The sequence below is a fragment of the Caballeronia humi genome (assembly GCF_001544475.1).
GTDB lineage: Bacteria > Pseudomonadota > Gammaproteobacteria > Burkholderiales > Burkholderiaceae > Caballeronia > Caballeronia humi.
Map to the genome: position 1 here is coordinate 1 of NZ_FCNW02000026.1, position 55,954 is coordinate 55,954.

General features: G+C 64.5%; 54 protein-coding genes, 1 tRNA gene and 1 riboswitch (1 of these 56 cut by a window edge). Of the genes, 28 read left to right on the forward strand and 27 right to left on the reverse strand.

What is annotated here, in order from left to right; translation table 11 throughout:
- Positions 1 to 221 precede the first annotated feature (221 nt).
- From AWB65_RS21300 to AWB65_RS21340, 9 genes are all read right to left on the reverse strand, one after another.
- Positions 222 to 1,244 carry an L-threonylcarbamoyladenylate synthase gene (locus tag AWB65_RS21300; protein WP_087669031.1) on the reverse strand — a complete coding sequence of 341 codons (1,023 nt, stop codon included), beginning with the start codon at positions 1,242 to 1,244 and terminating at the stop codon, positions 222 to 224.
- A gap of 10 nt (positions 1,245 to 1,254) precedes the next feature.
- Positions 1,255 to 2,442, reverse strand: a complete 1,188-nt coding sequence (locus AWB65_RS21305) for a 5-(carboxyamino)imidazole ribonucleotide synthase (protein WP_087669032.1) — start codon at positions 2,440 to 2,442, stop codon at positions 1,255 to 1,257.
- A 49-nt stretch (positions 2,443 to 2,491) separates the two neighbouring features.
- Complete coding sequence (gene purE / locus AWB65_RS21310) at positions 2,492 to 3,010, reverse strand: 5-(carboxyamino)imidazole ribonucleotide mutase (protein ID WP_087669033.1); 519 nt, start codon at positions 3,008 to 3,010, stop codon at positions 2,492 to 2,494.
- 18 nt (positions 3,011 to 3,028) lie between these two features.
- Complete coding sequence (locus tag AWB65_RS21315) at positions 3,029 to 3,931, reverse strand: phosphoribosylaminoimidazolesuccinocarboxamide synthase (RefSeq protein ID WP_087669098.1); 903 nt, start codon at positions 3,929 to 3,931, stop codon at positions 3,029 to 3,031.
- 145 nt (positions 3,932 to 4,076) lie between these two features.
- A complete protein-coding gene (gene fba / locus AWB65_RS21320; RefSeq protein WP_087669034.1) occupies positions 4,077 to 5,141 on the reverse strand; it encodes a class II fructose-bisphosphate aldolase in 1,065 nt (354 codons plus the stop codon).
- 151 nt (positions 5,142 to 5,292) lie between these two features.
- Complete coding sequence (gene pyk, locus AWB65_RS21325; protein WP_087669099.1) at positions 5,293 to 6,729, reverse strand: pyruvate kinase; 1,437 nt, start codon at positions 6,727 to 6,729, stop codon at positions 5,293 to 5,295.
- A gap of 319 nt (positions 6,730 to 7,048) precedes the next feature.
- Positions 7,049 to 8,239, reverse strand: a complete 1,191-nt coding sequence (locus AWB65_RS21330; protein WP_087669035.1) for a phosphoglycerate kinase — start codon at positions 8,237 to 8,239, stop codon at positions 7,049 to 7,051.
- Positions 8,240 to 8,703: 464 nt separating this feature from the next.
- Complete coding sequence (locus AWB65_RS21335) at positions 8,704 to 9,027, reverse strand: branched-chain amino acid transport AzlD family protein (protein WP_087669036.1); 324 nt, start codon at positions 9,025 to 9,027, stop codon at positions 8,704 to 8,706.
- A complete protein-coding gene (locus tag AWB65_RS21340; protein ID WP_087669037.1) occupies positions 9,024 to 9,788 on the reverse strand; it encodes an AzlC family ABC transporter permease in 765 nt (254 codons plus the stop codon). The genes AWB65_RS21335 and AWB65_RS21340 overlap by 4 nt, the downstream gene beginning before the upstream one ends.
- Before the next feature lie 324 nt (positions 9,789 to 10,112).
- On the opposite strand from AWB65_RS21340, the gene AWB65_RS21345 reads away from it, so the two are divergent.
- From AWB65_RS21345 to AWB65_RS21370, 6 genes are all read left to right on the forward strand, one after another.
- A complete protein-coding gene (locus AWB65_RS21345) occupies positions 10,113 to 11,033 on the forward strand; it encodes a branched-chain amino acid transaminase (RefSeq protein ID WP_087654639.1) in 921 nt (306 codons plus the stop codon).
- Between the two features lie 81 nt (positions 11,034 to 11,114).
- Complete coding sequence (locus AWB65_RS21350; protein ID WP_087643042.1) at positions 11,115 to 11,309, forward strand: zinc-finger domain-containing protein; 195 nt, start codon at positions 11,115 to 11,117, stop codon at positions 11,307 to 11,309.
- A gap of 142 nt (positions 11,310 to 11,451) precedes the next feature.
- Entirely contained in the window at positions 11,452 to 12,504 is a 1,053-nt protein-coding gene (gene waaF, locus AWB65_RS21355; RefSeq protein WP_087669100.1) for a lipopolysaccharide heptosyltransferase II, read from the forward strand.
- A gap of 209 nt (positions 12,505 to 12,713) precedes the next feature.
- Positions 12,714 to 13,160, forward strand: coding sequence for a nuclear transport factor 2 family protein (locus tag AWB65_RS21360; protein WP_087669038.1), 447 nt, complete (start codon positions 12,714 to 12,716; stop codon positions 13,158 to 13,160).
- A gap of 41 nt (positions 13,161 to 13,201) precedes the next feature.
- Entirely contained in the window at positions 13,202 to 14,278 is a 1,077-nt protein-coding gene (locus AWB65_RS21365; protein ID WP_087669039.1) for a hydrolase, read from the forward strand.
- The gene (locus AWB65_RS21370) at positions 14,271 to 14,837 is read left to right on the forward strand and encodes a DUF2946 family protein (protein ID WP_087669040.1); all 567 of its coding nucleotides are present in this window, start codon (positions 14,271 to 14,273) and stop codon (positions 14,835 to 14,837) included. Before AWB65_RS21365 ends, AWB65_RS21370 begins: the two co-directional genes overlap by 8 nt.
- On the opposite strand, the gene AWB65_RS21375 is transcribed toward AWB65_RS21370, so the two are convergent.
- Positions 14,834 to 16,882 (reverse strand): M48 family metalloprotease, encoded by a 2,049-nt coding sequence (locus AWB65_RS21375; protein WP_087669041.1) that lies wholly within the window; start codon positions 16,880 to 16,882, stop codon positions 14,834 to 14,836. The two genes, AWB65_RS21370 and AWB65_RS21375, sit on opposite strands and share 4 nt — an antisense overlap.
- Positions 16,883 to 17,055: 173 nt before the next feature.
- On the opposite strand from AWB65_RS21375, the gene moaC reads away from it, so the two are divergent.
- Positions 17,056 to 17,535 (forward strand): cyclic pyranopterin monophosphate synthase MoaC, encoded by a 480-nt coding sequence (gene moaC / locus AWB65_RS21380; protein ID WP_181505649.1) that lies wholly within the window; start codon positions 17,056 to 17,058, stop codon positions 17,533 to 17,535.
- A 6-nt stretch (positions 17,536 to 17,541) separates the two neighbouring features.
- On the opposite strand, the gene AWB65_RS21385 is transcribed toward moaC, so the two are convergent.
- From AWB65_RS21385 to recA, 8 genes are all read right to left on the reverse strand, one after another.
- On the reverse strand, positions 17,542 to 19,356 hold the full coding sequence (locus tag AWB65_RS21385; RefSeq protein ID WP_087669043.1) for a PglL family O-oligosaccharyltransferase: 1,815 nt from the start codon (positions 19,354 to 19,356) through the stop codon (positions 17,542 to 17,544).
- Between the two features lie 174 nt (positions 19,357 to 19,530).
- Positions 19,531 to 20,097: a pilin gene (locus tag AWB65_RS21390; protein ID WP_374729757.1), complete on the reverse strand. Its 567-nt coding sequence runs from the start codon at positions 20,095 to 20,097 to the stop codon at positions 19,531 to 19,533.
- A 147-nt stretch (positions 20,098 to 20,244) separates the two neighbouring features.
- Positions 20,245 to 20,958 (reverse strand): TerC family protein, encoded by a 714-nt coding sequence (locus AWB65_RS21395; protein WP_087669101.1) that lies wholly within the window; start codon positions 20,956 to 20,958, stop codon positions 20,245 to 20,247.
- 158 nt (positions 20,959 to 21,116) lie between these two features.
- Entirely contained in the window at positions 21,117 to 21,998 is an 882-nt protein-coding gene (sucD, locus tag AWB65_RS21400; protein ID WP_087654648.1) for a succinate--CoA ligase subunit alpha, read from the reverse strand.
- 120 nt (positions 21,999 to 22,118) lie between these two features.
- The gene (gene sucC / locus AWB65_RS21405; protein WP_327358645.1) at positions 22,119 to 23,300 is read right to left on the reverse strand and encodes an ADP-forming succinate--CoA ligase subunit beta; all 1,182 of its coding nucleotides are present in this window, start codon (positions 23,298 to 23,300) and stop codon (positions 22,119 to 22,121) included.
- Positions 23,301 to 23,397: 97 nt separating this feature from the next.
- Positions 23,398 to 24,024 carry a DUF2889 domain-containing protein gene (locus AWB65_RS21410; protein WP_087669046.1) on the reverse strand — a complete coding sequence of 209 codons (627 nt, stop codon included), beginning with the start codon at positions 24,022 to 24,024 and terminating at the stop codon, positions 23,398 to 23,400.
- Between the two features lie 221 nt (positions 24,025 to 24,245).
- Positions 24,246 to 24,941, reverse strand: coding sequence for a recombination regulator RecX (gene recX, locus AWB65_RS35700; RefSeq protein ID WP_125474163.1), 696 nt, complete (start codon positions 24,939 to 24,941; stop codon positions 24,246 to 24,248).
- A 585-nt stretch (positions 24,942 to 25,526) separates the two neighbouring features.
- On the reverse strand, positions 25,527 to 26,600 hold the full coding sequence (recA, locus tag AWB65_RS21420; protein ID WP_087669047.1) for a recombinase RecA: 1,074 nt from the start codon (positions 26,598 to 26,600) through the stop codon (positions 25,527 to 25,529).
- Positions 26,601 to 26,836: 236 nt separating this feature from the next.
- On the opposite strand from recA, the gene AWB65_RS21425 reads away from it, so the two are divergent.
- The 6 genes from AWB65_RS21425 to AWB65_RS21450 all read left to right on the forward strand — a co-directional run bounded on the left by AWB65_RS21425 (position 26,837) and on the right by AWB65_RS21450 (position 32,811).
- Entirely contained in the window at positions 26,837 to 27,598 is a 762-nt protein-coding gene (locus AWB65_RS21425; RefSeq protein WP_087669048.1) for a response regulator transcription factor, read from the forward strand.
- 7 nt (positions 27,599 to 27,605) lie between these two features.
- Positions 27,606 to 29,189 carry a sensor histidine kinase N-terminal domain-containing protein gene (locus AWB65_RS21430; protein ID WP_087669049.1) on the forward strand — a complete coding sequence of 528 codons (1,584 nt, stop codon included), beginning with the start codon at positions 27,606 to 27,608 and terminating at the stop codon, positions 29,187 to 29,189.
- A gap of 221 nt (positions 29,190 to 29,410) precedes the next feature.
- Positions 29,411 to 31,069, forward strand: coding sequence for an MFS transporter (locus tag AWB65_RS21435; protein WP_087669050.1), 1,659 nt, complete (start codon positions 29,411 to 29,413; stop codon positions 31,067 to 31,069).
- A gap of 98 nt (positions 31,070 to 31,167) precedes the next feature.
- Positions 31,168 to 31,244: transfer RNA gene (locus AWB65_RS21440), tRNA-Met, on the forward strand.
- A gap of 390 nt (positions 31,245 to 31,634) precedes the next feature.
- A complete protein-coding gene (locus AWB65_RS21445) occupies positions 31,635 to 32,351 on the forward strand; it encodes a haloacid dehalogenase type II (RefSeq protein WP_087669051.1) in 717 nt (238 codons plus the stop codon).
- Between the two features lie 58 nt (positions 32,352 to 32,409).
- A complete protein-coding gene (locus AWB65_RS21450; RefSeq protein WP_087669052.1) occupies positions 32,410 to 32,811 on the forward strand; it encodes an FKBP-type peptidyl-prolyl cis-trans isomerase in 402 nt (133 codons plus the stop codon).
- Between the two features lie 146 nt (positions 32,812 to 32,957).
- On the opposite strand, the gene AWB65_RS21455 is transcribed toward AWB65_RS21450, so the two are convergent.
- On the reverse strand, positions 32,958 to 33,614 hold the full coding sequence (locus AWB65_RS21455) for a glycine zipper 2TM domain-containing protein (RefSeq protein WP_087669053.1): 657 nt from the start codon (positions 33,612 to 33,614) through the stop codon (positions 32,958 to 32,960).
- Positions 33,615 to 33,768: 154 nt separating this feature from the next.
- Between AWB65_RS21455 and AWB65_RS21460 the strand changes: the two genes are divergently transcribed.
- The gene (locus AWB65_RS21460; protein ID WP_087669054.1) at positions 33,769 to 34,629 is read left to right on the forward strand and encodes an MBL fold metallo-hydrolase; all 861 of its coding nucleotides are present in this window, start codon (positions 33,769 to 33,771) and stop codon (positions 34,627 to 34,629) included.
- 6 nt (positions 34,630 to 34,635) lie between these two features.
- Here the strand turns inward: AWB65_RS21460 and AWB65_RS21465 are convergent, their stop codons facing one another.
- Positions 34,636 to 35,346 (reverse strand): FadR/GntR family transcriptional regulator, encoded by a 711-nt coding sequence (locus AWB65_RS21465; protein WP_087669055.1) that lies wholly within the window; start codon positions 35,344 to 35,346, stop codon positions 34,636 to 34,638.
- A 65-nt stretch (positions 35,347 to 35,411) separates the two neighbouring features.
- Here AWB65_RS21465 and dgoD point away from each other — a divergent pair, with 65 nt between their 5' ends.
- The gene (dgoD, locus tag AWB65_RS21470) at positions 35,412 to 36,560 is read left to right on the forward strand and encodes a galactonate dehydratase (RefSeq protein ID WP_087669056.1); all 1,149 of its coding nucleotides are present in this window, start codon (positions 35,412 to 35,414) and stop codon (positions 36,558 to 36,560) included.
- Between the two features lie 383 nt (positions 36,561 to 36,943).
- Positions 36,944 to 37,246, forward strand: a complete 303-nt coding sequence (locus AWB65_RS21475) for a hypothetical protein (RefSeq protein ID WP_087669057.1) — start codon at positions 36,944 to 36,946, stop codon at positions 37,244 to 37,246.
- Between the two features lie 148 nt (positions 37,247 to 37,394).
- Here AWB65_RS21475 and AWB65_RS21480 read toward each other — a convergent pair whose 3' ends face one another.
- Positions 37,395 to 38,330, reverse strand: coding sequence for a CopD family protein (locus AWB65_RS21480; protein WP_087669058.1), 936 nt, complete (start codon positions 38,328 to 38,330; stop codon positions 37,395 to 37,397).
- 479 nt (positions 38,331 to 38,809) lie between these two features.
- Between AWB65_RS21480 and AWB65_RS21485 the strand changes: the two genes are divergently transcribed.
- From AWB65_RS21485 to AWB65_RS21500, 4 genes are all read left to right on the forward strand, one after another.
- Positions 38,810 to 39,553, forward strand: a complete 744-nt coding sequence (locus AWB65_RS21485; protein ID WP_087669059.1) for a c-type cytochrome — start codon at positions 38,810 to 38,812, stop codon at positions 39,551 to 39,553.
- Positions 39,554 to 39,574: 21 nt separating this feature from the next.
- The gene (locus AWB65_RS21490; protein WP_087669060.1) at positions 39,575 to 40,870 is read left to right on the forward strand and encodes a c-type cytochrome; all 1,296 of its coding nucleotides are present in this window, start codon (positions 39,575 to 39,577) and stop codon (positions 40,868 to 40,870) included.
- 133 nt (positions 40,871 to 41,003) lie between these two features.
- Complete coding sequence (trhA, locus tag AWB65_RS21495; RefSeq protein ID WP_087669061.1) at positions 41,004 to 41,624, forward strand: PAQR family membrane homeostasis protein TrhA; 621 nt, start codon at positions 41,004 to 41,006, stop codon at positions 41,622 to 41,624.
- A 254-nt stretch (positions 41,625 to 41,878) separates the two neighbouring features.
- Complete coding sequence (locus tag AWB65_RS21500) at positions 41,879 to 43,351, forward strand: DEAD/DEAH box helicase (protein ID WP_087669062.1); 1,473 nt, start codon at positions 41,879 to 41,881, stop codon at positions 43,349 to 43,351.
- Positions 43,352 to 43,398: 47 nt separating this feature from the next.
- On the opposite strand, the gene AWB65_RS21505 is transcribed toward AWB65_RS21500, so the two are convergent.
- A complete protein-coding gene (locus AWB65_RS21505; RefSeq protein ID WP_087669063.1) occupies positions 43,399 to 43,911 on the reverse strand; it encodes a PNPOx family protein in 513 nt (170 codons plus the stop codon).
- A gap of 73 nt (positions 43,912 to 43,984) precedes the next feature.
- A complete protein-coding gene (locus AWB65_RS21510) occupies positions 43,985 to 44,812 on the reverse strand; it encodes a ferritin-like domain-containing protein (protein WP_087669064.1) in 828 nt (275 codons plus the stop codon).
- A gap of 424 nt (positions 44,813 to 45,236) precedes the next feature.
- Between AWB65_RS21510 and AWB65_RS21515 the strand changes: the two genes are divergently transcribed.
- Positions 45,237 to 46,016, forward strand: a complete 780-nt coding sequence (locus AWB65_RS21515; RefSeq protein ID WP_087669065.1) for a DeoR/GlpR family DNA-binding transcription regulator — start codon at positions 45,237 to 45,239, stop codon at positions 46,014 to 46,016.
- Positions 46,017 to 46,311: 295 nt separating this feature from the next.
- The gene (locus tag AWB65_RS21520; RefSeq protein WP_087654671.1) at positions 46,312 to 46,509 is read left to right on the forward strand and encodes a hypothetical protein; all 198 of its coding nucleotides are present in this window, start codon (positions 46,312 to 46,314) and stop codon (positions 46,507 to 46,509) included.
- 58 nt (positions 46,510 to 46,567) lie between these two features.
- On the opposite strand, the gene AWB65_RS21525 is transcribed toward AWB65_RS21520, so the two are convergent.
- Positions 46,568 to 46,948 (reverse strand): hypothetical protein, encoded by a 381-nt coding sequence (locus AWB65_RS21525; protein WP_087669103.1) that lies wholly within the window; start codon positions 46,946 to 46,948, stop codon positions 46,568 to 46,570.
- Between the two features lie 225 nt (positions 46,949 to 47,173).
- On the opposite strand from AWB65_RS21525, the gene glpD reads away from it, so the two are divergent.
- The 4 genes from glpD to ribB all read left to right on the forward strand — a co-directional run bounded on the left by glpD (position 47,174) and on the right by ribB (position 52,298).
- Complete coding sequence (glpD, locus tag AWB65_RS21530; RefSeq protein ID WP_087669066.1) at positions 47,174 to 48,736, forward strand: glycerol-3-phosphate dehydrogenase; 1,563 nt, start codon at positions 47,174 to 47,176, stop codon at positions 48,734 to 48,736.
- 34 nt (positions 48,737 to 48,770) lie between these two features.
- Positions 48,771 to 50,267 carry a glycerol kinase GlpK gene (gene glpK / locus AWB65_RS21535; RefSeq protein WP_087669067.1) on the forward strand — a complete coding sequence of 499 codons (1,497 nt, stop codon included), beginning with the start codon at positions 48,771 to 48,773 and terminating at the stop codon, positions 50,265 to 50,267.
- Between the two features lie 163 nt (positions 50,268 to 50,430).
- Positions 50,431 to 51,138: a helix-turn-helix domain-containing protein gene (locus tag AWB65_RS21540; protein ID WP_087669068.1), complete on the forward strand. Its 708-nt coding sequence runs from the start codon at positions 50,431 to 50,433 to the stop codon at positions 51,136 to 51,138.
- A 112-nt stretch (positions 51,139 to 51,250) separates the two neighbouring features.
- Positions 51,251 to 51,412, forward strand: a riboswitch (FMN riboswitch).
- Between the two features lie 151 nt (positions 51,413 to 51,563).
- Positions 51,564 to 52,298 (forward strand): 3,4-dihydroxy-2-butanone-4-phosphate synthase, encoded by a 735-nt coding sequence (gene ribB / locus AWB65_RS21545; RefSeq protein ID WP_087669069.1) that lies wholly within the window; start codon positions 51,564 to 51,566, stop codon positions 52,296 to 52,298.
- Positions 52,299 to 52,302: 4 nt separating this feature from the next.
- On the opposite strand, the gene AWB65_RS21550 is transcribed toward ribB, so the two are convergent.
- The 3 genes from AWB65_RS21550 to AWB65_RS21560 all read right to left on the reverse strand — a co-directional run bounded on the left by AWB65_RS21550 (position 52,303) and on the right by AWB65_RS21560 (position 54,627).
- Positions 52,303 to 52,989: an HAD family hydrolase gene (locus AWB65_RS21550; RefSeq protein ID WP_087669070.1), complete on the reverse strand. Its 687-nt coding sequence runs from the start codon at positions 52,987 to 52,989 to the stop codon at positions 52,303 to 52,305.
- A gap of 66 nt (positions 52,990 to 53,055) precedes the next feature.
- Positions 53,056 to 54,231, reverse strand: a complete 1,176-nt coding sequence (locus tag AWB65_RS21555) for an MFS transporter (RefSeq protein ID WP_087669071.1) — start codon at positions 54,229 to 54,231, stop codon at positions 53,056 to 53,058.
- Between the two features lie 21 nt (positions 54,232 to 54,252).
- Positions 54,253 to 54,627: a VOC family protein gene (locus tag AWB65_RS21560; RefSeq protein WP_087669072.1), complete on the reverse strand. Its 375-nt coding sequence runs from the start codon at positions 54,625 to 54,627 to the stop codon at positions 54,253 to 54,255.
- A gap of 108 nt (positions 54,628 to 54,735) precedes the next feature.
- On the opposite strand from AWB65_RS21560, the gene AWB65_RS21565 reads away from it, so the two are divergent.
- Positions 54,736 to 55,713 (forward strand): LysR family transcriptional regulator, encoded by a 978-nt coding sequence (locus tag AWB65_RS21565; RefSeq protein WP_087669073.1) that lies wholly within the window; start codon positions 54,736 to 54,738, stop codon positions 55,711 to 55,713.
- Positions 55,714 to 55,821: 108 nt separating this feature from the next.
- A protein-coding gene (miaB, locus tag AWB65_RS21570; protein WP_087669074.1) for a tRNA (N6-isopentenyl adenosine(37)-C2)-methylthiotransferase MiaB crosses the window boundary here: on the forward strand, positions 55,822 to 55,954 show its start. It continues 1,229 nt past the right edge of the window; the window shows 133 of its 1,362 coding nt (coding positions 1-133); it begins with the start codon at positions 55,822 to 55,824; the stop codon falls past the right edge of the window.

Sequence of the window (55,954 nt, forward strand, 5' to 3'; positions counted from 1 at the left end):
TCGGCGCGGTCGGCGCGGTCGGCGCGGTCGGCGCGGTCGGCGCGGTCGGCGCGGTCGGCGCGGTCGGCGCGGTCGGCGCGGTCGGCACTCGCCACTCCGCGCTCTGCGGTTTGAGCGGTTTGAGCGGTTTGAGCGGTTTGAGCGGTTTGAGCGGTTTGAGCGGATCACGCCGCTCGCGCGCGGCTCCGACGCAAAGACGTGGTCCGCCCCAAATGCGCGACCTATTCCTGCGCCTCGAACGCCGCCGCCGCACGTCCCAACCGATCATTCACCGCGATCCACTCGATCGATTCCGGCAGCTTCTCGATCAAAATCCGCTCGACGTTCGCGCGATCCAGCGCTCGCAGCAGACCGTACAGATCGCGCGCGTAGCTCTGCGGATCTTCCGGTGCGGCGATGAAATGCACGTTCGGCGCGCTTGCCCACTCTCCTGCGCTCGACTTCCGCGCAACCAGCGCAATCTTCTTCTCACTACCTTCACCATGCGCGGCCAGCAGCGGCGCGATCGCATCGAACGGCAAGAGCGCGAGCGGCGTGCGCGGCGCGTAGTGGGCTTTCAGCGTGCCGGAAGCACGCGGCGCGGTGGCATCCGTGCCGTCAGGCAGACGCGGCGCGACGCCGAGCACATCGGCGATCGCCTGCGGGCTCACGTGCCCCGGGCGCAGCAGCGCAGGGAAACCACGCGACAAATCCAGAATCGTCGATTCGATGCCGACGTCCGCCGCGCCGCCATCCAGCACGTGAACCGCGCTGCCGAACTCGTCGCGCACGTGCTGGGCGGTCGTCGGGCTGACGTGCCCGAAGCGGTTCGCCGAAGGCCCCGCGACGCCGCCGTGTCCACCGCGCCGCGCGCTGAACGCAGTGAGCAGCGACTGCGCGACCGGATGCGACGGACAGCGGATGCCGACCGAATCCTGCCCGCCGCTCACCGCCGAAGGGATATGCGACGCGCGTTTCAGAATCAGCGTCAACGGCCCGGGCCAGAACGTGTCGATCAATTTAAGAGCGTCAGCGGAAAGCGCCTGCACCCAGTAAGCCGGATCGCCCGCAGGCGCCAGATGCACGATCACCGGATGATTCGCCGGCCGTCCTTTCGCCGCGTAGATGCGGGCGATCGCCTCGGGATTCTCGGCATCGCCGCCGAGCCCGTAGACCGTCTCGGTCGGAAACGCGACGAGTTCGCCCGCGTCGAGCAGCGCCGCCGCTTCGTCGATCTGCGCGGCGCCCGGATAGATGATGCTCATCGGCGGCCGCTCAATCGAGCGTGATGTGCAGCATGCGCGCGCAGTCGCGCGCCGCTGTACGGGCTTCTTCGAGCGTGGGCGCCGTGAAGTTGATGTGGCCCATCTTGCGCCCGGCGCGCGCCTCTTCCTTGCCGTACAGATGCAGCCGCGCCGACGGCATCGCCGCGACTTCGGGCCACGGCGGCGTGCGCGACTTAGAGCCGTTGAACCAGACGTCGCCAAGCAGGTTCAGCATCGCCGCCGGCGAATGCTGGCGCGTATCGCCTAGCGGCATGCCGGTCATCGCGCGGACCTGCTGCTCGAACTGGCTCGTGGCGCACGCATCGACCGTGTAGTGCCCCGAGTTATGCGGACGCGGCGCCATTTCGTTGGCGAGGAGCGTACCGTCGTCCAGGATGAAGAACTCGACGCACAACACGCCGATATAGCCGAGCTTCGCGGCGATCGTGAGCGCGGCGTCCTGCGCCTGCGCGACGAGCGCGGCCGACGCGTCCGGCGCGGGCACGACGGTTTTCGCGAGGATGCCGTTCATGTGCGTGTTCTGCGCGAGCGGGAAGACGGCGGACTTGCCGTCGCCGCCGCGCGCGATCAGCACGGACACTTCGAATTTGAGCGGCATGCGTTTTTCGAGCACGCACGGCACGCCCGACAGCGACGCATACGCGGTGCGCACCTCATCGACGTTGCGCACGCCGACCTGGCCCTTACCGTCGTAGCCGAGACGCGCCGTCTTGAGGATGCCGGGCAGCACGGCGGCGATCTTCTCGTCGGGGAGCACGGCAAGCGCTTCCGGCGATTCGATCACCACATGCGGCGCGACCGGCACGCCCGCGTCGCAGATGAAGCGCTTCTCGGCCACGCGGTCCTGCGCGATCGCCACGCACGCCGCCGCCGGGCTCACGAACGTGCAGTTCGCGAGGAATTCGAGGCTCGCGGCCGGCACGTTCTCGAATTCCGTCGATACCGCCGCGCACAGCCGGCCAAGCTCGGTGAGCGCGGCTTTGTCGTCGTAAGCGGCGCGGATGTGGCGGTCGGCGACGGCGCCCGCCGGGCTCGTCTCGTCCGGATCGAGGACGGCGACGCGATAGCCCATCGACTGCGCGGCGAAACAGAACATGCGGCCGAGCTGGCCGCCACCGACCATGCCGAGCCAGGCGCCGGGCAGGATGGGTGAAACCGGAGAGTTGTGTGGGTTCATCTTGGTCTGGTCAGGGCCGCTCGCGCGGCTGGGGATGCTTGGGGGCGAATCAGAGCGGCGGCAGGACCATCGCGTGCGCTGCTTCGTTCTGGCGCACGCGGAACGCGGCAAGGCGCTCGGCATACTCGTCGTTCGTGCCGCTCAACAGGGATACCGCGAAGAGCGCCGCGTTCGCTGCGCCCGCTTCGCCAATCGCGAACGTCGCGACCGGCACGCCCTTGGGCATCTGCACGATCGAATGCAACGAATCGATGCCCTTCAGGTACTTGCCCGCCACCGGTACGCCGAGCACGGGCACCGTGGTTTTCGCGGCGAGCATGCCCGGCAGATGCGCCGCGCCGCCCGCGCCCGCGATGATCGCGCGCAGGCCGCGAGCGCGCGCGGACTCGGCGTAGTCGAACATTTCGTCCGGCATGCGATGCGCCGAGACGACCTTGGCCTCGTACGGCACGCCGAATTCCTGCAGGATCGCGACCGCGTTCTTCATTACGTCCCAGTCGGAACTGGAGCCCATCAGCACGCCGATCAACGGCGCGTCGTGCTTGTGTGCGGTTTGTGCATCGCTCATCTATGTGTTCCGGTCAGGTTAAGCGAGCGATTGCCCGGTCAGGCGTTGCAGCGCCTCTTCGTACTTTTCCGCCGTCTTGGCGATCACGTCGTCCGGCAGCTTCGGCGCGGGCGGTTCCTTCTTCCACGGCTGCGTTTCGAGCCAGTCGCGCACGAACTGCTTGTCGAACGACGGCGGATTCGTGCCGACCTGATAGCCATCGGCGGGCCAGAAACGCGACGAATCGGCCGTCAGCACTTCGTCCATCAGATACAGCTCGCCGCGATTGTCGAGCCCGAACTCGAACTTCGTGTCCGCGATGATGATGCCGCGCGTCGCCGCGTATTCGGCCGCTTCCTTGTACAACCGGATGGAAATGTCGCGGATCGTCGCCGAGAGTTCGGTGCCGATGCGGCGTTCCATCTCATCGTAGGTGATGTTTTCGTCGTGATGGCCCATTTCGGCCTTCGCCGCCGGCGTGAAGATCGGCTCGGGCAGCTTTTGCGCGTTCTGCAGGCCCGGCGGCAGTTCGACGCCGCACACCGCGCCCGTCGCCTGATAGTCCTTCCAGCCGCTGCCCGCGAGATAACCGCGCACCACCGCCTCGACGAGAATCGGCTCCAGGCGCTTCACCACGACCGCGCGCCCCTTCACCTGCTCGGCTTCGTCGGCCGCGACGACGGTCGCCGGATCGATGCCGGTGTTGTGGTTCGGCACGATGTGCGAAAGCTTGTCGAACCAGAAATCGGCCATCTGGTTGAGCACGCGGCCCTTGTTCGGAATCGGTTCGCCCATGATGACGTCGAAGGCGGAGAGGCGGTCGGTGGTGACGATCAGGAGCTTGTCCTGGCCGACGGCGTAGTTGTCACGGACCTTGCCGCGTCCAAGCAGCGGCAACGATTTGATCGTGGATTCGAGAAGTGTGGAACGCGCAGTAGACATCGTGATCGACCAGAAAAAATGCCGCAAAAATAAAAGCCAAACGCCGTTCCCCGGAAAGGCAGGAACGGCGGCGGGTCAAAAATCGAATAAAACGCAAACGGGCTCCGTGACGGAACCCGTTGATTTTACTCGCTCAATCTCAAAATCATTTGACGATCTGTGCCAGTTCGCCGGACTTGTACTTCTCCGCGATCTTGTCGAGCGGGATCGGCTTGATCTTGCCGGCCTGTCCTTCGCAGCCGAACTGCATGTAGCGCTCGAGGCAGATCTTCTTCGCTGCCTCGCGCGCGGGCTTCAGGTAGTCGCGCGGATCGAATTTCGACGGATTCTCCACGAAATAGCGGCGGATGGCAGCGGTGATGGCCAGGCGCAGATCAGTGTCGATGTTCACCTTGCGCACGCCGTGCTTGATGCCTTCCTGGATTTCCTCGACCGGCACGCCGTAGGTTTCCTTCATGTCGCCGCCGAATTCGCGGATGTCGGCAAGCAGATTCTGCGGCACCGACGACGAACCGTGCATCACGAGGTGCGTATTCGGGATGCGCCGATGAATTTCCTTGATGCGCTGGATCGCGAGGATGTCGCCGGTGGGCTTCTTCGTGAACTTGTACGCGCCGTGCGAGGTGCCGATCGCGATGGCGAGCGCGTCGCACTGCGTCTGTTTCACGAAGTCGGCGGCCTGCTCGACGTCGGTCAGGAGCTGCTCGCGCGTCATCGTGCCTTCGGCGCCGTGGCCGTCTTCCTTGTCGCCCTTCATGGTTTCCAGCGAGCCGAGCACGCCCAGTTCCGCTTCCACCGTCACGCCGATTGAATGCGCCATTTCCACGACCTTGCGCGACACATCGACGTTGTATTCGTACGATGCCACCGACTTGCCGTCCGCTTCGAGCGAGCCGTCCATCATCACGCTGGTGAAACCGCTCCGGATCGCCGCCATGCAGACGGCCGGCGACTGGCCGTGATCCTGATGCATCACGACCGGGATATGCGGATACGACTCGACGGCCGCTTCGATCAGATGGCGCAGGAACGCTTCGCCCGCGTACTTCCGCGCACCCGCTGACGCCTGCATGATGACCGGCGCGTTCGCTTCGTTCGCGGCGGCCATGATGGCCTGCACCTGCTCCAGATTGTTCACGTTGAATGCCGGGAGACCGTAGCCGTTTTCGGCTGCGTGATCCAGCAACTGACGCATTGATACGAGAGGCATTACTGATACTCCGTGAAATGAAACCGTGACCGGGCGTGCGGCCTTATTTTTAAGATTTTAGCGAAAAGAAGGCACCATTTCGGTGCGTTGCCTGCTTTTCACCTCGCCAATGGCGTTCGCAGGCATGCCCGCGAACGCCGCACATCCTTCGTCAGAACGCTTCGCCCACGCGCACGATCTTCAGCGTGTTCGTGCCGCCCGCCTGCCCCATCGGCTCGCCGACGGTCAGCACGACCATGTCGCCGCGCGCCGCGTAACCCTTGCTCACCACCACTTCCAGCGCCTGATGCAGCGCCGTGTCACGATCGGTGTTGGTGTCGAGGTGCAGCGACGTCACGTTGCGATAGAGCGCCATCGTCCGCTCGCTGCCGACGCGCGGCGTCAGCGCGAAGATCGGCACGTGCGTCCAGTGGCGCGACATCCAGAGCGCGGTCGCGCCCGACTCCGTCAACGCGACGATTGCCTTCGCGCCGAGGTGATAGGCCGTGAAGAGCGCCCCCATCGCAATCGACTGGTCGATACGCGTGAACGTGCGGTCGAGGAAATCCTTGTCGAGCTGGGAATCTTCCGACTTCTCCGCTTCGACGCAGATCGCCGCCATCGTCTCGATGGTCGTCACCGGGTATTTGCCGGCGGCGGTTTCGGCGGAGAGCATCACGGCGTCGGTGCCGTCGAGCACGGCGTTCGCCACGTCCGACACTTCCGCGCGGGTCGGCACGGGTGCGTGGATCATCGATTCCATCATCTGCGTGGCCGTGATCACGAGCTTGTTCGACTCGCGCGCCATGCGGATCATGCGCTTTTGCAGCGCCGGAACCGCCGCGTTGCCGACTTCCACGGCCAGATCACCACGCGCGACCATGATGCCGTCCGACGCGTCGAGGATGCCCTGCAGCGCCGGAATGGCTTCCGCGCGCTCGATCTTCGCGATCATCTTCGGCTTGATGCCGTACGGCTGGCCCGCGATGTTCGCCAGTTGACGCGCCATTTCCATGTCGGTGGCGTTCTTCGGGAAGGACACGGCCACGAAATCCGCGCCGAGCGACATCGCCGTCTTGATGTCCTCCATGTCCTTTTCGGTCAGCGCCGGAGCCGTCAGACCGCCGCCCTGACGGTTGATGCCCTTGTTATTCGACAGTTCGCCGCCGACCTTGACCGTCGTGTGAATCTCCTCGCCGATCACGCGCACGACGTCGAGGACGATCAGGCCGTCGTTGAGCAGCAGCACGTCGCCGGGGCGCAGGTCGCGCGGCAGGTCCTTGTAGTCGAGGCCGCAGCGGTCGTTGTTGCCGAGCTGGCAGTTGGCGTCGAGGATGAACGGATTGCCGGCGACGAGCAACGTCTTGCCGTTCTCGAACTTGCCGACGCGAATCTTCGGGCCTTGCAGGTCGGCCATCAGCGCGACTTCGCGGCCGACCTTGCGGGCCGCCTCGCGGACCCATTCGGCGCGCTGGCGGTGATCGTCGGCGGTGCCGTGCGAAAAGTTGAAGCGGACGACGTCGAGTCCCGCCTGCATCATCTGGAGCAGGATTTCGGGGTTGCTCGATGCCGGGCCGATCGTGGCCACAATCTTGGTAGCGCGATGCATGTCATTCCTCGTCTGGGTGGAGTCGCCTGGGACGGCGCTGCGAGCATGTTGCGCGGCGGGCGAAGTATTGCTCTCCGTACGCAAGTGCGCGCCGGATCGTGCCGGCGTCGCTTTCTGGGTGTTCTGTAACGCCTCGCCGTTCGTGCCGCCGATCAGCACCGCCGATGCGTTGGCGAGCGCGGCGGCGTCCGGCGTTTCGTTCGATTCAGGTTGACCGGCGGCGCCTTCCAGCGCGACAGCGTCGTTGTCGGTCTCATCTTGTGCGCGCCCGGCCTCTGGCGCGCCCTTCTTCTCCGGCCTGGTGCGAGCGATCAAGCGCTCAAGCCCGCGACTCGAGCACTTCGACCGCCGGCAGCGTCTTGCCTTCCAGGAATTCCAGGAACGCGCCGCCGCCGGTGGAGATGTAGCTGATCTTGTCGTGGATGTTGTATTTCGCGATGGCCGCGAGCGTGTCGCCGCCGCCCGCGATCGAGAACGCCGACGAATTCGCGATCGCGTCCGCGAGCGTCTTCGTGCCGTTGCCGAACTGGTCGAATTCGAACACGCCGACCGGCCCGTTCCACACGACCGTGCCCGCCTTTTCCAGTTGCGCCGCGAGCGCCCTGGCGGTGTCCGGGCCGATGTCGAGGATCAGGTCGTCGTCGGTGACCTGGTCGACGGATTTCGTTTCCGCCTTCGCCGTCGCCGCGAATTCCTTGGCCGTCACGACGTCCGACGGGATCGGCACCGACGCGCCGCGCGCGCGGGCTTCGGCGATGATCGCCTTCGCTTCGTCGACGAGATCGGCTTCCGCGAGCGACTTGCCGATCTTCAGGTCCGACGCCAGCATGAACGTATTCGCGATCCCGCCGCCGACGATCAGTTGATCCACTTTCGACGCCAGCGATTTCAGGATGGTGAGCTTCGTCGACACCTTCGACCCCGCGACGATCGCGACCAGCGGCCGCTTCGGGTTGCCGAGCGCCTTGCCGAGCGCGTCGAGTTCGGCGGCGAGCAGCGGCCCCGCGCACGCGACGGGCGCGTACTTCGCAATGCCGTTCGTTGTGGCTTCGGCGCGGTGCGCGGTGCCGAAGGCGTCATTCACGTAGATGTCGCAGAGTTTCGCGAGCTTTTGCGAAAGCGCGTCGTCGTTCTTTTTCTCGCCCTTGTTGCAGCGGCAGTTTTCGAGCAGCACGACGTTGCCCGGCTGCACTTCGACGCCGTCGACCCAGTCGGCGACCAGCGGCACGTCGCGGCCGAGCAGTTCCGAGAGACGCTTCGCGACCGGCGCGAGCGAGTCTTCCGGCTTGAACTGGCCTTCGGTCGGACGGCCGAGGTGCGACGTGACCATCACGGCGGCGCCGGCGGCGAGCGCGTCACGGATGGCCGGGACCGATGCGCGCACGCGGGTGTCTTCGGTGATGTTGCCCTGGTCGTCCTGCGGAACGTTGAGGTCGGCGCGGATGAAAACGCGCTTGCCTGCGACTTTGCCTTCGGCGATCAAATCGGTGAAACGCAGTACTTTCGTCATGGGAGTCAACGTGTTTAGAGAAGCGGTTCGGGCGAAGAAAAGACCGGCTTGGCGGCCGGCCGGGGCATCAGGTCCGCGCGGCGCCGGTCGGAGTCGCGCCGGGGTAGCGGCTCGACTCGTCGGCTTGCATCGGCTGGAGACGCCGGGCGGAAGCATGTTTCGGACTGATTCGGGCGCGCGGCGTCGTTGAAATGAAAGCGCTCGACGCTACGCGGGCATTGCATGCAAGGGATGCGGGGAAGGTTGCCGGCCTGCCACGGCGTGATCGGAGAGACGATCGTGCCGCGAGTGGTGAAGCTGTTGCGCAGTGACTGCCGGAAACTCGTTCGACCTCATTCGATGCGACAGCAAGGCCGACATTTTAACCGATACGCATGACGCTCCAACGCGCGCAATCCATGATGGCGCGTATTTGAGATGCGGCTGCCGCGTTGCGTGGTATGACGCGGCGCAACAATCGCGCGTCAGGCCCAAAGCCGCAAAGCCGTGAAGATCAACATCCCGACAATGATCGTGCCGAGCATGCTGCGGCGCCACAAATACCACGCGAGACCGGCCAGCAATGCGTACAGCGCGTGGTTGCCGAGGCCGATCGAAATGCCGTGCGGGGTCTCGACCAGATCCGGCACGACGACGGCAGCGAGCGCGGCGGCGGGCGCGTAGCGCAGCGCGCGCTGCACGCGATCGGGCAGGATCATACGCTCGCCGCCGATCAGGAAAAGCGCGCGGGTAATCAGCGTGACGAGTCCCATGCCGGCGATCGCGAGCCAGATTTGCAGGGTGCTCATCGGGCGTTCCGGGTGGTGTCGCGGGGCTTTTCCGGCGCGGGCGCCGTCTTTCGCACCGCCCGGCCGATGATGACATCCGCGCACGCTCCCGCCGCGAGCGCGGCGAACACCGCGAGCGGCAAACCGAGCCGATAAGGCAAATCGAACGCCAGCAACGCGACGACGCTCGCGACGGCCACCGCTGCCAGCGTCGAGCGCGTCGCGATCGCGGAAACGATCAGCGGGATCAGCGCGAGCGTGCCGGCGAGTTCCAGGCCCCAGTCGTCGGGGAAAAGGCTTGCGAGCAGAATCCCCGCAATCGACGAAACCTGCCACGACGACCAGCTCGTCACCGCCAGTCCCCAGAAGAACGCTTCCTTGCCGGGCTGAAAACCGGTCGGGAAGTTACGCTTGGCGAACATCAGCCAGATGATGTCGCCGTTGAAATAGCCGAGCACGAGCCGTCGCCAGAGCGGCAAATAGGAGAAATGCGGCGCGAGTCCGGCGCTGAAGATCACAAAGCGCAGATTGACCATCGCGGCGGTCAGGAGGATGGTCCAGAGCGGCAGCCTGGCGGCAAAGAGCGGCAACACGGCTAGTTGCGACGACCCCGCATACACCGCGAGCGACATGCCGAGCGCCTGCGGGACGCTCAAAACGGACTTCGTCATCGCGATGCCAGTGACGAGGCCCCAGGAAAACGTCGCCAGGACGGCGGGGGAAAACGTATGGATACCGTCGAGGAACGCGCGGCGATTCGTGTCGGACAGCCGGTCGGGCATGGAGGAGGAGCGAGCCATCGCGCGGCCGGGCCGGTTGCGCGAGGAATCGGTTTGAAGTGGGGGTCGCCGTGGCGAAAGGCGGATTATAGCTTCGGGACAGCGTGAAAACGCCTGCCGGAACCCGCGCCGATCGCTCGAACCCGCCCGTTCTGCACTGAAAAGACGCTAAAATGACGGTCTTTCGCCGCCTTCCGGGCAGCCCGCGCGGGGTACGGAAATAGATCTGTGAAGCACCGCCGCCGCACCGCGAAATCGCCCGGACGCCTGCTTTGAAGCCCGCCCCGCAATACTGACCCGGAACACGCAACTCGCTAGGAGAATCGTATGTCAATGGCCGACCGCGACGGCAAGATCTGGATGGATGGCAAGTTGATCGAATGGCGCGACGCCAACATCCACGTGCTGACTCACACGCTGCACTACGGGATGGGCGTCTTCGAAGGCGTGCGCGCCTACAAGACGGCGAGCGGCACCGCCATCTTCCGCCTGAAAGAGCACACCAAGCGCCTGTTCAACTCGGCGAAGATCTTTCAGATGGATATCCCGTTCGACCGCGACACCCTCGAAGCCGCACAGCTCGAAGTCGTGCGCGCGAACAATCTCGAATCCTGCTACATCCGCCCGATCATCTGGGTCGGCTCGGAAAAGCTCGGCGTCTCGGCGAAGGGCAACACGATCCACGTCGCGATCGCCGCGTGGCCGTGGGGCGCCTACCTCGGCGACGATGGCCTGGCCAAGGGCATCCGCGTGAAGACGTCGTCGTTCACGCGCCATCACGTGAACGTGTCGATGGTGCGCGCGAAGGCGTCCGGCTGGTACGTGAACTCGATTCTCGCGAACCAGGAAGCCATCGCCGACGGCTACGACGAAGCGCTTCTGCTGGACGTCGACGGCTACGTGTCCGAAGGCTCCGGCGAGAACTTCTTCCTCGTGAACAACGGCAAGCTGTACACGCCGGACCTGGCGTCGTGCCTCGACGGCATCACGCGCGACACGATCCTCACACTCGCGCGCGACTTCGGCATTCCGGTGATCGAAAAGCGCATCACGCGCGACGAGGTTTACACCTGCGACGAAGCGTTCTTCACCGGCACGGCCGCCGAAGTCACGCCGATCCGCGAGCTCGACAACCGCACCATCGGCGACGGCGCGCGCGGCCCGATCACGGAGAAGCTGCAAAGCGCGTTCTTCGACGTCGTCGGCGGCAAGAACGAGAAGTACGCGAGCTGGCTCGCTAAGGTTTGATTGCGGCGCGGGCGCTGTGGCCGTAAGGCCGGGCGTCCGCGCTTCGTCCCCACGAAACGCACGAAACACAAGAGACTCACGATGAGCGACCTGAAGGAAATGCCGCTGGTGGAACTGACGGCGAAGGACTTGCCCGCTTTCTGCCCGAACCCGTCGATGCCGCGCTGGAGCACGCATCCGCGCGTCTTTCTCGACATCACGCATGGCGAAGCGCGCTGCCCGTACTGCGGCACGCGCTACAAGCTGAAAGCCGGCGAAGTGGTCAAGGGCCATTGATTCGGCCTTTTGCATCGACCGGGCACGCTTTCCCCGGATGCGCCCGCTTTTCGCCGCTTCGCAACGGCGATCCCCAACACATGACATCGACATCTCGCGCAACTGACGCGGGATGCGTTTTTTGATCGGAAAAATTACACAGATGCGCCGCGCGCTGGTTATTGCACCGAACTGGATCGGTGACGCATTGATGGCGCAGCCGCTCTTTTCGCTGCTGAGGAAGCTGCATCCGCGCATCGTCATCGATGCCGTCGCGCCCGCCTGGGTCGCGCCCGTGCTCGAACGGATGCCCGAAATCCACGATGTCTACGCCACCGATCTCGCCCACGGCAAGCTGCAGATGCTGCGCCGCTGGCAACTCGCGAGCGATCTGCGCGAACTCGGCTACGACGCCGCCTACGTGCTGCCGAATTCGCTGAAATCGGCGCTGATCCCGTGGATGGCGAAGATTCCGCTGCGCATCGGCTACACCGGCGAGAGCCGCTACGGCCTGCTCAACGTGCGGCACGCGAATCCGGGCAAGAAGGCGCGCCCGCCGATGGTTGGCCAGTACGCCGCCCTCGCCTACGCGCCCGGCGCGAAGCTGCCGTTCTCGCAGGACGGTCGCGAAGGCACCACGCCGTTCCCCGTGCCGCGCCTCGACGCCGATCCGAACGAAGCCGCGCGCGTCTCGACCCGCTTCAATCTCGACAACCGCGCGCCGCTCGTCGTGTTCTGTCCCGGCGCCGAGTACGGCCCCGCCAAGCGCTGGCCGCCCGAGCATTTCGCGGCGCTCGCGCAATTCATCGCGCAGTCGTTTCCCTATGCGAGGATCGTCGCGCTCGGGTCGCCGAAAGATGCGCCGATCGCGCAGGCCATCGCCGATCGCGCGTCGAACGTACGCAATCTGTGCGGTCAGACCTCGCTCGGCGAAGCGTGCGCGCTGATCTCGCGGGCGAGCGCCGTCGTCACCAACGATTCCGGCCTGATGCACGTCGCCGCGGCCTTGCGGCGGCCGCTGGTCGCGGTGTTCGGCTCGACCGACCCGCGCCACACGCCGCCCTTGTCCGATCTCGCAAAGGTACAATGGCTGCACCTCGAATGCAGTCCCTGCTTCGCCCGCGAGTGTCCGCTGGGCCATCTGAACTGCCTGCGCGAACTGAGCGCCGAGCAGGTTTTCGGGGATTTGCGGGGCATGCTGCTCGCACATCGCTGAAAAACGGGCCCGAACGTTCCGCATCCGGGCGACAGCGCAAAGTGTGACCGGCGGCCCTCGCCGTGTACGGCCGGCGTCCGGATTGCTCATCAGTGTGCGGACGCCGACACGCGAATGTCTCCGAACGGAGGCATGCTTTGACCAATGACCGATGCGTCACGCGCCGGCAGCACGGCACGAGGTGCATCGAACGCAGAGACCCACGAGCCATGCCACGTTTTGCCCGCCTGTTCGAAGCCGCTGCCGACACCCTCAACGCCTACTACCAGGCCGTCGCGGAGGGCAACGTCGACAGCGTGATGACGCTCTGGATCGACGAGGAATTCGCTACCTGCATCTGCGCGAACGGCGCGCATCTGCATGGGCTGGAGGGTATCCGCGCGGGTCTCGCGAAGCAGTTCGAAGCGGCACCGGGCACCATCGAACCGCTCGAAATCCGCGTGTACGACAGCCTCGGCACCGTTGTCTACGCGATTTCGGAGGCGCACAAGCCGGCCGATCCGGCAGGCGTCACGCGGCTGATCTTCACGACGTACGTGATGGTCCACGAGCGCGGCGAGTGGCGCATCGCGCACATCCACGCGAGCGCGATGCCCGATGCCGCCGCCGGGCAGTTCGCGGCCAAGATGCGTCACGGGCAGGGACCGCTGCACTGAAGGACTGAAGCACTGAATAAGACGTTTGTCGGGGAGGGGCCATGAAGCGCGATCCATTGATTCAACGCGATCCATCGTTCGTGGACGCCGCGCCGTCCCGGGTGCCGGAAAAGGCGCTCGACGTCACCGCCGATGCCATCGAATGGCTCTACCGCGCCCCGCGCTGGCTCCCGACGAGCCACGCGCAAACCATTGTCCCCGCACTCTTTGGCCGCAAGCCGGCCGTCCAGTTTCGCCGCGAGCGTTGGAATACGCCGGACGGCGACTTCATCGATCTCGACTGGATCGCGCACGGCGCAAGCGCCCCGCCGCCTTCGACTGCGCCGCTTTTTGTGCTGTTCCACGGCCTCGAAGGCAGTTCCGATTCCCACTACGCTCGCGTCCTGATGGCCGAAGCGCAAGCGCGCGGCTGGCAAGGCGTCGTGCCGCATTTTCGCAGTTGCAGCGGGTCGCTCAACCTGCTGCCGCGCTTCTACCATCTCGCCGACAGCAACGAAGTCGACTGGATCTTGCGGCGGCTCGCGGCTACACACAGCGGGCCGGTCGTCGCGGCGGGCGTGTCGCTCGGCGGCAACGTGCTTTTGCGCTGGCTGTGCGAGCGCGAAGGCGATGCGTCGGTGATCGGCGCCGCGGCCGCGATCTCCGCGCCGCTCGACGTCCACGCCGGCGGCCATGCGATCTCGCAGGGTTTCGGCATGGTGTACACGCGCAGTTTCCTGAAGTCGCTCAAGCGAAAGGGACTCGCGAAGCTCGCCCAATACCCCGGCCTCTTCGACCGCGACGCAATGCTCGCCGCCCGCACGCTCTACGAATTCGACAACGTCGTGACCGCGCCGCTGCACGGCTTTCGCGACACCGACGACTACTGGACGAGCGCCACCACGCGTGGGCTCCTGTCGCGCATCGCGGTCCCGACGCTCGTCCTGAACGCCCGCAACGATCCGTTCCTGCCCGGCCGCGTGCTGCCGACGAAGGCGGACGTGTCGGCGGCGGTCACGCTCGATCAGCCCGATCACGGCGGCCACGTCGGCTTCATGACGGGGCCGTTCCCAGGACGCATCGACTGGCTGTCGCAGCGCGTGTTCGGCTACCTGGATACCTGTCTCGATCATGGATGAAATCGTCAAACAGGCGCTCGCCAAATGGCCGAACGTCCCGCACTGCACCGGCTGGCTGCTGCTCGACCGCCGCGGACAATGGCGCATGCGCGACGAAAACGCCCAGGCTGCGGGCGAACTCGGCGATGTGATCCGGCATGAGGCGCTGATCGGCTTCATCAATCGCAATTTCGAGAGCGATGACAAAGGGCAGTGGTTTTTTCAGAACGGGCCGCAGCGGGTTTATGTCGAGCTGGGTTATACGCCCTGGATCGTGCGACTAAGTATTTATGACGGCGCGCTCGCGCTGACCGATCACACCGGCGCCACGTTCGAACCGGTGCGCGCCTTTCTCGACGATGAAGGCGGAATGTTGTTCGCGGACGCATCGTCGCCCGAGCGCATCGCCGCGCTGCATGACCACGATCTCGATTTGTTCGCAAGCCACGCGACGTTTGGCGACGGCACGCCGGGTGTCTTTCACTGGCGGGATGGCCCCGGCCTGTTGATCGAATTGATTCGACGTGGGGATGTGGCGGAACGGTTTGGTTTTGTCGCGAGCCCGGCTTCGGCTGGCTAGCCGTTCTTTTCCTGTTCGCGCTCTTCCCGATAGCGGGCCTCAAAGTCGCGCAGACGCGCTGAAATCGTCGATAAATCGTAGAAATTGGCGGTTTTCACGTCGCGCGCTTCCTTCAACTGGCGGATCGCGGACGGCCATGCGCCGTCGAGGGCGAATTTTTCCGCCATCGCCTGATGCTGCTGCAACGGATCGTTCAGGCCGACGCTCGATTGCGCCAGGTAGTACCACCAGTCGGGACGTGTCGGCTCGGCGCGTGTTTCTTCCTTTGCGAGCGCCTGCGCTTCGGCGAAACGGCGCGCCGCAATCAGCGTCTGCAAATGCATATCGATCGCCGCGTGGGACTGCGGCCAGCGTCGTTGCGCTAGGTCCGCCAAACGCACGGCGTCGTCGCTGCGGCCGGCGCGGCGGGCGATGTCCGCGGCGAGGACGTCGAGGCTGGGAGAACTGCGTGCTTGTAGCGGCGGGTTGCTCTGCGCTGGAGTCGCGGCGGCAGGCGCGGGTCCTGGCGCCGTGGCATTCGTCTGACGGTGAGCCACGACCTCGATCGGCGGCAAATCGGGGAGATTGCGGGGAGCGGTAGCCGAACCGTCGGCACTTGGCCCGGAAACGGCAGTCAAGCTGTTTGAAGCTGCAGCGGAGCCACGCGACGCACCCGCCGACCGTGACGCGATCACAGCCTCGCGACCTGGACCACCCGCCCGCCCACCACGCCGCGCCGCCTTGTTCGACGCCGCCTGATCCACGGATGAAACCACTGGCTCCGACCTCTCCGCCTGCGCCGCCGCCACCGCCGTGCTCGCCTGCTCGCCTTCGAACAACCGCCGCGCCTTCCCCAGCGCCTCACTAGCCGCCCCGTAATCCCCCATCAACGACTGCGCGAGCGCAATCCCATACCAGTTCGCCGCCGCATTCAACGCGGTCTGGTCCTCGATTTCCGACTTGAGCCGGCTCGCGATATCGCGATAGTCACTCGGCGAATTCACCTGCAGCACCCGCGCGCGCGCCCGCACGAACCCGTATTCCGTCGATTGCCGCGGCTGCCGGTACGGCACGCGCCGCGCGCGGTCCTCCATGTCGGCGATGCGCTCGCCCGTCAGCGGGTGCGTGCGCGCATAGGGCGGCACGCCGTTGTCGCCCATCGTCGAGCGGTCGAGGCGATCGAAGAAAGCCGTCATCGCGTAGGGGTCGTAGCCGGCCGCGCTCAGCATCTGGAAGCCCACGCGGTCCGCCTCGTGCTCGGCGGCGCGTGAAAAGCGCAACTGATTGTCGACAGCGAACGCCTGCCCGCCCATCGCGATGCCCATGCCGAGATCGCCGCTCCTCGTGGCAAGGCCCGCCAGCAGCCCGGCCAGCATCGCGGCGAGCGCGGCGTACGTGCTGCGCTCCTGCGCGCCGAGCATCCGCGCGATGTGCCGCTGCAAAACGTGCCCCATTTCATGCCCGACGACCGATGCGAGTTCCGACTCCGTCTGCGTCGCGGCGATCAGCCCCGTGTTCACGCCGATGAAACCGCCCGGCATCGAAAACGCGTTGATCTGCGGGTCGCGCCCGGCGAAGAGATCGAAGTCCGGGGCGTAGCCGCCGAGATACTGCGTCACCGCCGCCGCCGCCAGCTTCGACGACACCGAATTCAGGTAGTCGCGCACGAGCCAGTCGTCGAGGTAGTCCGGGTCGCGGCGCAGTTCGCGCATCAGGCGTTCGCCGAGACGGCGTTCGGCTTGGGGCGTGAGCGTGCCGCCGGAGCCGTCGCCGAGATCGGGAAGTTGCACGGCGGAAAGCGGCGCGCGCAGGCTGGCCGCGCCGCTCATCTCGCCGGGCCGGTTGGCGAAGCGGCTCTCCGCGCCGCCGTAGACGCCGAAGACGCCCTCCGCGACGTTCGCGGGAGTGGCGTTGGCAGGGGAAGCGCGTAACGCGTCGGCGGCTAACGTCGCGGTTTGGGCGCGCGCGGTCGATGGCGTGGCACTCGCGGGCGTCTGCCCGAGCGTCGCGGGCGGCACGGCGAGACTCAGGCACAACACGGCGATCAGAAAGCGATTCGGACGCATGGAGTACGGGGCGCGCAGGAGCGCGGCGCGGGTATCGGGCTCGATCTTCGAAACGAGCTTATCGTATCAAGTGTTGGAAGTCGTGCTCGCTTGAGGTTGCTTGCAACTGTCACGCCGCCATGAAAATCACCGCTGGTAAGATGAGCCCCCGATTAAAAGCCGAAGGAGACGCGATGTCCGGACTCACTCATTTCGATGCTTCTGGCGAAGCGCACATGGTCGATGTCGGCGACAAGGGCGAGACACGCCGCATCGCCGTGGCGCGCGGGTCGATCGCCATGCTCGACAGCACGCTCGCGCTGATCCGCGAAGGCCGCGCGAAGAAAGGCGACGTGCTCGGCGTCGCGCGGATCGCGGCGATTCAGGGCGCAAAGCGCACCGCCGATCTGATCCCGCTGTGCCATCCGCTCGCGCTGACGCGCGTCGCAGTCGATTTCGCCATCGACGACGCGCTCCCCGGCGTGCACTGCGAAGTGCGCGTGGAGACGGTCGGGCGAACCGGCGTGGAGATGGAAGCGCTGACCGCCGTGCAGGTCGGCTTATTGACGATTTACGACATGTGCAAGGCGGTCGATCGGGGCATGACCATCACAAACGTGAAGGTCATGGAGAAGCACGGGGGGAAGTCGGGGGATTGGGTGGCGCCGGCCTGAACCCCCTCACTCCTCCCCATCGTCCTCATCATCCGACGACGAAGTAGCTTCCGCCGCCGGCACCCCATAAATCTTCACCAATTCCGCCTTGAAAGACGCCATCGGCTTGCCCTGCTCGTCGAGCAACTGATAAACCGCCGTCAGTTGCTTTGGCCAGTCGTGCAACTGCGTCGCGAAAATCTTCAGACGCGCGACCGTATCGAGAGCGGCGTCGCGTTCGCCCGCCAGCGCCTGCAGTACCGCCAACCGTCGCAGCACCGTCTCACCGGGAAGCAGCGCCAGCGCCTGCTGGTGCATCGCGAGCTTCTCCGCGAGGTTCTGGCCGTTCATCGGCAAGAGTGTCGCCGCGCCGTATTCCCCCCAGGCACGAAACAGAAACGACGGATCGTTCCGATACTGCTCCGCCGGCCGCGTCCCGTAATACAGCACCTCCGCGCGGTTGTAATCACGCAGCACGGGATAAAGCGACGCCAGCCCGCCGACCACGAGAATCGTGTAGAGCCCATACGACACCGGCCGCGCCACGAGCCGCAGCGCGCGCGTCTCAAGCAAGCCGAAGACGAGCATCGCCGGCATCAGGAAGAACATGTACTGCTGCGGATACTCGACGAGCGCGTGCATCATCAGCACGCCAAGCAGCGCGAGCCCGAAAATCCGGCCGGGAGTATGCGGGGCACGCACCACGCGCACGAACCACGTGATCACGCCGAGCAGCAAAATCCCGAGCCCGAGTGCGCCGGTTTTCGCGAGCAGATCGATGAAGATGTCGTGCGCGTTGTTCGCGATCTCGACGCCGCCCAACTCCCGCACGAAGTCGAACTGGTAGCGCGGAAACTCCCCCCAGCCGACCCCGAGCAGCGGATGCGTCTTGAACATCGTCCAGCCGTATTTCCACAGCGCGAGCCGTGGCGCGATCTGGTTCGCGTCCTGCATGCGCTCGGCCGCCGATTGCGCGAGATCCAGGTTGAAGCGCAAGTTCGCCCAGCGGATCGCGATGTTCACCGCGAAAAACAGTATGGCGAGCACGGCCGGCAGCAGCCACGCGCGTGCATCGCGCTTCCCCGGCAGATCGCTTTCGCCCGCCACGGAAGGCCGTCCGAGCACGAACGCCATCCAGAACCCGGCGACGACGACCACCGCCATCTGAAGCCAAGGTCCACGCGAGACTGTGAGCGCGAGTCCGACCGAAAAAATCGTCGACAAAACGAGCCACGCGATCACCGGCAGTCGCCGCGACTGCACGAAATAGAGCGCGCCCGCCATCGCGAACGCGATGCAGGTCGCGAGGTGATTGGCCTGCGCCATGTTGCCGAACGGCCGGCGCTCGATCATCACGTTGTACGCGACGATGAACGGTGTGAACTTCGCCTCCATGTGCAGCAACTGCACGATCTGGCAGAACACGGCAAACAACCCGCCGACGATCAGCGCCGCCGCGCCCCAGCGCAGCGCCTTTTCAGCTAGACCGGCGCGCGCGAGGCCGAAGCCCGTATGCACCGTCACGAACGACGCGAGCAGATAACCGCCACCGAGCCAGTTCAGCGACGGCTGCGCGACCGGCAGCAGCGCCGTCTGCGCGATCAGCAGAAGGCCGAAGGCGAGCGGCATCAGCGCGATCATCGGCGTGGCGAATGGAACGCGCGGCTCGTTCACCCGCACGAGGAGCGCCACCGTCGCCCCGAGGGCCAGATACAGGACGAGCGCGCTGTATTCGGCGTAAAAGGTCGGGATCGGATAGGTGTGGTTGACGACGGCGTAAGGAATCGTCAACGCAAGACAAAGTGCGGCAAGAGCAAGAAAACGCGCGAATTGTGAAGGCATGGCGGCTGGGAACGTCGGGGACCGGCGCACTATACAAAAATTTACCTGGACTGTCCGGCGCTTCGGCCGAAATGCCGCGAAATCGGCGGGAACCGTTGTGCGTTCGCCATTGCGCTTTTTTTGCGCGAGCGGTGGGCAACTCGTCAGCCGCCAACCGCTCGTCGCCTTACAGCGTCAGGCACGGCACTCCGGCGGCGCGAGATTCGCCGGCAAGGTCGGCGCGTCGGCCGGATTCGGCCCTGCACCCGGCGCCGGCAGCGATGACGCCGCCTTCCCGCCCGCGAAGCATTCCCACGTCACCGACCCCGCCTGGACCACGCCCTTCGCAAGCGCGATGCGCTTCGTCGGCAAGTCGGCGTTATCGGGCGCCGATGGCACGAGCACCAGCGTGTTCGAGCCTGACGGCGCGACGCGCGTCGAATAGGCGATCGTTACCTGGCCGTTGTCGCTGTCGACGTGGATCGACTCGACGTTACGCGTGCCCGGCGGCGACGCGTAACCGCCGCCCAGTTCCGAGCCGCTCGCCGAGTTCTCCGCGACCGCCAGCCGCGCCGACGAAGCCAGCGACATCCCCTCGCCCACCCTGCTGCGCGCAAGATAATCCTGATACGCGGGAATCGCGTACGCCGCGACGACGCCGACAATCGCGAGCACGATCATCAGTTCGATCAGCGTGAAACCCGCCGCCAACCGCTCCGTGCTTCGTTTCCGAAACCACTGCAAGCCACTTGCTGCTTCAATACCGCCTATCGCCAAGATCATTTTTCATCCTCCCAAAAGACAAAAGCGCCCGGCCTGCTCGATGCAGACCGGACGCTTTCATCGTATTGAGAGACGCTCGCGCGCGGCAGTCGGCCGAATGGCCAACGCGGCGCGTTACCCCCACGCCTAGTTCGTCGCGCTTCGCGAATCCGACGACAGCGCGCGCCGCCGGAAGAACCAGCCCGCCGCGAGCACGATCAGCGCGCCCGCGATATGCGCCGCGTACAGCGCACTCGTCGTGTTGAGGGCGGGCCAGCGGTCGATGAACGGATCGTCGATGATCAGCCCACCCGCGATCCAGCCGAGCAGCCCCGCACCCAGCGCGACGACGATCGGAAAGCGGTCGAGCAGTTTCAGCACCAGCGTGCTGCCCCACACGATCAGCGGAATGCTCACGACGAGCCCGAAGATCACGAGCGTCAGCCGATGTTGCGGATCGGCGGCCTCGGCGGCGCCCGCGATCGCGATCACGTTGTCGAGGCTCATCACGGCATCGGCGACGATGATCGTCTTGACCGCCGCCCACAGCCGGTCGGACGACGTGATGTGGTGGTCGTCGTGGCCCGGCATCATCAGCTTGATGCCGATCCACAGCAGCAACAGGCCGCCGACGAACTTGAGGAACGGCACGTCGAGCAGCACGACCGCGAACGCGATCAGCACGACGCGCAGCAAAATCGCGCCGAGCGTGCCGAGCAGCACGCCGCGCGTGCGCTGCTGGTCAGGCAGGTTGCGGCACGCGAGCGCGATCACGACTGCGTTGTCGCCGCCGAGCAGGATGTCGATGATGATGATCTGGATGACCGCGCCCCAGTGGAGCGTCGCGAAGAATTCGAGCATTGAAAAAAGGCAGATAAGAACGAGCGAAAACAGTCGCGGAAATAAAAAAGCGAGGAAGCCAACGCTCCCTCGCTTTTGAATCGACATTTATACGAAAGGGTCTAGTAAGAGTACCAAACCCTCGCGCTTTTCGCCGCTTTACCGTGTCCGAATCGGCCTTAGATCACCGATTTCAACAAACGCGCCATTTCCGACGGGTTCTTCGTGACCTTGATACCGCAGGCATCCATGATTTCGAGCTTCGCGTCCGCCGTATCGGCACCGCCCGAGATCAGCGCGCCGGCGTGGCCCATGCGCTTGCCCGGAGGCGCCGTCACGCCCGCGATGAAGCCGACCACCGGCTTCTTCATGTTGTCCTTGATCCAGTAGGCCGCGTTGGCTTCGTCCGGACCGCCGATCTCGCCGATCATGATCACGGCGTCCGTGTCGGGATCGTCGTTGAACATCTGCATGATGTCGATGTGCTTGAGACCGTTGATCGGATCGCCGCCGATCCCCACCGCCGACGACTGACCGAGGCCGAGCGCCGACAGCTGGCCGACCGCTTCGTACGTCAGCGTGCCCGAACGCGACACCACGCCGATGCGGCCCTTCTTGTGGATGTGACCCGGCATGATGCCGATCTTCAGCTCGTCCGGCGTGATCGTGCCCGGACAGTTCGGTCCGAGCAGCAGCGTCTTGCGGTTTTCGCGGCGCATGCGGTCCTTGATTTCGAGCATGTCGCGGACCGGGATGCCTTCCGTGATGCAGATCGCGAGATCGAGGTCGGCCTCGACAGCTTCCCAGATCGCAGCCGCAGCGCCTGCCGGCGGAACGTAGATGACCGAGACGGTCGCGCCCGTTTCGGCTTTCGCTTCGGCGACGCTCGCGTAGATCGGAATGCCTTCGAAGTCTTCGCCCGCGCGCTTCGGGTTCACGCCCGCGACGTAGGCCTCGCGGCCGTTCGCGTACTCGCGGCACGCGCGCGTGTGGAACTGACCGGTTTTGCCGGTGATGCCCTGCGTAATGACCTTGGTGTCTTTGTTGATCAGAATCGACATGTAGTGACCTCTGTTCGTTTGGCATCGCCCGTTGCGCGTGTTTCACGCGCACACGAGCGCCGCCATTCGTATCTGGTGGAACGGAACGCCCGTAGTGCTTTTCGACTGCCCGAAAAGCGCTTACTTGCCTTCGGCTGCGGCGACGACCTTCTGCGCAGCTTCTTCCATGCTGTCGGCCGCGATGATCGGCAGGCCGGAGTCCGCCAGAATCTTCTTGCCGAGGTCTTCGTTCGTGCCCTTCATGCGCACGACGAGCGGCACCTTCAGCGCCACCGCCTTCGATGCCGTCACCACGCCTTCCGCGATCACGTCGCAGCGCATGATGCCGCCGAAGATGTTCACGAGGATCGCCTTCAGGTTCGGGTTCTTCAGCATGATCTTGAAGGCTTCCGTCACCTTCTCTGTCGTCGCGCCGCCGCCGACGTCCAGGAAGTTCGCCGGTTCGCCGCCGAAGAGCTTGATGGTGTCCATCGTCGCCATCGCGAGGCCCGCGCCGTTCACCAGACACCCGATGTTGCCGTCGAGCGAGATGTAAGCGAGATCGAACTTCGACGCTTCCACTTCAGCCGGATCTTCTTCGTCGATATCGCGATACGCGACGATGTCCGGATGACGGAACAGCGCGTTCGAATCGAAGTTGAACTTGGCGTCGAGCGCGATCACCTTGCCGTCGCCGGTGACGATCAGCGGGTTGATTTCGGCCAGCGATGCGTCGGTTTCCCAGAACGCCTTGTAGAGACCTTGCAGGATCGCGCGCGCTTGCGGGATCGACGCATCGGGAATGCCGATCTTGCGCGCGAGGTCGTCGGCGTCTGCGTCCTGCAGGCCGGTCGACGGCTCGACGGCGAACTTGTGCAGCAATTCTGGCGTCTTTTCCGCGACTTCCTCGATGTCCATGCCGCCTTCGCTCGACGCCATCACGACGACTTTCTGCGAAATACGGTCGAGCACGAGGCCGACGTACAGTTCCTTCTTGATGTCCGCGCCTTCCTCGATGAGCAGGCGGTTCACCTTCTGGCCTTCAGGGCCGGTCTGATGGGTGACGAGCTGCATGCCGAGGATCTGGTTCGCGTATTCGCGGACCTGGTCGATCGACTTCGCGACCTTCACGCCGCCGCCCTTGCCGCGGCCGCCAGCGTGAATCTGCGCCTTGACGACCCAAACCGGGCCGCCCAGCTCTTGCGCGGCCTTGACCGCATCATCCACCGAGAACACGGGCTTGCCGCGCGGGACCGCGACGCCGAATTTCCGCAGGATTTCCTTACCCTGGTACTCGTGAATCTTCATGCGTGATTCCTTCAGTCTGAGAGTTGGATTGAACTTCGCTTGTCTTGAAGCTTTTATGGACCGCTGGTTTCTTCGCTAGCCGGCTGGGCCGGTCTTGCTGTGTCTTGTCTGATCAACCTGTCTTTTCTTCGCTTCCGGCCCGTTCGTCCGGATCGCGCGGATCACGCGGTTTGTGGCCGAACCAGCGCGGGTAGTATTCGCCAACTGCCGGGCCGTCGAAGCGCAGCGCGTTGCATCGGCCGAGCTGGAATGGCGGTTTTTCTTCGGAAGGGGCTGCGGCTTCCCCTTTCGGATTGCCGTTCTCGATATTCCAGACTTCGCCCGCGAACGCCTGGATGGCGGCGGTCGGCAAGACGGCGCACAGCTCCGTGAGATGCGTGCAGCCGACGGTGCCGCGCAACAGCCGATTGGCTTCTCGACGGAAGTTCTCGAGGAGATTGAGACCGATGAGGGAACGGTAGACAGGATTGGACTCGGCGCACAGACCGCCATAGGGCGCCCATTCCGACGACGCTTCGGCGTCGACGATGGTGAGCTTGCGGTCGATGGTGATGCGCAGCCAGAGTTCATGGATCGGCAGGCCATTGGGCCGGACGCCCGACGCGAGATGGACATCGCGCGGCTTTTCATCGGTTAGACGGGCTTCGATGTCCCACAATCCATCTTCCCGCTCGAAGGCTTCCAGTCGAATCGCGCGGCGATGGCGCAACTGGCGGGAAACGGGCGGAGAAAGCGGCATGCGAGGTCAGGAAGGCCGGATGAGAAAACTTGTGAATTTTAGCATATTGGGTATTTCGGGCTGAGAGGGGTCTCTGGCGAGCACATGCTGGGCGGGTGAGCGAGGATTTCGGGATAGGGGCGCGTTGAAAGCTAATGACGGTCATTCGCTCCGGCGGCCAGTCGCGCTCCAGGTGATTACCGGCGTTTAGCGGGGCGCGTCTTGAATTGCCGTGTCGCCGATCACTCATCCGGCGATTCGAGCAACCAGTCGTCCTCATCTCCGCCCTTCAGCACCTTCGCGATCGTTCCGCCCGAAAAGCCGCGCGCCGCGAGAAAACGCGCCTGCTTCGCCCGCTCAGCCGAATTTTGCGGCAGCGTGCCGTATTTTCTGCTCCAGACGGCGTGCGCGCGTGCCGTTTCGGTTTGCGACAGCTTGTCGCCAGTTTCGCGGATAAGCGCGTCCCCGACGCCATGTCGCTTCAGCTCATTGACGATTACGTTCGCGCCCACGCGACCCGCCCGCCGATGCACGACGCTCTCGACGAAGCGTTCATTCGACAACCAGCTGTCGCGTTCGAGCTCGTCGAGCAAGGTTTCAAGCGATTCGGCTTCCTGGACGAAAGGCATCAGCTTGCGCGACAACTCGGCCCGGCTGTGCTCCCGACGCGACAGATAACCAAGCGCGCGACCCTTCAGCGACCGCTGCGGGCGCTTGCTGGCTTTGGCGTCCGCGCCAGGCGGTTTGCGGCGGGTTTGAGTCGAGCGGCTGTAGACGGATTCTTCCGGCGCGGACTCGATGTTCGACTCCGGCACGCACTGCTCGAAGGGTTCGAAAGGGTCGGCGTCGGCGAAGGGATCGCTGAAGGCGGGAAGCGTTGAAGGCGCAGGGCTCGTCGATTTCACGTCGCGCGGCTTCTCCAGAGTTTGCTCGAGCAACGCGCGGGCGCGTTCGAGCCGCCTGCTGCGAGCGGCTTCGGATGCTGCTTCGGTGGGCGGTAATGCGGCTTCGCTGGGTGGCGATATTCCTTTGCTCGGGGCTGATGATGCTTCGCCATGCGCCAATATTGCTGTGCTGTGTGGCGATGCCGATTCGCTGGATGGCGCGTTGTTCGCGGGAGTGCGCTCGTCGCATGCCGCGCGTCGTACGTCTTTCCGAGGCCAGGCGCGATCACCTCGCGGCGTACGATCGCGATCCGGCAACGAGCCGTCACCACTCGTTAATCCGTCGGACTTAGGCGCCCCGCCACGCGAAAATCCGCCCCCAAAAACACGACGCGCCGACGCGGATTGCTCCCCGCCGGCGCGTTCCTTTTTGCGTCTCCAGCCATTCGCACCCTTCGATGCGCCGGCCCCGACGCCGCGTCGTTCGCTGCTTCGCTCGTAGCGATCAGCGCCTTCCGCAGCATCGTCGGCCGAGCCGTCCGGACGCCGGTCTTCATCACGGCGTGCATCACTGCCGACCTTCGATCCGAACCGGCTCTTGCGCATCATGGCCTGCAGCCTGGATGGTGACCCAAGCGCTTACTCTTCCTCACCCGCCACCGCGACGCCCGTCACAACGGCGTCCGCCATCGCGTTGACACCCAGCGACTGGCGAATCCTGTTCTCGATTTCGCGCGCCATGTCCGGATTTTCACGCAGGAATTCACGCGCGTTGTCCTTACCCTGGCCGATCCGCTCGCCGTTGTAGCTGTACCAGGCGCCTGCCTTGTCGACGAGTTTCGCCTGCACGCCCAGATCGATGATCTCGCCCTGACGCGAAATCCCCTCGCCATAAAGAATGTCGAAGATCGCTTCGCGGAACGGCGGCGACACCTTGTTCTTCACCACCTTCACGCGCGTTTCATTGCCGATCACTTCGTCGTTCTTCTTGATCGAGCCGATCCGGCGAATATCGAGACGCACCGACGCGTAGAACTTCAACGCGTTACCGCCCGTGGTGGTTTCCGGATTGCCGAACATCACGCCGATCTTCATGCGGATCTGGTTGATGAAGATCACGAGGCAATTCGTGCGCTTGATCGTGCCCGTGAGCTTGCGCAGCGCCTGCGACATCAGCCGCGCCTGCAGACCCGGCAGCGAGTCGCCCATTTCGCCTTCGATTTCCGCCTTCGGCACGAGCGCCGCGACCGAGTCGATCACGATCATGTCGATGGAACCCGAGCGCACCAGCGCGTCGGCGATTTCCAGCGCCTGTTCGCCCGTGTCCGGCTGCGAGATCAGCAGGTCGGATGCGTTCACGCCCAGCTTCTGCGCATACTGCACGTCCAGCGCGTGTTCCGCGTCGATGAACGCCGCCGTGCCACCGATCTTCTGCATCTCGGCAATCACCTGCAGCGTGAGCGTGGTCTTGCCCGACGATTCCGGGCCATAGATTTCCACCACGCGCCCGCGCGGCAAGCCGCCGACGCCGAGCGCGATATCCAGACCGAGCGAACCGGTGGACACCACCTGAATGTCTTCGACGACTTCGCCCGCGCCGAGCCGCATGATCGACCCTTTGCCGAACTGCTTTTCGATCTGCGCAAGCGCGGCAGCCAGTGCCTTGCTCTTCTCTGCAGACATCCCGCCCGGGCCTTTCTTGCTTTCTTCCATGAATCGTCCTTTGCTATGATGAACGGCGTCTGAGATTGCGCGCGCGGGGCCGAACCCGCCAGTCGCACTAATCCGGACACTGTATAAAAAAACAGTAGTTTTTGCAAGCCCGATCGTCGGCGCGCAGCATTTTAGCTGCCCGCGAATCGTGCAAGAACCCGCAAGAACCACAACAACACCTGGAGACCGCCGCGCCGGGCGAATTGCGGTGCCGGCAATGCCCCCGCGCACATCACATGCGAATCCTCATTGCCGAAGACGACAGCATACTCGCGGACGGGTTGGTTCGATCACTCCGCCAATCGGGATACGCCGTCGACCATGTCAAGCACGGCGCCGAAGCCGACACCGCGCTCACACTGCAAACTTTCGACCTCCTGATCCTCGATCTCGGCCTGCCGCTGATGTCGGGTCTGGAGGTTTTGCGCCGCCTGCGCGCCCGCAATTCGCAGATGCCGGTCCTGATCCTGACCGCCGCCGACAGCGTCGACGAGCGCGTGAAGGGCCTCGATCTCGGCGCCGACGACTACATGGCGAAACCCTTCGCGCTCAACGAACTCGAAGCCCGCGTGCGCGCGCTCACGCGGCGCGGCGCGGGCGGCGGCCCGACGGTGGTAAAGCACGGCTCGCTCTCGTTCGACCAGGTCGGGCGAATCGCCTATATCAACGAGCAGATCATCGAGTTGTCCGCGCGCGAACTGGGCGTGCTCGAAGTGCTGCTGCAGCGCATCGGGCGGCTCGTGTCGAAGGAACAGCTCGTCAATCACCTGTGCGAGTGGGGCGAGGAAGTCAGCAACAACGCGATCGAGGTGTACGTCCATCGGCTGCGCAAGAAGATCGAGCCGAGCGGCGCGAAGATCATGACGGTGCGCGGACTCGGCTATTCGCTCGAAAAGGCCGCGAGCAACGCATCGGGCGCAAACGGTGCAAACGGTGCAAATGGTCAAGCCAATCCGTCGGGCAGCAACCCGGCGCCGACGAGCCCCCACTATAAGTAGAGCCAGCATGGCGTCGCCCGCTTCCACCGAGCGCGCCGCCGCCACTGCGCCGCGCGAGCCCACTTCCGACGGTCCGGGCAATCCCGATCGCGCCGACTCCGACGCCGTCCGCGACGCGCGCTATGCCAACCCGTTCGCCCCGCCCGACGAGCTCGAGCCCGAAGGCGAGCCGCATCCGCGCTCGCTCTTCGGCGAAATCCTCGACTGGATGCTCGCGCCGCTCCTGCTGCTCTGGCCGATGAGCATCGCCGTGACGTACCTCGTCGCGAAGTCGATCGCGAACGGCCCGTTCGACCGCGCCCTCGAAGCCGACGCCTACGTCCTCGCCCGCCAGATCCAGCCGGTCAACGGCGTCGCGGAGTTGCGGCTACCCGAGGCGACGCGCGATTTCCTGCGCGCCGACAACGTCGACAGCGTGTTCTTCCAGGTGCTCGGCACGCGCGGCGAACTTGTCGGCGGCGACCGTGACATGCCGCTCCCGCATGACGACGACCGCCCGCAGCCCGGCATCGTCGAATTTCGGGATGACGTCCTGCGCGGCAACGACATCCGCGTCGCGTACACGACGGTCGAGTTGCCGAGCCTGGCCGAGCCGGTGCTCGTGCAGGTCGCCGAGACGCTCGACAAGCGCAGCCAGCTCGCCAACGACATCATCAAGGGCGTGATCCTGCCGCAGTTCGTGATCCTGCCGCTCGCGATCGTGCTCGTGTGGTTCGGACTCTCGCGCGGACTCGCGCCGCTGCACGCGCTGCAGTCGAACATCCGCGCGCGCCGCCCCGACGATCTCTCGCCGCTCGAAGCCGGCCACGCACCGCCCGAAATCGCGCCGCTCGTCGCGTCGTTCAACGATTTGCTGACGCGGCTCGAACAGAACATGGAGTTCCAGAAACGCTTCATCGCCGATGCCGCGCATCAGATGAAAACGCCGCTCGCCGGCCTGCGCACACAGGCGGAACTCGCGCTGCGCCAGGATGTATCGACGGAAGTGCAGCGTTCGCTTGAGCAGATCGCGACGAGCTCCGAGCACGCCGCGCGCCTCGTCACGCAACTGCTTGCGCTCGCCCGCGCCGAGAATCGCGCGACCGGGCAGATTTTTACGCGCGTCGAGCTGACGGATATTGCCCGTTCGGCGGTGCGCGACTGGGTGCAGGCGGCGCTCGCGAAGGGGATGGACATCGGTTACGAAGAGCCGCCGCAGCCGGTCGAGGTGGAAGGCAACGTGGTGATGCTGCGCGAAATGCTGTCCAACCTGATCGACAACGCGATCCGCTACACGCCGCCGGGCGGCCGGATCACCGTGCGTGTGCGGGCCGATGAGCGCAATCTCGATCTCGTCCATCTCGAAGTGGAGGACACCGGACTCGGGATTCCGGCGGCGGAGCGGGAGCGCGTCGTGGAGCGGTTCTACCGGATTCTCGGCCGGGAAGGCGATGGCAGCGGCCTTGGGCTCGCCATCGTACGGGAGATCGTGACGATGCACGGCGGCACGCTCGAACTCGAAGATCATGTCTATCAGGAAGCACCACGGCTCGCCGGGACGCTGGTTCGCGTCAGCCTGCAGCGGGTTTATCCTGCCCGGGATAAACCCTGAGCGCGCAACCAGCGAACGACCATTCGAAATGCGTGATACAGGCTTGATGGAGCCGTTTTAAAAGACGTTAGATGTATTTTGGCTATTTTTGCTCAACATTCGCTCTTGCCGGACCACAAAACCGCCCGTCAGAACGCCGTAAGTTTCGACTCCAATAATCGTTGCACGGAGCCTTCGGGGATCCGCGAGCCGATTCGAAAATCACAATCAGGAGACGATTCATGGCTACGGTTGAGGGGCGCATTTCCCACGCGCCGATGACGGGCGAAGAGAAGAAGGTGATCTTCGCCTCATCGCTCGGCACGGTGTTCGAGTGGTATGACTTCTATCTGGCGGGCTCGCTCGCCGTCTATATCAGCAGGACGTTCTTTTCCGGCGTCAATCCGACGGCCGGTTTCATCTTCACCCTGCTGGGCTTCGCGGCCGGCTTTGCGGTGCGTCCGTTCGGCGCGATCGTGTTCGGGCGGCTCGGCGACATGGTCGGGCGCAAATACACGTTCCTCGTGACGATCGTCATCATGGGTCTCTCGACGTTCGTGATCGGCTTTTTGCCCGGCTACGCGTCGATAGGCATTGCGGCACCCGTGATCTTCATCGCGATGCGACTCCTGCAGGGCCTCGCGCTCGGCGGCGAGTACGGCGGTGCGGCAACCTATGTCGCCGAGCACGCGCCAGCGAACAAGCGCGGCGCGTGGACAGCGTGGATACAGACGACGGCCACACTCGGCCTCTTCGTCTCGCTGCTCGTGATCCTGGCGGTGCGCACGGCGGTCGGCGAGGAAACGTTCGGCGCCTGGGGCTGGCGCGTGCCGTTCCTCGCGTCGATCATCCTGCTCGGCATCTCGGTGTGGATCCGGATGCAGTTGCACGAATCGCCGGTGTTCGAGCGCATCAAGGCCGAGGGCAAGACGTCGAAGGCGCCGCTGACCGAAGCGTTCGGCCAATGGAAAAACCTGAAGATCGTGCTGCTCGCGCTCTTCGGCTTGACGGCGGGCCAGGCGGTCGTCTGGTATACGGGGCAGTTCTACACGCTTTTCTTCCTCACGCAGACCCTGAAGGTCGACGGCACGAGCGCGAACATCATGGTCGCGGTCGCGTTGTTGATCGGCACGCCGTTTTTCGTGTTTTTCGGGTCGCTGTCGGACCGGATCGGCCGCAAGCCGATCATCATGACCGGCTGCCTGATCGCCGCGCTCTGCTACTTCCCGCTCTTCAAGGCGCTCGCGCACTACACGAACCCGACGCTCGAAGCCGCGACGGCCAAGTCGCCGATCGTCGTGATCGCCAATCCCGACGAGTGCTCGTTCCAGTTCAATCCGGTGGGAACGTCGAAGTTCACGTCGTCGTGCGACATCGCGAAGAGCGCGTTGTCGAAGTCGGGGCTGAACTACGAAAACGTGGCGGCGCCGGCTGGCACGCTCGCGCAGATCAAGGTGGGCGAGACGGTCGTCGAGACGTACGACGGCAAGGCCGCCGACGCCAAGGCGAAGGGCGCGGTGTTCGACAAGACGCTCTCGGGCACGCTGAAGAGCGCGGGCTATCCGGCGAAGGCCGACCCGGCGCTGATCAACTGGCCGATGGCGATCGTGGTGCTGACGATCCTCGTGATCTTCGTGACGATGGTCTACGGGCCGATCGCCGCGATGCTGGTCGAGATGTTCCCGGCGCGAATCCGCTATACGTCGATGTCGCTGCCGTATCACATCGGCAATGGCTGGTTCGGCGGCTTTCTGCCGGCGACGGCGTTCGCGATCGTGGCGGCGAAGGGCAACATCTATTCGGGGCTGTGGTATCCGATCGTGATCGCGCTCGCGACTTTCGTGATCGGCATGCTGTTCGTCAAGGAGACGCGCAACTCGGCAGTGTACGACTCGGACTGACGGGTTCGGTTCTTCGCCTTTTCGCGAAATGTCAGTAGGAATGTGCTGGGAAGGGGTTGACAGACTTCCCAGCTATCTCCATAATCCTGCTCTCTTTAGGCGAATTAGCTCAGCCGGTTAGAGCGACGGAATCATAATCCGCAGGTCCGGGGTTCGAATCCCTGATTCGCCACCAGTATCAAGAAAAAGCCGCTGCTTCGAAAGAAGTGGCGGCTTTTTTGTTTGCAGCGTCCGCGAGCACAAAAAGAAAAGCCGGCAATCGCCGGCTTGCGAATCCACATAGTTATAAGAGCTAAGGCCTTACGGCCATTGCGCCTGTCTCGACTTTCGGCAAAGAGTCGCGTCCCATCACGCTTGTGCTTTGCCGACAGCCTCGACCCGCTGCCACTCTTTTATTATCTCTCCTCGCGCATACTTCCCTCGAGCGCAGAAGCAGTATTGCCGAACTGCGCCGGGGCCAATGTGTGCTGCCGAACGTTCAGACGATAGTCTCGCGAACACCCTGAGTCTCCTTCACCAGCCGCGCTAAACTCGCCCGATCACGCCGACGTAGAGGTGAATCGCAATGCCGGAAATCAAGGCTCTGTTATTCGATGTCTTCGGAACCGTGGTCGATTGGCGCAGCGGCGTCGCGCGTGATTCGCAGCCGTTCCTCGCCCGCTACGCCCCGTCGATCGATGCCCACGAATTCGCCGATACGTGGCGTCGCGAATACGCGCCCGCGATGGAGGAAATCCGCAGCAAACGCCGCGCGTTCGTACGACTCGACGTCCTGCATCGCGAGAACCTCGTGAAGGTGATATCCGGCTACGGCATCGCACCGCCACCGCCTGCGCATGAACTCGATGAACTCAACCTCGCGTGGCATCGCCTGGATCCGTGGCCCGATTCCGTCGATGGCCTCGCGCGTCTCAAGCGCCGCTTCATGATCGCGCCGCTCTCGAACGGCAACATCCGGCTGATGCTCGACATGGCCAAGCGCGCCGGCCTTCCCTGGGACGCGATTCTCGGCGCGGAAGTCGTGCGGGCGTACAAACCGTCGCCGTCGGTGTATATCGATACCGTCGACATTCTCGGACTCGAACGCCACGAAGTCTGCATGGTCGCGGCGCACAACAGCGACCTCGCGGCCGCGCGCGACTGCGGGCTCAGAACGGCGTTTGTCGCGAGACCCGCCGAGCACGGCGCGGCACAGACCACCGACCTTCGCGCCGAACAAGCATGGGACTTCGTGGCGAGTGACCTCGCCGATCTCGCGACACAACTCGGCTGCCCGGACTGAAGCGAACGCGCCGCAGTCTAAGATGTCGAATTCCCCACACAGCACGGAGAACTACCGTATGAAATCTGCCATTGCCCTGCTTGCCGCATCCGTCATCGCATCGACGGCGTTCGCCGCCACCGGCGCGACCGAGAAGCTGCCATCGGGCGTCGTCGTCCAGCACATCACGCAGGGCACCGGCCCGCAACCGACTGCCGACGACGTCGTGCGCGTCAACTATCGCGGCACGCTCGCGAACGGCACCGAATTCGACAGTTCCGACAAGCACGGCGGCCCCGCGACATTCCCGCTCGGACGCGTGATCCCGTGCTGGACGCAAGGCGTGCAGAAAATCAAGGTCGGCGGCAAGGCAAAACTGACGTGCCCTGCCGCGACGGCTTATGGCGAAAAGGGCGTCGGAGCGATTCCGCCGAACAGCGATCTGACGTTTGAAATCGAGTTGCTCGGGATTGGGAAGTGAGGTTTTCAGGACGGCGGGTCAGTTAAGTGATCGCCATCCCGGTTCGACTGGCGCCGGTCTGAAAGCCGCGCGCCGGATCGGATAACGAACTGCCGCTTAGGCCTGGTCATTCAGCCGTCGCGGCCGGTCCGCCTCCCCCCGCCAAATCAAGACGCCACCAGCGAATCCCCCGCAACGCGCACTCGCTGTCCCACCTGAACACCCGGATCGGCCTGATACGTGAAGTTGCGATAGCTGCCGTCCGCCATCCGGACCTGCACCTGATACGTCGTCGCCTTGTGCACGGCGTGCTCGATCGTATTGCCTGCAAGACCGCCACCGAGCGCGCCGATGATCGTCGCCGCGGTCTTTTCACGGCCCTTGCCGATCTGCGTGCCCGCCAGTCCTCCGACGACCGCGCCACCGATCGCGCCGATACCGGTCGTCGGCTGAGCGCTCTGCACGGCGTTGACGGCGACCACTTGTCCTGCGGCCGGATCGTAAGCGGGCGCTTGCACGGGCGCCAGCGACGCCTCGCCCGGCACGTAGCCCTGCTGCGCCTTCGACGGAACGTGATGCGGGCGCGGCGCGGCTTGCGTCACGGTTGCGACGCGGGCAGGAGGCGTGACGGCTTGCGTGTCGATGACGGGCGAGGGCGTCGCCGCCGGGGCAACCGCTTTGGACGTCGGCAAGAGGCCGGTCATCGCCGCGACGCCGGTGCCGCACGCAAGGATCACCGCGACGGCTGCGGCCGCGACGAGCGGATGAATACGGCTCGACGTCGATGTCGATGTCGATGCGGATACGTTCGGTGTGGCGCTCATGTCAGCAATCTCCCATTGGATGCTGAGCGATATAACGCGGTGGCAGGCGAGCGCGTGTACGTGAAAGTTATGACAGTTGTAAGCAAATGTCGTGGCGAAGCGGCATCTTCGGCATACTGTCACCAGCACAACCGACCCGCTTCGGGAGAACAACGTGCAACCGACCATCCAGCCGTTCTACGACCTCACCACCGGCACGATGACCTACGTCGCGTACGCGCAGCCGGGCGCGCCCTGCGCGATCGTCGATTCCGTGCTCGATTACGATCCGCATGCCGCGCGCACCTCGACCCGTTCCGCCGATGCGGTCATCGCGTTCATCGAAGCGCAGCGCCTCACCGTCGAGTGGATTCTCGAAACGCACGCGCATGCCGATCATCTGTCGGCGGCGCCCTATCTGAAGCGCGAGCTCGGCGGCAAGATCGCGATCGGCGAATCGATCCGCACCGTGCAGGGCGTGTTCAAGAAGATCTTCGACCTCGAACCGGCGTTCCAGCTCGATGGCTCGCAGTTCGATCATCTGTTCAGCGACGGCGAGCGGTTCCGCATCGGCGGACTGGAGGCCTCGGCGATGTACGTGCCGGGCCACACGCCCGCCGACATGGCGTACCGCATCGGCGATGCGGTGTTCGTCGGCGATACGCTCTTTTTGCCGGACGTCGGTACGGCGCGTTGCGATTTCCCCGGCGGCAATGCGCGCACGCTCTACCGGTCGATCCAGCGCCTGCTCGCGCTGCCCGCCGATACGCGTCTGTTCGTCTGCCACGACTATCCGCCCGAGACGCGCGCGCCCCACTGGGAAACGACGGTCGGTGCGCAACGGCTGCACAACATCCACATCGGCGCGGGCAAGACGGAAGACGAATTCGTCGAGATGCGCGAGGCGCGCGACGCCACGCTCGGCATGCCGACGCTGATCCTGCCGGCGATCCAGGTCAACATCCGCGCAGGACAATTCCCCGAAGCGGCGGGTAACGGCACGACTTATCTGAAAATACCGCTCAACGCGCTCTGAGCCGATTCACCCTTCGATCCGCCCGCGCGTCACGCCGAGCAGATCGGCCATCGCGCGGCGGGCGGCGGTCTCGTCGCGCGCGACGATCGCATCGAAGACGGCCGTGTGTTCCGCGAGCGACGCGTTGTACACCTCCGCGCGCTTCGCGTTCAGCCGCAACTGGCCTTCCAGAGTGCGCTCGATCAGCGTGCCGAGCGGGATCAACAACTCGTTGCTGCACGCGGCGAGCACGCCCAGATGAAATCGCAAGTCTGCACGAACCCATTCGTCGACGTTCTGCGCCTCGACCATCGCGCGGTGCGCTTCGGTGAGCATCGCGAGCGTCGCGTCCTCGTGATTCGCCGCCGCGAGCGCGGCCGCGTACGGCTCGATCATCTCGCGCATTTCCTGCAGCTTGATCGCAAACTGCAAAGGTGGTGCGACACGCGAGTACCAGTCGAGGACATCGGCGTCGAGCAGATTCCACGCGCTTTTCGGACGCACGCGCGTGCCGACCTTCGGCCGTGACCCGATCAGCCCCTTCGACGTCAGCGTGCGCAGCGCCTCACGCAGCACCGTGCGGCTGACGCCGAAGCGCTCCATGAGTTCGGCCTCGCGCGGCAACGTCGATGCCGGCGGGAAGTCGCCGCGCAGGATCGCGGTGCCGAGTTCGTACGCGACGCGTCCGTGCAGGTCGTGCTGAATGACGATTCTCCGGGAAATTACCTCTTCAATAATACTATTAATACGACCACAGCGCGATTTTTTGATAGCATGTGAATCCCTGTCAGGAGACGCTTCTCATGAAAATCACCAAACTCGAAACCTTCATCGTCCCGCCGCGCTGGTGCTTCCTCAAGATCGAAACCGACGAGGGCATCGTCGGCTGGGGCGAGCCGGTCGTCGAGGGGCGCGCGCACACCGTCGCCGCCGCCGTCGACGAACTAGCCGATTACCTGATCGGCAAGGATCCGCTCCTGATCGAGGACCACTGGCAGGTCATGTACCGCTCCGGCTTCTATCGCGGCGGGCCGATCGGCATGAGCGCGATCGCGGGCGTCGATCAGGCGCTGTGGGACATCAAGGGCAAGCATCATGGCGTGCCGGTTCACGCGCTGCTCGGCGGCCAGGTGCGCGACAGGATCAAGGTCTATTCGTGGATCGGCGGCGATCGTCCGAGCGACGTCGCGAACAACGCGCGCGCCGTGGTCGAGCGCGGCTTCAAGGCGGTGAAGATGAACGGCTCGGAAGAGCTTCAGATCATCGATACCTTCGACAAGGTGCAAGGCGTCATCGATAACGTCGCGGCGGTGCGCGAGGCGGTCGGGCCGAACGTGGGCATCGGCGTGGATTTCCATGGCCGTGTGCACAAGCCGATGGCGAAGGTTCTCGCGAAGGAACTCGATCCGTTCAAGCTGATGTTCATCGAGGAGCCCGTGCTGTCGGAGAACGTGGAAGCGTTGCGCGACATCGTCAACCAGACGAGCACGCCGATCGCTCTCGGCGAGCGGCTCTACTCGCGCTGGGACTTCAAGCACATCCTCGCGGGCGGGTACGTCGACATCATCCAGCCGGACGCGTCGCATGCGGGCGGGATTACGGAATGCCGCAAGATCGCGTCGATGGCGGAGGCATACGACGTCGCCGTCGCGCTGCACTGCCCGCTCGGGCCGATCGCGCTCGCGACTTGCCTGCAGATCGACGCCGTCAGCTACAACGCGTTCATCCAGGAGCAGAGTCTCGGGATTCACTACAACAAGGGCAACGACCTGCTCGACTACATCCGCAATCCGGAAGTGTTCAAGTATGACGATGGCATGGTCGCGATTCCGCAAGGGCCGGGGCTTGGCATCGACGTGAACGAGGAGAAGGTGCGCGAGATGGCGAAGGTAGGTCACCGCTGGCGCAATCCGGTGTGGCGTCACGCGGATGGCAGCGTGGCGGAGTGGTGATTTCAGGTGAGTCGTGGGTGATGCACGCTTGAACCGAGTTCGACGCAAGCTTTGCACGAGCGCGGTTGATGCTGGGTTCGTGCGTGGCTTTGCGTTTGGCTCGTGCGTAGCTTGCGGTTGATCCGCACGGGTTCGGGCTTGCCCCGTGCCGGTTCGCGCCGGCTCACGCCGGTTCGTGCTTGAGACGTGCTGGCTTCGTTCCTGATTCGAGCCTGGTCGGAGTCGGTTCGCGCTTGATCCGGGCATGACCCGCACTTCCCAGGATGGCCCCGCGGCCGCTGGCGCATCAGCACACACGCCCGCCGGTTTGCGCCATCTCGCACATTCGGGCGCGGAGTTTGCGTTTATGCTTGCATCACCTGCAATCGCCCCGAGAGACGAGCATGTACCACACCTTTCCTGACGAGTATGTCCGCGCGCAAATGGCCGTCGGCGCGATTGTGCTGTTCGGCGTGTTGCGCGTGGTCGGCGCGGCGATGGGCGCCGAGCGCGGCTGGCGTATGTCGACGGTCAATTGGTGCTTTATCGGCGCAGCGGTCATGTTCTGCTTGCCGCAACTCTTCGATCTGCTCGCTTTCGCGTTCGCGTCGCATAAGGCGTTCGTCGAACTTGAGGGCAAGGTGGTCGGTTGCGCGGTCGCGCTGTTCTTTGCGCCGATCGTGTGTCACAAGCTGGGGTATGAGTAGCCGCCGGGCGTTGCTGACGGCTTGGCGGAGAAGACGGCAATTCACGCGTGATGCCGCGACGCAAGGTCGAATATGTCGCTCGAAACGTCGATGAAACGACGAACTTACCGGGGCCAAAAGAGGTGCCTCAAGCGTCGAGCCGCAACGGCTAACCGCCAACCGCAAACCCCGGCACGCTGTGCGACAGCACCGCCGCTGCCACAAACACCCCGATCATCAGCAACGCCTCGACGCGCATCACGCCCGTGAAGGTATGCGCATCGACGGTCGATGCCGTGCGCTGCAAACGCGGCAACGCCGACCAGCGATTCAGCGCACCGAACAGCAGCGCCGTGGCGACCAGCACCGCTTTCACGATCAGCACGTGCCCCCAGATGCTCGCCTGCAGCACGCTCGCCGCGCCGCCGAGTCCGCGCACCGCGTTGAACACGCCCGTCGCGACGACCAGCGCCACCGCGACCACCGCCACCTTCGACATGCGCCCCGCGAGGCGGATCAAGAACGCGCGCGCGAGTGACGTGCCGAGTGCCGGCAGCACCGCGAACGCCCCCGCGATCACGATGCCGCCCCACACACCCGTCGCCAACAGATGCACGGTCTGCACGATTTCGGCGACGGAAAACGCGCCAGCATCGGCTGCATGCCCGACCGATGCCTTGCCCGCCGCCGCCACGATCGCCCCAAGCGCGGCGAACGCGAGCCTTCCGCCGCCCATCGACGCCCCCGACGCGCACGCGCACACGAGCAGCACGCTGCCGCCAAACGCAATCGCCCAACCCATGCCGGCATGCGTCGCGGTAAGCACAATCCAAACGGCGGAGCCCGCCTCGGCGACGGGCACGCCGCTCATCGAAGCCGCCTGCAGCCAGAGCGACGCGAGGTTCGCGAGCGCAAGCAGCAGCGCCCCGCCGATACCCACGCGCCACGCCCGCACCCAGCCGAAACGCGCGGGCGACACGGGCGCAAACGCCTTCTCGCTCGATAGCCACGCGTTCATCAGCACGGCGCCGAGCACGCACGCGAACGCGATGTCGGCGAGCGCGGCGACTGCGACCTGCGCGAACCAGATCGGGTCGCCGTTCATGGGCGGCCCCGGAAAATAAGTAGCGAAACGAACGTCATTGGAGCGCGTTACGAGGACGATAGGGAGGGTTTAAGTACAACGCGAAACGTAAAGAACAGGCAGCGATCCGCCGCGAAGTCTAGTCGAAGGCGCGGACAGCGTGCACGTAATGAAACGCCTTGATACTTTTCGCGGATGTCAGCCGGCGCCGCATCGGGTCGAATGTTTGTCGATGCCAACTATATGCAAAACACGCTACAAGCCCACCGGACGGGCTTGCCGGGCAACGCGAAGTCACGTGACAAATTGTCGCGGAAACGCCGCAGAGCCCGTCAGGAAAGGCTAAGCCCAAATAGTCATCATCATTCATCGATGATAGAATGCCGGTCGCGTCGAAGGCTCCCGGAGCCTTTTGTGGTAGCAGTCCGCCACGTGTTCGCCACGTATCAGCAAGTCCTTTCGCACCGAGCCGAACGAAGCTCGGCAGGTCCCCGAATTTCATGGAGTGTCGCGTGTCTTCAAGACGCAATTTCCGTCCGCTGCTCGCCTCGTTGCTCGGCCTGGCACTGATTGGCAGCGCCGGCATTTTCAATGCCGCGCAGGCGCAAACCCAGCCGATCGCACCCGACACCATGGCCGCTCGCGTGCAAGGCTGTACGGCGTGCCACGGCGTGCATGGTGAAGGCACGGACAACGACTATTTCCCGCGTCTTGCCGGCAAGCCCGCCGACTATCTGTACAACCAGTTGCAGAATTTCCGTGAAGGGCGCCGCAAGTACCCGCCGATGAACTACCTCGTCACGTATCTCTCCGACGACTATCTGCACAAGATCGCCGAGTACTTCTCGCAACAGCGCCCGCCGTACCCGCCGCCCACGAAGAGCAACGTGTCGCCCGCGACGATCGCGCGCGGCCAGCAAATCGTGCTCAACGGCGACGCAGGCAAGCAGATTCCCGCTTGCGCGGCCTGCCACGGCAAGTCGCTGACCGGCATGCAGCCGGCCATTCCAGGTCTCGTCGGTCTGCATTCGGACTACATCAGCGCGCAGATCGGCGCATGGCGTTCGGGCACGCGGCACGCGAAAGCGCCTGATTGCATGCAGCAGATCGCCACCCGCCTGACGGACGACGACGTCACCGCCGTCGCCGCATGGCTCTCGACGCAAACCGCACCCGCCAACCCGGTGCCCGCGCCCGCTGGCTCGTTGAAGATGCCGCTGACCTGCGGCAGCGAACCGCATTAAGGCGTGAGGAGCGACCACAAAATGAAACGCAAGTCCCTGTTCGCACTCTCGGCTGTCGTCGTGGCAGCCGTCGCAGCCGGCGCCGTCCTCTGGTCTGGCGGCAACAACCTCCATTCGGGCGGCGCCATCGCGGCCACGCCCGCGGACAAAGCCGCGCTCGTCAAGCAAGGCGAGTATCTCGCCCGCGCCGGCGACTGTATCGCATGCCACACGGTGCGCGGCGGCAAGGAATTCGCCGGCGGCCTGCCGATGGCCACGCCGTTCGGCACGATGTTCACTCCGAACATCACGCCCGACGACCAATATGGCATCGGCAAATGGACATCGGACGACTTCTACCGCGCGATGCATACCGGCCGGTCGAAGGACGGCAGTCTGCTCTACCCCGGCTTCCCATTCACGAGCTACACGAAGGTCACGCGCGCGGATTCGGACGCGATTTACGCGTACCTGCGTTCGGTGTCGCCGGTGTCGGTGGCAAGCCGTCCGCATGAACTGCGCTTCCCGTTCAACAACCGCAACCTGCTGATCGGCTGGCGCACGCTGTTCTTCTCGGAAGGCGAGTACAAGCCGGACCCGACGAAGTCGGTCGAATGGAACCGCGGCGCGTATCTCGTCGAAGGCCTGGGCCACTGCGCGATGTGTCACACCTCAATCAACGCGATGGGCGGCCCGGTCAACTCGGCGGCGTTCGCTGGCGGCCTGATCCCGCTGCAAAACTGGTACGCGCCGTCGCTGACGTCGAACAAGGAAGCCGGCTTGGGCGACTGGGACATCAAGGACATCAACGACCTGTTGAAAACCGGCGTGTCGCAGCGCGGCGCGGTGTTTGGCCCGATGGCGGAAGTGGTCCACAACAGCCTGCAATACATGACGGACGCGGACATCAACGCGATGTCGACGTATCTCAAGTCGATTCCGCAGAAGAACGAAGCGCCGGAAACGATGCAGCTCGAAACGTCCGAGAAGTTCGGCACCGAGCTGATGCAGATGGGCCAGAAGGTCTACACCGAGAACTGCGCGAAGTGTCACGCGGAGAACGGTCTGGGCAAGCCGCCGGCCTATCCGCCGCTCGCGAACAACCCGTCGATCCAGATGCAATCGGCCGTCAACCCGATCCGCATGACGCTGAACGGCGGCTATCCGCCGAGCACCGGCGGCAACCCGATGCCGCACGGCATGCCGCCGTTCGCGCAGGCGCTGTCGGATACGGAAGTGGCCGCGGTGGTGACGTACATTCGTCGTTCGTGGGGCAACCACGGCACGCCGGTGTCGCCGCAGCAGGTCAGCAACCTGCGTTCGGCGCCGCTCGACTGAGCCATTCGCCGCAAGGGCGTACAATAGACGCTGGGGCGCAGCCTTGAAGCCGGGGCCGCGCCCCTTGTCTTTTATACGCAGCAGTTCACGTGGCGTCCGCGAGGCTTCATGCGGGCGCGCGACGAGGAGGCGAATGCATTTTGGTGAGCGGTTCAACAGCATCAGTCATCTGATCGGCACGGTGCTGTCAGTGGCGGGACTGGCGGCGCTCGTCACGATGGCGTCGATGGAGGGTGATCCGTACAAGGTGGTGAGCTTCGCCGTCTATGGCGCGATGCTCTTCGCGCTGTACCTGATCTCCACGCTGTATCACTGGGCGCGCAACCCGCGCGTCAAGGCAATACTGCAAAAATGCGATCATTCGGCAATCTACTTGCTGATCGCAGGCAGCTACACCCCGTTTGCGCTCGTGACATTGCGCGGTCCGTGGGGCTGGTCGCTGTTCGGCGTAAGCTGGGGGCTGGCCGCCTTCGGCATCGTGCAGGAACTCACGCTCGGGCGCCGAACCCGCAGCGTTTCGATGGTGCTTTACGTGTTGATGGGCTGGCTCGCGCTCGTAGCCGTCCGTCCGCTCGTTTCGGCGCTGCCGCCCGCAGGCACTGCGTGGCTGGTGGCGGGCGGCGTGATCTATAGCGCCGGTATCTACTTTTTCATCAACGACGAGCGCATCCGGCACGGCCACGGTATCTGGCACCTGTTCGTGCTGGCAGGCAGCTTGTGTCAATTTGTCAGCGTTGCGCGCTACGTCGCCTGAAGGCGCGTACGGCGCGCGCAGTGCCTGACACGCGAAACGCATCACGGCGTTTCAGATGCAACTTAACGCCAGTCGACGTGTCTTGATAGCGCGTCGAACTTCGCGGCATCTTTCCAGACGCCCGGTGAATGCACCGGTCGCCATGCCGCCCGATTTCTTCGATCGTCGTACGCGCGCTGATTTCAGCGCAACAGTCCGCATTTGCGGGCAACAAGCGTCAGCGCCGGTCGTCATACCGAATTTGCAAACAATCTATGTCTTTTGATTCCCTCGGCCTGTCCGAACCCCTGCTGCGTGCCGTCAACGAACTCGGTTACAGCACCCCGACGCCTATCCAGCTCCAGGCGATTCCCGCCGTCCTAAACGGCGGCGACCTGCTTGCCGGCGCGCAAACCGGCACCGGCAAGACGGCCGGCTTTACCTTGCCGATCCTGCAGCGCCTGTCGCAAATGGCGCCGCCCGCCGCCGGGGCCAAGCGCCACGTGCGCGCGCTGATCCTCACGCCGACGCGCGAACTTGCCGCCCAGGTCGAGGAAAGCGTGCGCGCCTACGGCAAGTACATGAAGCTGAAGTCGACGGTGATGTTCGGCGGCGTCGGCATCAACCCGCAGATCGATGCTTTGAAGCGCGGCGTCGATATCGTCGTGGCGACGCCTGGGCGTCTGCTCGACCACATGCAGCAGAAGACGATCGACGTGTCGCATCTCGAAATCCTCGTGCTCGACGAAGCCGACCGCATGCTCGACATGGGCTTCATCCACGACATCAAGCGCGTGCTCGCGAAGCTGCCGCCGAAGCGCCAGAACCTGCTCTTCTCGGCCACGTTCTCGGATGAAATCAAGACGCTCGCCGACAACTTGCTCGATTCGCCGGCGTTGATCGAAGTCGCGCGCCGCAACACGACGGCCGAGCGCATCGAGCAGAAGATCTATCCCGTCGATCGCGACAAGAAGCGCGAATTGCTCACGCACCTGATCAAGCAGAACAACTGGTTCCAGGTGCTCGTGTTCACGCGCACGAAGCACGGCGCGAACCGGCTGGCCGAGCAGCTCGGCAAGGACGGCATCAGCGCACTCGCGATTCACGGCAACAAGAGCCAGTCGGCGCGTACGCGCGCGCTCGCCGAGTTCAAGGGCGAGACGCTGCAGGTGCTGGTCGCGACCGATATCGCCGCGCGCGGTATCGATATCGATCAACTGCCGCACGTCGTGAACTACGACCTGCCGAACGTGCCGGAAGACTATGTCCACCGGATCGGCCGTACGGGGCGCGCGGGCGCGACGGGCGAGGCGGTGTCGCTCGTGTGCGTCGATGAGCATCAGTTGCTGAAGGATATCGAGCGGCTCATCAAGCGGCCGATTCCGCAGGAAATCATCGCCGGATTCGAGCCGGACCCGCATGCAAAGGCAGAACCGATCCAGCGCCGCAGCCAGGGCGGCGGCGGTGGCGGTGGCCAGCGCGCGCCGCGTCAGGGCGCGCCACGACGCGATGGCGCGAAGCCGGCTCATGCGAACGGCGGTGGAAACGGCGGCAAGAAGCCTGCCCCGACCAAGCCGAACGGCAACTCGAGCGCCCCGCGCAAAGCCGATGCGCCGCGTCCCGCGCATTCGAATGGTCAGCGCAATGGACCGGCGGGTGGCGCTGCGCTGCTCGGCGGCAAGCCGCGCGGCGATGGCACCGGTGCTGGCCGCCGCGACACGCCGCGTTCGGGGCAGCGCGGCCGCTGATCGCGTAGCTAGAAAGGGCGCGGCTTCTTAAAAGCCGCGCCAGACAATCAAGCGGCGGCGCTCGCCGCCCGCTTCAGCATCTCGACCTGCGCGCGCCAGCGCGTCGTCACGGTCTCACTTTCCACCAGCTCGAAACAAATCCCGCTCGTCAGCCGCGCATAGCCGACGCGCTGCAGTTCGCCCGTCTCTATCGTCGCGACGAAACACGCGAGCGACACGTCGTCGAGCGCGACCGCGCGGGCCTCAAGCTGGACCTGGAAGAACGCTTCGTCGAATACGAAGGTGAGCGTGGCGCGCCTCGTCGACTTGATCGCCTGCGCCGCGCGCGAGTTCGACCACAACGCAAAGCACAGAGTGCGCGGATCGGGCGCGAACAATTCGCCGAGACTCAGAAGCGACGTCCGTACGCGACCGGCTTCGTCGACGGCGAGCAGTGACGCCGTGAAGCCGCCCTTCGTCTCGATCAACGTGCCGTCGAAAAGCGTGCGCAATTCTGGCGGCCATTCGTCGAACGCGATCTGTTCGACAGGGTGCGTGCCGGGCGATGGGGAATCGGTCATGTGCGTTCTCGTCGGAGGATGGGGACCACGAGCAGCAGGCCCCGAGCTTCAGCCAACAGCCAGCCTTTTAAGACTAACGGAAGAACACGTGCTGCGTAATCTTCGCAAGCGGGTAATGCACACCCGGCTGGATGCGCGCCGGCAAATCGAGCGGCTTGAGCAGCATCTTGATGCACATGTCCGCGGAGAGATTGCGCTTCACCAGCTTGTTCACACGCGCGGACAGATCGCGGTTGTACGCGGAATCGCGCGCGCGGTCCGGGTAGCGGATCGCGAACACATGCCGCAGTGCGATCTCCGAGTCCTCGTTCTTCATTTCCAGCACGCGCCGCAGCAGTGCGCCGAGCACGGCCATGCGCCCGTTGCTTTCAATCTTGTTGTACTTTTTGAAGAAGCGGAAAAAATGCTTGTAGTGGCGGACTTCGTCGGTACGGATGTTGTCAGTGATCTGCTTGAGCACCGGTTCGTCGGAGCATTGATTGATCGCGCGATACAGCGTCGCTGTCCCCGTCTCAACGACACAGCGCGCAACCATCTCCAGCGCCCGCTTCTTCTCGAAGTCCTCCATCGAACAGGTCAGCGAATATTCGGCGAAGAAGTTCTTGAACGCGGTGTCCCAATCGAACTCGGGCCACACGTGATGAATGTAGCTTTTCAGCGCGCGCCCATGCTGCATTTCCTCGGGTTCCCACTCGTTGATGAGCCAGGCGGAGATTTCGGGATCGTCGTTGAAGTAACTGCTGAGATTGCTCGTGTAAAGATCTGTGCCGCTCTCGATGAACGAGCAGGCGCATAACAACAAAAGAAGATGCTCGTTCGAAACCGCCTTGCTCCGGTCGATCCGGCTCAAGTCGATGTCCTCGATTCGCCAGGGCATCACATGGCTACTGTCGGTGTGCATTTATCGCGCTCCAAGCTGTACTGAACCCATCGCGGCCGGGGATGATGGCCGGGGTTCAGACAAGCCGCGGACGGGTCAGCCGCGGCGTCGTCAAAGTGATACGGCTCTTTTTCCATCTTAGCCGTCCTGCAATGAGTTTGCAGATTACTCAGAGACTCGCGTATTGCAGACACAGTTCCTAAACAGGACGCGTTATTGAGCACAATTCGTCAGATCGCACGCCGTTTCGAGCGATTCGGCTATTTTGAAATGGATTGTCCGTAAGCCATGAAAGCGAACTCCCTGAAGCGCCGTATGTTCGCTAACGGACTCAAGGACCGCGCTCGTGAACGTCCGAAGTCGAACGTCGTCTCGTTCGTTCGAACATTTCCAACTTACAATACCGCTACCAAAACGATGCGCTCGCTCGCAAAAGAACATCGCCATGACACGAGACCCCCGCCTCACCTTGAACGCGCGACAGCAGGAACTGCTCGACTGGGTGCAGCGCGATGGCTTCGTGACCGTCGACGATCTGGCGGCGCACTTCGACGTCACGCCGCAAACCATCCGCCGCGACGTCAACTGGCTCTCCGACATGAACCTGCTGCGTCGGTATCACGGTGGCGCGAGCCTGCCGACGAGCTCGGAAAACGTCTCCTACACCGCCCGCCAGCGCATGTTCCACGACGAAAAGCGCCGCATCGCGACGCTCGTCGCCACGCATATTCCCGACCAGGCTTCGCTTTTCATCAACCTCGGCACGACGACCGAGGAAGTCGCGCGGGCGCTCAACCGTCATCGCGGACTGCGCGTGATCACGAACAACCTGAACGTCGCGAGCTTGATGGGCGGCTATCCGGACTGCGAGGTGCTGGTGACGGGTGGCATCGTGCGTCCGTGGGACAAGGGCATCGTCGGCGAACTGGCGATCGATTTCATCCGTCAGTTCAAGGTGGACTTCGCGATCATCGGGACGTCGAGCATCGAGGAGGACGGCACGCTGCGCGATTTCGATACGCGGGAAGTGCGCGTGGCCGAAGCGATCATCCAGCACGCGCGCACGGTTTTCCTCGCCGCCGATCACTCGAAGTTCGGCCGTCCCGCGCTCGTGCGCCTCGGCCACCTGAACCAGATCCACGCCCTCTTCACCGATGCCCCCACGCCGCCCGAGATGGCCGACGCCCTCGCCTCCGCCAATACGCAGGTGTATATCGCCGAATAGTGGCGTCTGCGAAAACCCGCGCCGTTGTGTGCACTGCGGCAAGAAGCTAAGGTAATTTCTCCGAATCCGCGCGTCGCTCGAACCGCTTTCGCATCTCGAAAAAGTCAAACCCAATATTTTGAGAGAAGCGTTTGCCACTCGTCTGACACTTGAATAGAATCCGAATTCCCGGCACCCGCAATTCAACAACAACGCGTCTGCCCGGCTAATTGCAGTTCCCCCAGCAAAGTTTCGAGCACCGAGCACCGGTTCGCACCGGGCATCTGTGCCGTACTGTCGTCATGGAGAACACGAGATGCTAAGTCCGCACGAATTCGCCACGTTGCTACTGGTTCAGGAAGCCCCCCACCAAGTCGACATGGAGCGCGAAGAACTCGACGCCCTGCTCGAACGTCAGCTTGTCCAGCTCGAAAATCTTGCTTCCGGACGCCAGCAATGGCGCCTCACCGAGTCCGGTGACTCGACGATGAAGGCGTTCAAGCGTTTCTCGTAGGTCTTTCTTTTGACGACTGTGCCCGGCCTGCCGGCCGTGCGCAGTTGTAGTCCCTCATTCATCCAGCCCGCAACGTCGGATCGACGGCCGCTCGCCAGCTCAAAGCCTGCGCGCGCTGATCGAGGAAGAAATTCGCCCACGCGCTTTGCGCCTGCGGGCCCGGATTCGACATGTACGCCGCGTGCCGCTGCGCGATCCCCGCCTGGAACTCGCAGAAGCGTTCCTTCGAGAGCCCTTTGCGCCTGAACGCCACGTAGGCGTCGAAGAACGTCGAATAAACGGCCTGCGCGTCAGCGCCGTAATCCACTGGCGACGATCCGCACATTTCCTGTAACGCGCCGAAGGACGTCGCCCCCGAGTTATCGAGGCTGGGCGTTCCCACGCACGCGCCGAGCATCACGGCGCTTGCCGCGCCAACACCAGCCAGCAACTTTCGCATCGCATCCACCTTTACGTTTTTCATCTGCGCCCAGTATCGGCCCGTGCCGACGTTCGCGCCACTCGGCCGGATGACATACGCCGAACGCGCAAAAAAGCGCGTGGCATCGGCGAAAACACCTATGCCGTCCAGCCGACTTTACTTTTTCGTTTTTGTTCGATAGATTTCGAATTCGAACATTACAAGTTCGTCAAATTTCTTTTCGGCGGACGGGAGAGGACTAAAGTGACGCAGGGCGGACTGTACGACTTGCTCGTGGTGGGCGGTGGCATCAATGGAGCGGGCATTGCGCGCGATGCCGCTGGGCGTGGCCTCTCGGTATTGCTGTGCGAGCAGGACGACTTGGCGTCGCACACGTCGTCGGCGAGCACGAAGCTCATTCACGGCGGCCTTCGCTATCTCGAATACGGCGAGTTCAAGCTCGTGCGCAAGGCGCTGCAGGAGCGCGAGGTGCTGCTGCATGCCGCGCCGCACATCATGTGGCCGCTGCGTTTCGTGATGCCGCACATGCCGAACCTGCGCCCCGCGTGGATGATCCGCGCGGGCCTCTTTCTCTACGATCACCTTGCGCGGCGGGAGCTCTTGCCCGGCTCCCGCGGCATCGACATGCGGCGGCATCCGGCGGGCGCACCGCTCGTCGATTCGATCCGGCGCGGCTTCGTGTACTCGGACGGCTGGGTCGACGACGCGCGCCTCGTCGCGCTGAACGCGCTCGACGCGCACGAGCACGGCGCGACCATCCGCACACGCACGCGACTCGTCGGCGCCGAGCGCGTCAGCGGTGAATGGCGCGCGACGCTCGCCGACGAAGCCGGCCACACCACCGAAGTACGCGCCCGATCCATTGCGAATGCGGCCGGCCCGTGGGTCGGCGATTTGCTCAAGGGCGCGCTCGGCAGCACACGCACGCGTCACAGCGTGCGGCTCGTGAAGGGCAGCCACATCGTCACGAAGCGCCTTTTCGACCACGATCACGCGTACATCTTCCAGAATCCCGACAAGCGCATCATCTTCGCGATCCCCTACGAAGGCGACTACACGCTGATCGGCACGACCGACATCGAGTACGGCGGCGACGCGGCGAAAGTCGAGATCAGTGCCGACGAAATCCAGTACCTCTGCGATTCCATCAATCGCTACTTCAAGCATCACATCGGGCCGGCCGACGTCTGCTGGACCTACTCGGGCGTGCGGCCGCTTTTGGAGGACGAATCGGCCGAAAATGCGTCGGCGGTGACGCGCGACTATCTGCTCGAACTCGATGCCCCTGCGAACGACGCACCGCTTCTTTCCGTCTTCGGCGGCAAGATCACGACGTTCCGCAAACTCGCGGAAGAAGCCGTCGACAAGCTGGCGGACGCGCTCAAAACGCCCGCCCGCACGTGGACGGAAGGCGCGCCACTGCCCGGCGGAGATCTCGCGGACGCGAATTTCGGGCGCTTTCTCGACGAATTCCGCCGCGACGCACCGTGGCTTCCCGCCGATCTCGCGCATCGCTACGCGCGCGCTTACGGCACGCGGGCGTCGCGCGTGATCGGCGCGGCGCGATCGACCGAAGAACTTGGCGAGGAATTCGCGCCCAATCTCTTCGAGGCCGAACTGCGCTACCTGCGCGGCAACGAGTGGGCGACGCGCGCCGAAGACGTCCTCTGGCGCCGCTCGAAACTCGGCCTGCACATCGGCCGCGATTCGCTCGCAGACGTGAGCCGCCGCCTTGACCGATGGTTCGCGAGCGCTGGTTCGACCGCGCCGCCTTCGCGCGCCACCGCGCGGCTACACTCACCCTAAAGCATTCGCAAAAACAAAATCCGTGGAGAAGACAATGCAGGATCAGTACGTCCTCGCGCTCGACCAGGGCACGACCAGCTCCCGCGCCATGCTGTTCGACAGAAACGGCAACGTCGTATCGATGGCGCAGAAGGAGTTTCAGCAGATATATCCGCAGCCCGGCTGGGTCGAGCACGATCCGCAGGAAATCTGGTCGACGCAGGCGGGCGTCGCCGCCGAAGCTGTCACGCGCGCGGGGATGAACGGCACGTCGATCGCGGCGATCGGCATCACGAACCAGCGCGAGACGACCGTCGTGTGGGACCGTGACACCGGGCATCCGGTCTACAACGCGATCGTCTGGCAGGACCGGCGCACTGCCGAATTCTGCGATCAGTTGAAAGCGCAGGGCCTGGAGGCAAAATTCCGCGCGAAAACGGGTTTGCCGATCGATTCGTACTTTTCCGCCACCAAAATCCGCTGGATTCTCGACAACGTCGACGGCGCCCGCGAAAAAGCGAAGCAAGGGCGGCTCGCGTTCGGCACCGTCGATAGCTGGCTCGTGTGGAATTTCACGAGACACGAACTGCACATCACCGACGTGACCAACGCGTCGCGCACGATGCTGTTCAACATCCACTCGCTGCAATGGGACGACGAACTGCTCGACGCCCTCGACATTCCGCGCAGCATGCTGCCTGAAGTGCGGCCGTCGTCTGAAATGTATGGGCCGACCAAGACGACTGTATTCGCGTCGAAAATTCCGCTCGCGGGCATCGCCGGCGACCAGCACGCGGCGCTCTTCGGCCAGATGTGCACGGAAACCGGCATGGTGAAGAACACCTATGGGACCGGCTGCTTCCTCGTGATGAATACCGGCACCAAGCCAATCGAATCGCGCAACAACCTCGTCACGACGATCGCCTGGCAAATCGGCGACGAGATCAATTACGCACTCGAAGGCAGCATTTTCATCGGGGGCGCGGTCGTGCAATGGCTGCGCGACGGCCTCGGCATCATCAAGAGCGCCAGCGAAATCGAATCGCTCGCGCGTGGCGTGCCGCATTGCGACGGCGTCTATCTCGTGCCCGCGTTCGCCGGGCTCGGCGCGCCGCACTGGAACGCGCGGGCGCGCGGCACGCTGTTCGGCGTCACGCGCGGCACGAATTCGAGCCACATCGCGCGGGCCGCGCTCGATTCGATCGCGTACCAGTCGGTCGACGTGTTGAAGGCGATGGAAGCGGATTCGGGCATCAAAATCGCGGAATTGCGCGTCGATGGCGGCGCGTGCGCGAACAACCTGCTGATGCAATTTCAGGCCGATATCCTCGGCGTCGATGCCGTGCGCCCGCAAGTCGCGGAAACGACGGCGCTGGGCGCGGCGTATCTGGCGGGACTGGCAGTCGGCTACTGGAAGGACATCGGCGAGTTGAAACAGCAGTGGAAGCTCGAACGCCGCTTCACCCCGTCGATGCAGCCCCGCGACGTGGACGTCTGCCTCGCCGGCTGGCAGCGGGCGGTCAATGCGGCGAAAGCGTGGGCCGATGCGTGACTGCGGAACCGTCGCCCCTACGTCCGCGCGAGCCGCTATGGTCAGAAATCCGCACGTCATAACGGTGTGACGATAACTTGGTTTGAGTGCATCGGAGCCGATGCTAGTCTCGCCTCACTGCATGCCGGCGCACTCGCCGGACGCGCTTTCGAGGAGGCAAACCATGGTTTCACCGTCGCTGGAACTCGTGCGGGAAATCGACACCGACGCTATTCAATCCCACGCCGACACTGCTGACACAGCAGCGCCCGCCGATTCCTTCGACGCCCTCGAACAGCTCGTCGGCGTGAATCTCGCGCGGCTGCGCGCCGAGCGGCAACTGTCGCTCGACGCCCTCGCCCGCGCGTCCGGCGTCTCCCGCGCGATGCTGGCGCAGATCGAATCGGCGCGCAGCGTGCCGTCGATCAAGGTGCTGTGCAAGGTTGCGGGCGCGCTGAAGGTGTCGGTGGCCGCGTTTCTCCGGCGCCACGCCGCGAGCGGCATCGAACACCTGCCCGCCGAGCGCGCCGTGCGCGTGGTGAGCTCGAACGGCCGCTTTTCTGCGCGGGCGCTCCATCCGCAAGCGCAGCCCGCCGCCGCCGAATTCCACGAATTGCGCATCGCGCCGCTGCACACGGAAGCCGGCACGACGCGCGCGCCGGGTACGACGGTAAATCTCGTCGTGAGCGAAGGCACGCTCGAAGTCGGCGTGAACGACCGCAAGCAGTTGCTCGCGACCGGCGACGCCATCGTCTTCGATGCCGACCAGCCGCACACGCTGCGCAATCCTGGCAACGCGGAAGCGCGCGCGTTCAGCGTGACGGTGAGCGCTGAAACGCCGCCGCGCTGGAATTTCCCCGCCGACACGCGCCGCCACGATTTGCCGCGCTGAATGTCGTTTCTGGACAAGTTCCGTGCGGTGCCATGCTGCAAATCCCGCGCGGCTGTTGTATCCTAAAAGTGTCCGCAAGCCGCTTAATTAGCACGCGACTTGTCGGAAATCAGTGCGTCTTCAGGGCGGGGCGAAATTCCCCACCGGCGGTATGTGCGCTTGGCCGAAAGGTCATCCACGAGCCCGCGAGCGCCTGCCAGCAGCATCGGCGGGGTCAGCAGATCTGGTGCGAAGCCAGAGCCGACGGTCATAGTCCGGATGGAAGAAGATGTGCAGATGGTCATGTCCGTTCCCCGTCGGCGACGGCGCGCTCCCGGCGTGCCCGGCCACACGGCGCCGCGAAACCGGCGTCGTACGGGTGTCGTTATGTCTTTCTGCAATGCCCTGAAACGTTTTTCGCCCATACCTTAGCGAGAGCGTTTCACATGTCCGTTTCTGTTCAGAACTTGTCTTTTCCGGCACCTTCCATCGTCGCCGACGACGCCTTTGCCGATCTTCCCCAACTCGCATCCGTCGATGTTCCGCCGCGCATCGTCGCTGCACTCAAAGCGATGCGAGAAGGCCGCGCCGTCGTCCTCCAGGACGATCACGACCGCGAAAACGAAGCCGATCTGATCGTTTCCGCCGAGAAACTCACCGACGCCACGATGGCGCTTCTGATCCGCGAATGCAGCGGCATCGTCTGCCTGTGCCTGCCCGACGACAAAGTGCGCGCGCTCGAATTGCCGCCGATGGCCGCCGCCAACGGCAGCCGCTACGGCACGGCGTTCACGGTATCGATCGAGGCGCGCGAAGGCGTGACGACGGGCGTCTCCGCCGCCGATCGCGTGACGACGATCCGCGCCGCCATCGCCGACGGGGCGAAGCCGTCGGACATCGTGCGCCCCGGCCACGTCTTCCCCTTGCGCGCGATGCCGGGCGGCGTGCTCGCGCGTCGCGGACACACGGAAGGCACCGTCGATCTGGCGATTCTCGCGGGATTGAAGCCGGCCGGCGTGCTGTGCGAACTGATGAACGCCGACGGCACGATGACGCGCGGCGCGCAAGTCGAGCGATTCGCGCAGGAACACAATCTGCCGATGCTGACGATCGCCGAACTGGCCGAATTCCGCGCGGCGCTGGCGGCGGCGCGGGAAGTCGTTGAAGAAGAAGCCGCTTGAAGCGCTAGGAACGCACGTCGCCGAATTCGCCGCGAATACCGGCGGCGACGAGCGCGGGCAGATCGTCCATCGAATCGATGATGCGCGTGATGCCCGACTCGCGCAGCACCTGCGCATAACCCGCCGGAATGTGGCTCGCGCCAACGAACGCGATCGTCATCATGCCGGCGGCGCGCGCCGCCGTGAGCCCGGCGACGCTGTCCTCGACCACCAGACAGCGCTCCGGCGCGACGCCCAGCGTTTTTGCCGCGAAAAGATAGACGTCGGGATACGGCTTCGGCCGCGCGACCTGCTCCGCGCTGAAGACGCGCTCCCCGACGATCTCGTCGAGCCCCGCGCGCCGCACCGAAGAGCGCACGCGCTCCATCCGGCTATTCGACACCACCGCGACGGGCAAGCTCACGCGCTGCAACGCGCAGCGCACGCCGGTGATCGGCCCGAGCGATTTCGCCAGTTCAGCGCTGACACGCGCCTCGACCGTATCGAAGAAACCGGCGGGCATCCTGATGTCGAACATCGTTTCGAGATGGGCGAGAAAGCGCGAGGTCTGCTGGCCGAACGCCGTCTTGACGGCCGGCTCGAAGTCGATCCCGGGAAACGTTTCGGTGAGCGTTTCCAGCAGGGCGTGATCGGCGATGATTTCACTATCGACGAGCACGCCGTCGCAGTCGCAGATGAGGTGGTCGATCATGATGGCTCGTGTGGCGTTGAGCTGACATGATAAGCGGTCGTTAATCGAAGATCATACGAATCCGCTTCACGCATCCACCGCATTCCGTCGCACAACCGACGGCCGCGCATCCAGCCGCCCCGCATACCACGTCACCGCGAGCGCCAGAACCGCCACCGCCGCCGCGACCCACGGCAGCGAATCGAGCGCATGGCCGTGTTCGAGCACCACGCCGCCGAGCCACGCGCCGCCCGCATTGCCCACATTGAACGCGCCGATATTGAGCGTCGAGGCGAGATTCGGCGCGTGCTTCGCCTTCTCGACGACGCGCGTCTGCAGCGGCGGCACAGTCGCGAACGCCGCAATTCCCCAGATGAAAATAGTCACGATCGTGCCGGTCTGGCTGTGGCTTGTCGTCGCGAAGACGGCCATGATCAGCGCGAGCGCGATCAGGATGCCCATCAGCGACGGCATCAGCGCGCGGTCGGCGAGCTTGCCGCCGATCGTATTGCCGACCGTCAGGCCGATGCCGAACAGCACGAGCACGAACGTCACGCCGCGCGGCGAGAATCCGCCCACCTGCTCCAGAATCGGAGCGATATAGGTGAACACGACGAACACGCCGCCAAAGCCGAGCACCGTCATCGCGAGCGCGAGCCAGACTTGCGGCTCCTTCAGTACGCGCACTTCGTGGCCGAGGTTGCTCGGACCGGCGTCGTGGCGGTTCGGGACGAGCGCCGTCACGCCGAGCGCGGAGAGCACGCCCAGCGCCGCCACGATCCAGAACGTCGCGCGCCAGCCGAATTCCTGGCCGATGAACGTCCCGAACGGCACGCCGAGCACGTTTGCGAGCGTGAGGCCGGTGAACATCAGCGCAATCGCGCTCGCCCGCTTTTCCGACGGCACGAGCGACGCCGCGACCACCGCGCCGATCCCGAAGAACGAACCGTGTGCAAACGAGGTCACCACGCGCGCGACCATCAGCAAGCCGTAGCTCGGCGCGACCGCGCACAGCACGTTGCCGACGATGAACACCGCCATTAGCAGTTGCAGCGCGAGCTTGCGCGGCATCCGGCTGGTGAGAACGGCGAGGAGCGGCGCGCCGACCGCGACGCCGAGCGCGTAGCCGGTCACGAGCAATCCAGCGGACGGAATCGACACCGCGAGATCGCGGGCGACGTTGGGCAGAAGCCCCATGATCACGAACTCGGTGGTGCCGATCGCGAATGCGCTGATGGCCAGCGCGATGAGTGGAATGGGCATGATGAATCCCTAAGAGAGTAATTAAGCTTGGGCCGTGACGAATTCGACGACGACGCCCGGAGCCAGCCGCACGAACACTTGAAGCTCCTGCGTCAGCGGGACTTCGGCGAGCTGATAAACGGTCCCGTGCCGATGAAGCCGGTCGAGCAAGGCGCCCCACTCGGCGGCATCGTCGATGCGCAGCGCCAGGTGGTCGATCCGCGTAGACGGCACCGCACTCACGCCAGACGCGCCCGACGCGATCAGATGCACGACCGCCCGCCCGCCGAGACAAAGCCAGTACCCGCCGACGCCGAACGGCGGCCGGGCCCCGAGCGCCATCCCGGCGACATCGACGAAAAAGTCTTTCATCGCGTCGCAGTCGGGCGCGACGATCGTCACGTGATCCAGTTGCATCGCCGTTTCTCCATTCGTTACAGCATTGCGCGCATTGTGCGAGACCGGCGTCGGTTTGATAATTGGCGTAGCATTTGAATCATTGCCAAATCAAATTTGATAATCACGATGGATCGTCTCGGCGATATGCGTCTATTTGTTGAAGCGGCGGCCGCTGGAAGCCTCACGGCCGCGGGGCGCAAGCTCGGGTTGTCGCCGGCGGCGGCGAGCGCGCGGCTGCTCAAGCTGGAGAAATCGCTGCACGCGCGGCTTTTCGAGCGCACGACGCGTCAGTTGCGCGTCACCGACGAAGGGCGTCTGTATCTCCAGCACTGCCGCATCGCGCTGCAAGCCATCGACGACGCCGAGGCCGCGCTGCAAGCCGGCCAGAATCTCGTGCGCGGCAAGGTGCGCATTTCCGCGACATCGGATTTCGGGCGCTATCTGCTGCGCGGCTGGCTAGACGAATTCAACGCGCGCTATCCCGACGTGCGTTTCGCGCTGACGCTGTCCGATTCGGTATCGAACCTGCTGCAGGAGGAAATCGATCTCGCGATCCGCTTCGGCGCGCCGCCCGACAGCGGTCTCGCCGCGCGGCAACTGGCGCCGAACCGGCGCGTGCTGTGCGCGTCGCCGGACTATCTGGCGCGGCGCGGCACGCCCGCCACGCCCGCCGATCTCGAAGGCCACCAGTTCGTGATCGGCGTGACGTCGACGGGGCCGTTGAACGAGCTGAACTTCGTGCGCGGCGACGAGCGGGCCACGTTCACGATGCCCGTAGAGCCATCGTGGGAATCGAACGACGGCGCGCTGACGCGCGCGTGGGCGCTCGCGGGCCACGGCATCGCGCACAAATCGATCTGGGATATCGCCGCCGACGTGCGCGCCGGCACGCTGAAAATGCTGCTGCCGGACTGGTGCACGCACGAGGCGGCGGTCCACGCGCTCTTCCACGCGAACCGTTACATGGCACCGCGCGTGCGGGTGCTCCTGGATTTCCTCGTCGAGCGGTTCGCATCGGCGACGGGGGAACTGCTCGGCGAACTGGCCTACCCCTCTGCGCCCGACGGCCGCCCGAAACGTAAGGAATCGTCGCGGGCGCTATAATATCGGGCTAAATCACGACAATAAGCACGCAAAAAAGCGGCTCTTTCAACCTCACTAACGAACCTCACTACGGCGCCCCCAGGTTAACCACTGCGACCGGCGAAATTCATGACCAAGAAAGTTTATGTAAAGACCTTTGGCTGCCAGATGAACGAGTACGACTCCGACAAAATGGTCGACGTCCTCGGCGCAGCGGAAGGCCTCGTCAAGACGGACGCGCCGGAAGACGCGGACGTCATCC

What these genes read in the sequence shown, in the direction of transcription:
- AWB65_RS21490 (WP_087669060.1), top strand. Translation starts at nt 39,575, where the DNA reads ATGAAACGCAAGTCCCTGTTCGCACTCTCGGCTGTCGTCGTGGCAGCC.
- AWB65_RS21515 (WP_087669065.1), top strand. Translation starts at nt 45,237, where the DNA reads ATGACACGAGACCCCCGCCTCACCTTGAACGCGCGACAGCAGGAACTG.
- AWB65_RS21340 (WP_087669037.1), bottom strand. Translation starts at nt 9,788, where the DNA reads ATGCCCGACCGGCTGTCCGACACGAATCGCCGCGCGTTCCTCGACGGT.
- recA (WP_087669047.1), bottom strand. Translation starts at nt 26,600, where the DNA reads ATGGAAGAAAGCAAGAAAGGCCCGGGCGGGATGTCTGCAGAGAAGAGC.
- trhA (WP_087669061.1), top strand. Translation starts at nt 41,004, where the DNA reads ATGCATTTTGGTGAGCGGTTCAACAGCATCAGTCATCTGATCGGCACG.
- AWB65_RS21485 (WP_087669059.1), top strand. Translation starts at nt 38,810, where the DNA reads ATGGAGTGTCGCGTGTCTTCAAGACGCAATTTCCGTCCGCTGCTCGCC.
- sucD (WP_087654648.1), bottom strand. Translation starts at nt 21,998, where the DNA reads ATGTCGATTCTGATCAACAAAGACACCAAGGTCATTACGCAGGGCATC.
- AWB65_RS21520 (WP_087654671.1), top strand. Translation starts at nt 46,312, where the DNA reads ATGCTAAGTCCGCACGAATTCGCCACGTTGCTACTGGTTCAGGAAGCC.
- AWB65_RS21335 (WP_087669036.1), bottom strand. Translation starts at nt 9,027, where the DNA reads ATGAGCACCCTGCAAATCTGGCTCGCGATCGCCGGCATGGGACTCGTC.
- AWB65_RS21560 (WP_087669072.1), bottom strand. Translation starts at nt 54,627, where the DNA reads ATGCAACTGGATCACGTGACGATCGTCGCGCCCGACTGCGACGCGATG.
- purE (WP_087669033.1), bottom strand. Translation starts at nt 3,010, where the DNA reads ATGAGCGATGCACAAACCGCACACAAGCACGACGCGCCGTTGATCGGC.
- AWB65_RS21565 (WP_087669073.1), top strand. Translation starts at nt 54,736, where the DNA reads ATGGATCGTCTCGGCGATATGCGTCTATTTGTTGAAGCGGCGGCCGCT.
- AWB65_RS21305 (WP_087669032.1), bottom strand. Translation starts at nt 2,442, where the DNA reads ATGAACCCACACAACTCTCCGGTTTCACCCATCCTGCCCGGCGCCTGG.
- AWB65_RS21435 (WP_087669050.1), top strand. Translation starts at nt 29,411, where the DNA reads ATGGCTACGGTTGAGGGGCGCATTTCCCACGCGCCGATGACGGGCGAA.
- moaC (WP_181505649.1), top strand. Translation starts at nt 17,056, where the DNA reads ATGTCCGGACTCACTCATTTCGATGCTTCTGGCGAAGCGCACATGGTC.
- AWB65_RS21350 (WP_087643042.1), top strand. Translation starts at nt 11,115, where the DNA reads ATGAGCGACCTGAAGGAAATGCCGCTGGTGGAACTGACGGCGAAGGAC.
- AWB65_RS21510 (WP_087669064.1), bottom strand. Translation starts at nt 44,812, where the DNA reads ATGCACACCGACAGTAGCCATGTGATGCCCTGGCGAATCGAGGACATC.
- AWB65_RS21385 (WP_087669043.1), bottom strand. Translation starts at nt 19,356, where the DNA reads ATGCCTTCACAATTCGCGCGTTTTCTTGCTCTTGCCGCACTTTGTCTT.
- AWB65_RS21505 (WP_087669063.1), bottom strand. Translation starts at nt 43,911, where the DNA reads ATGACCGATTCCCCATCGCCCGGCACGCACCCTGTCGAACAGATCGCG.
- AWB65_RS21475 (WP_087669057.1), top strand. Translation starts at nt 36,944, where the DNA reads ATGTACCACACCTTTCCTGACGAGTATGTCCGCGCGCAAATGGCCGTC.
- AWB65_RS21410 (WP_087669046.1), bottom strand. Translation starts at nt 24,024, where the DNA reads ATGCCGCTTTCTCCGCCCGTTTCCCGCCAGTTGCGCCATCGCCGCGCG.
- ribB (WP_087669069.1), top strand. Translation starts at nt 51,564, where the DNA reads ATGTCCGTTTCTGTTCAGAACTTGTCTTTTCCGGCACCTTCCATCGTC.
- AWB65_RS21375 (WP_087669041.1), bottom strand. Translation starts at nt 16,882, where the DNA reads ATGCGTCCGAATCGCTTTCTGATCGCCGTGTTGTGCCTGAGTCTCGCC.
- dgoD (WP_087669056.1), top strand. Translation starts at nt 35,412, where the DNA reads ATGAAAATCACCAAACTCGAAACCTTCATCGTCCCGCCGCGCTGGTGC.
- AWB65_RS21395 (WP_087669101.1), bottom strand. Translation starts at nt 20,958, where the DNA reads ATGCTCGAATTCTTCGCGACGCTCCACTGGGGCGCGGTCATCCAGATC.
- AWB65_RS21540 (WP_087669068.1), top strand. Translation starts at nt 50,431, where the DNA reads ATGGTTTCACCGTCGCTGGAACTCGTGCGGGAAATCGACACCGACGCT.
- AWB65_RS21555 (WP_087669071.1), bottom strand. Translation starts at nt 54,231, where the DNA reads ATGCCCATTCCACTCATCGCGCTGGCCATCAGCGCATTCGCGATCGGC.
- AWB65_RS21430 (WP_087669049.1), top strand. Translation starts at nt 27,606, where the DNA reads ATGGCGTCGCCCGCTTCCACCGAGCGCGCCGCCGCCACTGCGCCGCGC.
- AWB65_RS21330 (WP_087669035.1), bottom strand. Translation starts at nt 8,239, where the DNA reads ATGACGAAAGTACTGCGTTTCACCGATTTGATCGCCGAAGGCAAAGTC.
- AWB65_RS21525 (WP_087669103.1), bottom strand. Translation starts at nt 46,948, where the DNA reads ATGCGAAAGTTGCTGGCTGGTGTTGGCGCGGCAAGCGCCGTGATGCTC.
- fba (WP_087669034.1), bottom strand. Translation starts at nt 5,141, where the DNA reads ATGCCTCTCGTATCAATGCGTCAGTTGCTGGATCACGCAGCCGAAAAC.
- AWB65_RS21500 (WP_087669062.1), top strand. Translation starts at nt 41,879, where the DNA reads ATGTCTTTTGATTCCCTCGGCCTGTCCGAACCCCTGCTGCGTGCCGTC.
- AWB65_RS21345 (WP_087654639.1), top strand. Translation starts at nt 10,113, where the DNA reads ATGTCAATGGCCGACCGCGACGGCAAGATCTGGATGGATGGCAAGTTG.
- AWB65_RS21425 (WP_087669048.1), top strand. Translation starts at nt 26,837, where the DNA reads ATGCGAATCCTCATTGCCGAAGACGACAGCATACTCGCGGACGGGTTG.
- AWB65_RS21360 (WP_087669038.1), top strand. Translation starts at nt 12,714, where the DNA reads ATGCCACGTTTTGCCCGCCTGTTCGAAGCCGCTGCCGACACCCTCAAC.
- AWB65_RS21365 (WP_087669039.1), top strand. Translation starts at nt 13,202, where the DNA reads ATGAAGCGCGATCCATTGATTCAACGCGATCCATCGTTCGTGGACGCC.
- AWB65_RS21445 (WP_087669051.1), top strand. Translation starts at nt 31,635, where the DNA reads ATGCCGGAAATCAAGGCTCTGTTATTCGATGTCTTCGGAACCGTGGTC.
- AWB65_RS21315 (WP_087669098.1), bottom strand. Translation starts at nt 3,931, where the DNA reads ATGTCTACTGCGCGTTCCACACTTCTCGAATCCACGATCAAATCGTTG.
- AWB65_RS21455 (WP_087669053.1), bottom strand. Translation starts at nt 33,614, where the DNA reads ATGAGCGCCACACCGAACGTATCCGCATCGACATCGACATCGACGTCG.
- glpK (WP_087669067.1), top strand. Translation starts at nt 48,771, where the DNA reads ATGCAGGATCAGTACGTCCTCGCGCTCGACCAGGGCACGACCAGCTCC.
- AWB65_RS21370 (WP_087669040.1), top strand. Translation starts at nt 14,271, where the DNA reads ATGGATGAAATCGTCAAACAGGCGCTCGCCAAATGGCCGAACGTCCCG.
- AWB65_RS21480 (WP_087669058.1), bottom strand. Translation starts at nt 38,330, where the DNA reads ATGAACGGCGACCCGATCTGGTTCGCGCAGGTCGCAGTCGCCGCGCTC.
- waaF (WP_087669100.1), top strand. Translation starts at nt 11,452, where the DNA reads ATGCGCCGCGCGCTGGTTATTGCACCGAACTGGATCGGTGACGCATTG.
- pyk (WP_087669099.1), bottom strand. Translation starts at nt 6,729, where the DNA reads ATGCATCGCGCTACCAAGATTGTGGCCACGATCGGCCCGGCATCGAGC.
- AWB65_RS21450 (WP_087669052.1), top strand. Translation starts at nt 32,410, where the DNA reads ATGAAATCTGCCATTGCCCTGCTTGCCGCATCCGTCATCGCATCGACG.
- AWB65_RS21550 (WP_087669070.1), bottom strand. Translation starts at nt 52,989, where the DNA reads ATGATCGACCACCTCATCTGCGACTGCGACGGCGTGCTCGTCGATAGT.
- AWB65_RS21300 (WP_087669031.1), bottom strand. Translation starts at nt 1,244, where the DNA reads ATGAGCATCATCTATCCGGGCGCCGCGCAGATCGACGAAGCGGCGGCG.